The organism is Halomonas sp. IOP_14 (assembly GCF_021021315.1).
GTDB lineage: Bacteria > Pseudomonadota > Gammaproteobacteria > Pseudomonadales > Halomonadaceae > Vreelandella > Vreelandella titanicae.
Genome location: NZ_JAINWD010000031.1, coordinates 1 through 56051, shown reverse-complemented (window position 1 = coordinate 56051; position 56051 = coordinate 1). Strand labels below are relative to the sequence as shown.

Here is a 56051-nt window from a genome sequence, read left to right as displayed (position 1 = left end):
AGAGCGCTTCCAGAAGTTAGCAGCGCTGTTAACGGAGCACGGCATGCCTGCCACTGAACGTGGTCGTGGCTTGATGCGCGGTATTGACGTTGTGTCGGGTGATATTGCCGATAAAATTACCAGTAAAGCCTTTGAGCATGGTCTGGTAATTGAAACCAGTGGTCAGGATGGTGAAGTGGTTAAGTGCCTATGCCCGCTAACCATTAGCGATGATGACCTGCTGGAAGGTTTGGATATTCTCGAAATGTGCGTTAAAGCTGTTGCTAGCGAATAACCTGGCGGTAGTATTAAGCGTTACGCTGAAGCAGTAGCTCACAGTTTTTTAGTTAGGGATATAGCGGCTGGTAGTCGCCAGTCGTTTTGCAACGGAGTACTCCTATGATCGTTCGTAATCTTGATGAAGCGCGTAAAACAGATCGCCTAGTGACCGCTGAAAATGGTAACTGGGACAGTACGCGCCTTGTTCTGGCCAACGATAATGCAGGTTTTTCGTTCCATATTACCCGCATTTTCCCAGGCACCGAGACACATATCCATTACAAAAATCACTACGAAGCAGTGTTTTGCTACGAAGGTGAAGGCGAAGTTGAAACCCTGGCTGACGGTAAAATCTGGCCGATCAAAGCAGGCGACATTTATCTACTCGACCAGCATGATGAACACTTGCTGCGTGGCAAAGAGAAGGGCATGACGGTTGCCTGCGTCTTTACTCCACCGATCACAGGTAATGAAGTTCACCAGGAAGATGGCTCGTACGCAGCCCCAGAGTAAATCGTGCTAGCGTGAGATAGACTACGTGATAGATCAGAAGGCAGCCTGCTAAATATGCGGGCTGCCTTTTTTGAAATGGACGAGCGCAATTTTACCCATAGCGGCCTCACTGGTTCGCTTAATATATATTATGTTAAATTAGATAAAATAGGTGCTCCAAAAGCGATGATGGCGTTGGACACTAGACCCCCATCTCCTTATCATTCCCCAACCTATTGTCCAAGGATATCTCTCGTTATGCGCCCAGGTGTTTTGTGGCTTATCGCTGGCTTGTCGCTTTCGATCGCAGGCTGTGCAGCAACCCAGCCGGAAACGAATCAACCGCCCCCTTTAAGCGAAGCCTCATTCAATTCTCGTATCCTGGAGTTAGAGAGCCAGCTAACGCAACAATGTGACACCCGCATTAATTTGCAGCAACGCCAGCTTGATCACCAGCAGGCATTGACCGCTGATATGCGTGAAGTGGGCAGTTTATTGCGTTACCTCCGCCAAGACGTACAGCAATTGGAAGCTCGCGGTGAAGAGCCGGTCATCATACGTGAAGAGTGTGAGATTGATGAGAGCTTGACCACTAAAACGTTACTGGGCCGCAGCGAATGGGTTGGCTTACCAAGCCTTGGCACCTACCTCAAAGCGCGAGTCGATTCAGGAGCCAACACCTCGTCCCTTTCTGCTGCCGAGATCACTCGCTTCGAGCGTGACGGTGAAGATTGGGTGCGCTTCAAGTTGGCGCTGAACGACGATGACGTGGCGGTTGAGTCGCAGCGCGATGAGTGGGTTGAAGCGCCTATCGTGCGCCGAGTGCGCATTGTTCAAGCCTCTGGCGAAGAGTCACGTCCCGTCATTTCTCTGTTAATGACTCTAGGGCCGATTCGTGAAAATGTCGAATTTACCCTCAATGACCGCTCTCATCTCGATTATCCAGTGCTGCTAGGGCGGCGCTTTTTGATGGATATTGCGGTAATTGATGTAGCCGATACTTACTTGCATGAGCGCCCCGAATTTCCTGGTGGCGAACCAGCGGACCAAGCTGCTGAAGATGAAGCAGTTGACGAAGACGATAGCGAAGAGTAACCGCTCTGACGCTTCACGAGGAAAGGAATCTCCATGTCACGGTTAATGTTCTATATTATTGTCGGCCTGTTGCTAGTCGCGGGCGTAGCGACCAGCGTGCACCGCCATGTGCAGTTTGAAATTCCATGGTTGCCTGGTGAACAGCGCCAGGTGTGGGAGATTGAGGCGGGCATTACCTTTAATGCTCAGGACGGCCCCGTCCAGGTCGACTTGGCGTTGCCTTCCCATCAGGCAGGCTACCGTGTACTGACTGAAAACACCGCATCATCAGGGTATGGGCTTGCTTATCAGGCGGATGATTTAGGCCGCACCGCCCGCTGGACTATTCGTGAAGCAGTGGGTAGCCAAACATTATACTACTCGGTTCAGATGCTGGTATCTCAAGATGCTCGCTCGCCGGTGCAGACACCCCCTGAAATCCCCGTCACAACGCCTTGGGAAAGCCCCTATGACACTGCGGCTAATCAGCTTATCGAACAAGCCTGGGCGCGCAGTGCCAATAACGCCACCTTCGCCCGTGAGTTAATACGTGATATTAACGGCGAGCGTCAATCTGAAAATGCCCGTCTGCTGCTGACGCAAGAGAATCCGGCGGCCTTGGTGGTGCGGTTGCTAAACCAGGCAGGCGTATTAGCGCGTGAAGTGAGCGGCCTGCTTCTGGAAGATGGTCGTCGTCGCCAAACGCTTAGCAGTTGGATTCAGGTATTTAACGAGTCAGGTGAAGAATGGTCAATTTTCCATCCACTGACGGGTGAGCAAGGTAAGCCTGACAACCTGCTGCTATGGGAAACCGGTGGTCGAGCGGTATTAGAAGTTCAGGGCGGCACCAACTCTCGGGTTTCTTTCTCAATGATGACCCATGACCAGCCTGCTTCGGCGGCGGTGCGCAACCACTACTCTGAAGATACGCTGCTGAACTTCTCCATTCACAGCCTGCCACTGGAGGAGCAAGCGCTATTCCAAACTATCTTGCTGATTCCCATTGGTGCGTTAATGGTGGTGTTTTTGCGTGTGCTGGTGGGCATCAAAACGTCCGGTACCTTTATGCCGGTGCTGATCGCCCTCGCCTTCATTCAAACCACCCTTCCTACGGGTTTGATTGGCTTCCTGCTTATCGTTGCTGTCGGTCTGATTATTCGTAACTATCTCTCCTACTTGAATTTATTACTGGTGGCCAGGGTCTCGGCGGTGATCATAACGGTGATTGCGATTATCTCGATCTTCACCGTATTGGCCTACCGCATGGGGCTCAGTGCTGGCTTAACGATCACCTTCTTCCCGATGATCATCCTGGCCTGGACCATCGAGCGGATGTCGATACTTTGGGAAGAGGAAGGCCCTAAGCAGGTGCTAATCCAAGGCGGCGGCAGTTTGATCACGGCTATCCTTGCCTACCTGGCGATGAATAACCCCTGGGTACGTCATATCACCTTCAACTTCCTGGGCGTTCAGTTGATATTGATGGCGTTGATCTTGCTGCTGGGCAATTACACCGGCTACCGTTTATTGGAGCTGCGTCGCTTCAAGCCGATCACTGACGATGAGAAGCCCTCATGAGTTGGCTGAAGAATTGGACGTGGCCCACGCGCCTGCGGGATAAAGGTATTATCGGCATGAATCGGCGTAATATTCGCTACATTGGCCGATATAATAGCCGCCGTCTCTATCCCCTTGTCGATGACAAGCTTAAAACCAAACTACTGGCTCAGCAGTATGGGATTACCACGCCCGAGCTGATTGGCACCGTAACAACCCAATTTGGCGTTAAGCATATTGGCGCCATGCTCACGGGGCACGCGGGCTTCGTCATCAAGCCTGCTAAGGGAAGCGGCGGTAAGGGCATCCTGGTGATTGAAAAGGTCGAAGATAACGCCTTTATCAAGCCTAGTGGTACCACGCTCTCTCTTACCGACGTTGAACGACATGTGTCGAATATTCTGTCAGGGCTCTACTCATTGGGCGGCTCGCCTGATGTGGCGGTGATTGAAACACTGATTAATTTCGATGAAAGCCTGATGGATTACACCTATGAAGGTGTTCCTGATATCCGGGTTATCGTCTTCAAGGGTTACCCGGTGATGGCCATGATGCGCCTTTCCACCGCAGCATCCGACGGCAAAGCAAACCTGCACCAAGGGGCGGTAGGCGTTGGCTTGAACATCGCTACCGGGGCTGCCCTGCGCGCCGTTCAGTTTGACCGCCCTTGCTTTAGTCATCCGGACACGGGGCACGATCTGGCAAGTTTGGTCGTTCCCCAGTGGGAAACGCTGCTTAACTTAGCGGCGGGTTGTTATGAAATGACCGGTCTAGGTTACCTGGGTACTGATATGGTGCTGGATCGTAAATACGGGCCGATGCTGCTTGAGCTCAACGCCAGGCCTGGCTTGGCTATTCAAATGACCAATGGTGAAGGTTTGCGCCGTCGCCTCGATCTGATTGAACGTCAACCCGATGGCGTGCCCGCTAAACAACGGGTAGCTTTTGCCCAGCACCATTTTGCGCGACAAAGTGAGCTGGTAGACAGCGAATCGGTAGAAAGCTCTGACACCGCTTCCACCGGCGCGTAGACTACTAACGAGAGCCTAGGCTAACAACGTTCAACGAGTTGCCCATGACCCAAGCGAGTACACTACTACAGCAGGCGGAGTCTCAGTGCCATATCCGCGGCGTCCGCTTCACCCCTATTCGCCGACGCGTGCTGGAGATGATCGCCGAAAATGGCGGCGGGCTAAAAGCCTATGACCTGCTCGATAAGCTCTCTACTGAGCATGCGGCTGCCCGCCCCCCGACGGTTTATCGGGCGCTTGAGTTCTTGATTGATCAAGGCTTGGTGCATCGCATTGAGTCACAGAACTCCTACGTGGCCTGCGCTTGCCCAGAGCATGCGCATGGTTTTCAACTACTGATTTGCCGTCACTGCGGCTATGTCGAAGAGCTGCACTTGGACGAGATAAGCGATCAACTGGCGGCACTGGCAAAACGCCAGGGCTTTAACGTTGAGCGCCAAACCATTGAGCTTCAAGGGCTTTGTCAGGACTGCCGAACAGTTAGCGAGTAAATTTATGTCCCGTTTTGATCACGTCGCGCAGGATGCTCTGTTTAAGCAACTCGAGCGTGCTGCCCCAGAAGATAGTCTTCCCGCTGTGGCCACTTTGCTAGCCGCGGTGCGTTTTAATGCTGATGGTTTGATCCCTGCCATTGCTCAGCAGCACGATACTAACGAAGTGTTGATGATGGCCTGGATGAACCGTGAGGCGCTGGAAGAGACGTTAACCACCCAGCGTGTTTGCTACTATTCGCGCTCGCGGGGAAAACTGTGGCGCAAGGGTGAGTCATCGGGCCAGCAGCAGCAGCTTGTTTCTGCTGCGTTGGATTGCGATGGTGATACGCTGTTGTTGCAAGTTGAACAAACAGGGCCTGCTTGCCACACCGGGCGGCGCAGCTGTTTCTATATTGCCGTGGATGGAGAGCAGGCCTCAATTACCAGCAATCCGCTGATTGATCCTGACGACCTGTACGGCAAAAAAACCTAGTTCTGCCTATGCAAGCTATGACTCGGTTAATATCAGCCCTGCGCTCAGGCCCGCGTTGGGTATTGATGAAGGTGATGATTGGCTGCGTTAGAGTCTATCAATATACGCTCAGCCCCCTTTTAGGCCCGCGCTGCCGCTTCTGGCCGAGCTGTTCGTCCTACACGATTGAAGCGATTCAGGTGCATGGGCCCATCAAGGGCGGCTGGATGGCCGTTAAGCGGATCGTTAAGTGCCACCCGGGCAATCCTGGCGGTATGGATCCGGTGCCCGGTGGCCGCAGCGAACAGCTTTGCCGCGAGGATGACGAAAAGGGATCGCCGCCCTCTTGCTGTGACCATCACCCTCGCTAGCTTGTTTCCTACTTCTGCTGCGCTACCGCGTAGATCTTCTCCAGCATAGCGTGCAGGCCGTTGCTGCGCGTAGGTGAAAGGTGCTTATCCAATCCCAGATCCGCCAAAAAGTGTGGCTCGGTAGCACGAATCTCAGCGGCGGTGCGTTCGCTGTAAATGCGCAGCAATACGGCAATCAGGCCGGATACGATGGCGGCATCGGAGGTCGCTTTGAACACCAGCTTATCGCCCTCCTCCTCATGGCGCATCCACACGTTTGACTGGCAGCCCTGTATCTTAAACTCTTCTAGCTTCCACTCTTCTGGGAAGTCAGGCAGTTGCTTACCCATATCGATAATGTACTGGTAGCGATCCATCCAGTTATCGAATATCTCGAAATCTTCGATTAGCTCTTGCTGGGCCTGTTCGGCGCCGGAAGTGCTCATGCTATTTCCTTCTCTATTGGAATTGGCTGAATATTGGCGACTGACATTTTGCGTCATAGGGTTACTCATTGTGGCCATTATAACGGCTCGAAGGTGTCTTGAGGGAGGTTGTGTCGGAAACAGTCAATCGATGTCGCTGCTGTTCAAGATGCCACTCGTTGTCTTCGCTATGGAGATAGCGTGAGGTGGTGTCTAGGCGCGCGTGTCGAGCGCTTTCGGCCAGATGGCGCAGACTAATGCCCGATTGAGCCTGATGGGTGATCGATGTGTGCCGTAACCAGTGCGGCGTTGCCAGGTTAAGCGCGGTCACATGTTCCGGTGCTCCGTCGATATCTTCAAGTGCTTGTGCCGCCTGCTGAAACGTTGCGCGAATAAGCCGATAAAGCTGGTTATGGCCCAGGCCACGCTGTCCATCCAGAGCGCGAAGCACCGGTGCTTCAGCTTCAAACTGCTCAGGGTATTCAGGCAATCCCAGCGTATGGCGCCACTGGCGCAAACAATCAAGCATATCGTCAGGCAACGGAATGCGCGCCATCTTGTTTCCCTTGCCCACCACATGCCACCACCAGCGCCCTTCGCTGCGCTGGAAATCCCCCATTCGCGCATCGGCCATCTCGCTAATGCGCGGTGCCAGCAAATAGGCAAAGCCAAAGATAAAGCGCCGTCGTGAATGTTCAAAACGGGCACGACTGCCCTCCCCAGCCTCTAACGGGCTATTCAGCCACTCCCACAGCCACGCCCACAAATCACTTTCCAAATAGCGCTCAACACGCGGCGTTTGATTATTCAGGCGCCGCGATTTATCGCGCATCAAGCGAAACGGATTGTGGTGAACCCAGCCTGCTTCCACCAACCAGGCAAACATGCCTTGCAGTATCACCAGGCTTTGGCGTCGGCTGGCGGGCGATAAACCGCCACGAAATGGCCGCCATGACGTGTGCGTGCGGGGTTTGGAGGGCCCTACCCACTGCTCGCTTGGTTGTGGGTCGGCGAGAAAGGCTTCAAAGCGGCGCAGTTTTTCGCGATTGATATCGGCCAGCGTGTGCCCTTGGCTGGCGAGCCAGAGCAGCAGTCGCTCCGCTTCGCGACGGTACGCTTTCCAGGTTTGTGGGCTATCCACGTACTCTTCAAGCCATGCGGTCACTGCCTGGGCATCGTTTTGAGCGCTAATACGTCCGCCATTCGGCGGCTCTTTCAATACCTGAAGTTGACCAGTGGGTGTCATAACCTCGTTTGCCATGTCCGTCGCCACTCTTTTCTTTTTAGCCGATATTTACATTATCTGGCCTTAAGTGTGCTCCTGTAGTCCTATAAATTCAAGATAATACGGGTAATCTTGAATTTATGCACATTATCATAAATAAAATTACGTATTACATAATACGTAATTGTTGCCTTTTATAAGACAAGTCCCGACAATGGTGGTTACAGAAGCTCTCAAGGAAGGATCATTTCATGGCCCGCAACGGCATTCAGTACAGCGATGTTCAACAAGCCATTGATGCCCTGTTGGCCCGGGGCGACACGCCCAGTGTGCAGCGTATTCGCGATGTGCTGGGCACCGGCAGCTTCACGACGATTAGTGATCACTTCCGCTTGTGGCGCAGTGAGCGGGAGCAAAATCGCGACGTGCCGCCGCCCAAGGGTGTGCCGGAAGTCGTGGTGACCATGGCCAGCGAGCTATGGCGCGAGGCCCAGGAGGTAGCGAATCAAGCGCTGCTCCATTATCGCGAAGATGCCAATCGCCAAGTGGCAGAGGCCCAGCAGCTCGCGGAGGACGCTAAACAGCAGGCCGCTAACGCCGAACAGCGCGAAAGCGCCCTCGCCGAGCACTTGCGTCATATGGAGCAGCGCATGGAAGCGTTAAACCGGGAATTAGCCGCCAGTCAAACCAGCGAACATCACTGGCATCAACAAGCCGAAGCATCCCAAGAAGAAGTAACTCAACTGAAGCAGGTACAGCAGCAGCTAGAGAGCCAGGCAGATGCACAGCGCGATGCGCATAGCAATGCCCTCAGCGAGCAGCAGGTAGCGTGGGAGCAGCGCCTAGCACAGGAAGAACAGCGCCATGAGGCGGCCGAAGGAAGGCTGATGGCGATGCTGGATAGTGCTCAGCAGGCGCGTGCCCAGGAAGAGAAGAATTTCCAAAAACGTCTGCAGCAGTCTGAGCAGCGCATTGAGACATTGAGTCAGGAGCTAAAGACAAAGCAGCAGGCCCTGCATCAACTACAGCTGGAAGCCAGTGAGCGCGAGCAACAGCTAAGTGAGCAGAAACAGCAAATGACGGCATTGGAGAAGCAAGAGAAAGCGCTGACCCAGCAGCTAGATGAGGCCAAAGCCGCGCTAAACAGCCAATCTCAACAGCATGCCGAGCGCGAAGCTGCACTACAGCAAGCGTGGCAAGAGAAGCTTTGGAGCCGTATGGAAGCGTTACAAACACAGCTAACGGCGCTGCCCGATGCGCTTTCAAGCCAGAGTAGTAAGGACAATACTAGGAAAGACGCTAGAGACAATGCCAGGGATAATGAACAAGAACAGTGAGTCTTTAGTATCCGGCTTCTTTTTGATGTCGCACAGCTAGGATGGTGGCTGTTTCACCATCGAAGCGATATAGCGCAATATATCCGCTAGTTCCGAAATTAATCAGCCATTCCCGAAACATTGGATCCATATCATCAACAGGACGACCTATCTCCGGCTGGTGTGCGAGTATTTTTACGCCTGCCCGTAGAGTTTTCATAGCACGACGGGCTGAATCTACATCTTTAGTGGCAAGGAAGCGATAGAGCCTCTGTACGCCGGCGAGAGCTGGCGGTGACCAAATCAGACGTGGCAATTAGGCAGCTCCACATCTTCACCCGATTCAAGCTTCTCCAGCCAAGCGTCAGCTTCTTCAAGCGTCAGATGTAATCCGTTTTCCTGGTACGCATCCCAGGCACCTAATGCATCCCGTTTGAAAGATTCTCTCTTTTCTTCACGCTCAACATAATCACGGATCGCTTCACGCATGATCCAGTGCGATGAGCGGTGTCGCGCTTCAGCCAAGTGCTGGATCCGGCTTTTCAGCTCATCGTCTAGTTTTACGGATGTCGCCATTTCACCACCTCGATATTCAAAGGTACTACCTATGAATACTATACCCCAAACCTCTGGTGAGCCAGATTGCAACGCCGGGGATTTAGACAAGTTGCGTGGGGAAGAGACGCAAAAAAGCCCAGCGATTCAAGCTGGGCTTTTGAGCCTTACTATCGCTTATTTAGCGGTAGTAAGCGTTGGTGGTGTCGCTGTGATCGGTAACGTCGCGAATACCGGCAAGCTCTGGAATGCGCTCCATCAGGGTTTTCTCAACGCCATCTTTCAGAGTTAAGTCAACCGCAGCACAACCCTGGCAGCCGCCGCCAAAGGCTAAGACGGCGTACTGTTGTTCGGTGAGTTCCACCAGTTTGATTTCGCCGCCGTGGGCCGCCAGCCCAGGATTAATCTCGCTGTAAAGCACGTAATTGATACGGTCTTCCAGCGGGCTATCCGCATTTACCTTGGGCATCTTGGCGTTGGGCGCTTTGATGGTTAGCTGGCCACCCATGCGGTCGGCGTTGAAATCCACCACCGCCTCTTCCAAAAACGCCAGGCTGTTTTTATCGAGAAAGACGTTGATTTTCTCGAGTTCAAGCAGCACATCGGAGGGTTCTTCTTCGCCGGGGCGGCAGTAAGCCAGGCAGGTTTCCGCGTAGGGTGTGCCCGGCTGGGTAATGAAAATGCGTACGGCAATACCCTCAACGTTCTGCTTTTCCAGCAGTTCTGCCAAGTATTCTTGCGCACTGTTTGTAATATCAATACCTTGGGTATCGACACTGGTTTCTTTTTCGCTAGTCGTGGTCATGAGGGCTGTCTTCCTCCCGTGGTAGTGGCGGCGCCACTTCACATGTCATTTGTGTCTATGGTAAGCAAAACAGCGCGCTGACACAATCCCGACTGTTTTAGTCGGCTATTTTAAACAGCTCTTTTTACGAGCGACTATTAATTATCTTTCCTTATCTTGCGTATAGCCTCCGTAGGGGCGCCTTTTGCCATCCCTTTTGTTATCATTATGCGCCTTATAACGACAGATGCTGCTTTTCCGACGATAACAACATCCCCTTTGACGACTGTGACGCTGGAGAACTCCCCCTGCCATGGCTGATAGTGCTTTGATCGCGACCCTCACCCAACGCCTTGCCCAACGTATCCTGATTCTGGATGGCGGCATGGGCACCATGCTGCAGAATGCCCAGTTGAGCGAGGAAGATTTTCGCGGCGAACGGTTTAGCGACTGGCCCTCGGATCTCAAAGGCAATAATGATCTGCTCGCGCTAACCTGCCCCGAAGTGGTCACGCGGATTCACCGTGACTACCTGGAAGCCGGTGCCGACATTATTGAGACCAACACCTTTAATAGCACTCAGCTGTCACAGTCTGATTACGGCATGGAATCGCTGGTGGTTGAACTCAACCGTGAATCAGCGCGCCTAGCCCGTGAGGTGTGTGATGCAGTGGCCGCCGAAACCGGTGTACCCCGCTACGTGGCCGGCGTATTAGGCCCCACCTCGCGCACCGCCTCACTATCGCCGGATGTGAATGATCCCGCCAAGCGTAACGTCACCTTTGATGAGCTGCGTGAGAACTACTACGAAGCCGCCGAAGCGCTAATTGCAGGTGGTGCCGATCTGATTATGATCGAAACCATCTTCGATACGCTCAATGCTAAAGCGGCCATCTACGCCTTGGAAGAGCTGTTCGATGCCCGCGGCGAGCGTTTACCAGTGATGATCTCTGGTACCATCACTGATGCCTCTGGCCGTACGCTTTCGGGTCAAACCACAGAGGCCTTCTGGAACTCGGTGCGCCACGCTCAGCCTCTCTCAGTGGGCTTGAACTGTGCACTGGGCGCCGAAGAGTTACGCCCCTACCTGGAAGAGCTCTCTACCAAGGCAGACACCTTTGTCTCCGCTCACCCCAACGCGGGGTTGCCCAACGAGTTTGGTGAGTACGATCAAACGCCGGAAGAGATGTCGGAGATTGTCAGCGAGTTTGCTGCCAGCGGGTTGGTGAATATTATCGGTGGCTGCTGTGGCTCCACGCCCGAGCACATTCGCGCCATTGCTGATTCGGTTCGCGATATGACGCCGCGGGTAATTCCTGAGCGCAGCCGCGCCTGCCGTCTATCAGGCCTAGAGCCGTTCAACATTGAGGCTGACTCGCTGTTCGTCAACGTCGGCGAGCGCACCAACGTCACCGGCTCTGCGCGCTTTAAGCGCTTGATTGTGGAAGAGGACTTCACCACCGCCTTGGAAGTCGCCCTGGAGCAGGTCGAAAACGGCGCCCAGGTCATCGATATCAATATGGACGAGGGCATGCTCGAGTCCAAGGAAGCCATGGAGCGCTTCCTTAACTTGATCGCCGGCGAGCCAGATATCGCCCGTGTGCCGATTATGATTGACTCCTCCAAGTGGGAGATTATCGAAGCGGGCCTCAAGTGCGTCCAGGGCAAGGCGGTGGTGAACTCCATCTCGCTTAAAGAGGGCGAAGCCGCCTTCCGCGAACAGGCGACCAAATGCCGCCGCTTTGGCGCTGCCATTGTCGTCATGGCCTTTGACGAAGAAGGCCAGGCAGACACCTTTGCCCGCAAAACCGAAATTTGTCAGCGCGCCTATCGCCTACTGGTCGATGAAATCGGCTTTCCCGCCGAAGATATCATCTTTGACCCAAATATCTTTGCCATCGCCACCGGCATCGAGGAGCACAATAACTACGCGGTCGATTTTATCGAAGCGACCCAGTGGATTCGCGAAAACCTGCCCCACGCGATGATTTCTGGCGGGGTGTCTAACGTCTCTTTCTCGTTCCGTGGCAACAACCCGGTGCGCGAAGCGATTCACTCGGCGTTCCTCTATCACGCCATCCGTGCGGGCCTCACCATGGGCATCGTCAACGCAGGCCAGCTCGCTGTTTACGACGACCTCCCCGCCGAGCTGCGCGATGCGGTTGAAGACGTGGTGCTTAACCGGCGTAGCGATGGCACCGAGCGACTGCTGGATATCGCCGATAAGTATAAAGGCGACGGCAGCGGCGCGGCTAAGAAAGAGGATCTTGAGTGGCGCAGCTGGCCAGTCAATAAGCGTATCGAACACGCGCTGGTTAAAGGTATTACGGTGTATATCGAGGATGACACCGAACAGGCCCGCGCCGAGGCCGAACGCCCTATTGAGGTGATCGAAGGCCCGCTGATGGACGGCATGAACGTGGTCGGCGATTTGTTTGGCGACGGCAAAATGTTCCTGCCCCAGGTAGTTAAGTCTGCGCGGGTCATGAAACAGGCCGTGGCCTACTTAATCCCCTATATCGAAGCCGAAAAGAGCGAAGAGACCAAAGCCAAAGGCAAGATCGTCATGGCCACGGTCAAAGGCGATGTCCACGATATTGGTAAAAATATCGTTGGTGTGGTCTTGCAGTGTAATAACTACGAGGTGATCGATCTCGGTGTCATGGTGCCTGCCGACAAAATCCTTCAGGCAGCCAAGGAGCATAACGCCGATATTATCGGTCTTTCCGGGCTGATCACCCCGTCGCTGGATGAAATGGTGCACGTTGCCAAAGAGATGCAGCGCAGGGGTATGGATCTACCGCTGCTGATTGGCGGTGCCACCACCTCTAAAGCGCATACCGCAGTAAAAATCGAGCCGCAGTACGAACACCCGGTAATTTACGTTACCGACGCCTCCCGTGCCGTTGGCGTAGCGGGCAAATTATTGACGCCTGCCTTGAAAATACCTTACGTCGCCGAGATCCGTGAAGAGTACGAAAAGGTTCGCGAGCGTAATGCCAAGCGCCGCCCCAAAGCGGCAGATCTTGACTACACCCAGGCGCGCAAGCGGCGTTTTCGCACCGATTGGAGCGTCCACACTCCCGCCAAGCCCAATATGCTGGGGCTGAAAACCTTCGATGATTACGACCTGAAAGAACTGATCGAACGCATCGACTGGACGCCCTTCTTTATGAGCTGGCAGCTAGCGGGCAAGTATCCCAAGATTCTCGACGATAAGGTCGTCGGGGAAGCCGCTAGCAACCTGTTTGAAGACGCCAAAGTGATGCTACGCAAGCTGGTCGATGAAAAGCGCGTTCAGGCCCGTGGTGTTATCGGCCTGTGGCCCGCCAATAGTGTTGATGATGATGTCATCGAGGTGTACGCTGATGAGTCACGCAGCGAAGTGGTCGAACGTCTCTTCCATATCCGTCAGCAGACCACCAAAGGCCGCGACGGTATCTGCTACAGCCTGGCCGATTTTATTGCCCCCAAAGAGAGCGGCAAAGCCGATTGGATTGGCGGCTTTGCGGTCACCACCGGGCACGGTGTTGATGAGCTCTCCAAAGCTTATGAGGCGGCAGGCGATGACTACAATGCGATTATGGTGCAGGCGTTGACGGATCGCCTTGCGGAGGCCTTTGCCGAGCGCATGCATGAACGGGTGCGTAAAGAGTTTTGGGGCTATGTACCGGAAGAAACGCTGGACAACGATGCCCTGATCGCTGAGAAGTATCAGGGCATCCGCCCTGCCCCCGGTTACCCTGCCTGCCCGGATCATACCGAAAAAGCCACGCTATTCCGGTTGCTCGATGCCACCGAAAATACCGGTTTGGCGTTGACCGAAAACTTCGCCATGTGGCCTGCGGCAGCGGTTTCCGGCTGGTACTTTGCCCATCCCCAGTCGAAGTACTTCTCCACCGGTAAGATTACCCGGGATCAGGTCGAGGCCATTGCCGAGCGCAAACAGATGCCCCTTGAGGAGATGGAGCGCTGGCTCTCACCAGTACTCTCCTACGACCCGAGCTAATTAATGCTGTTTGTTCCTGGCCGCCATGGCAAGGTCATGCGCTTAGCTTTTCCGATCATGTTGGGCATGCTCTCCCAGAGCATGCTTAACTTGATAGATGCCGTACTGGTGGGGCATTTAGGCGAGGTAGCGCTTGCGGGTGTTGGCGTGGGCGGTTACGCCATGTTTATGCTCAGCGCTCTTGTGTTTGGCCTCTCCTCCAGCGTGCAGTCACAAACCGCTCAGCGCGAGGGGGCTGCCCATGCGGATATTGCCCATCCGCTTAACTCGGGGCTGGTGATTGGGCTTGTGGTTGGCCTGCCGCTGTCCGCCTGGGCTTGGTGGCAAGCACCGCTGCTGATTGGTTTGATTAGCCAAGTCGATGATGTGCAAAGCGTCGCCGTTGACTATTTTCGTTGGCGGGTGGTGTCACTAATGGCCATTGCGCTAACGCTCTGCTTTCGTGGCTACTGGAACGGTCGCCAGCAAACGCATCTCTACTTGCGTATCATCGTGGCGGTTCACTTGATTAATGTGACGGCCAGTGCGGGGTTGATCTATGGATTCGCCGGGCTACCCAAAATGGGGGCGAGTGGTGCGGGTGCTGGCACAACACTATCGCTGTTTATTGGCTTGATTGTTTGGTGCTGGGTGAGCATAAAAAGCCCATTTGTCCAGCATTTTTTGACACGCATGCCTTGCTTAGCCACCCTGCGTACGACCTTGGTACTTGCCGCTCCTCACTCTTTGCAGCAGTTTTTATTTGCAGCGGGTTATGCGGTACTCATTTGGTTACTTAGCCAGCTAGGCACGGCCAGTGTCGCGGTTGGCCATGTGTTGATTAATCTTTCACTGCTGCTAATTTTGCCGGGGGTGGGGATTGGCGTTGCGGCGATGAGCTTGGTGGGTGAGGCATTAGGCCGAGATGCTCAGAACGAAGCCCACCGCTGGGGTCTGGATGCGCTGCGGGTCGCATGGTTACTTTTACTTGTGCTGGCGCTGCCGATGTTAGTGATACCCGAACAGGTACTTGGGATATTTTTCAGCAGTGGCGAGCTAGTAGTGCTGGGTAAACTCCCATTGCAGATAACCGGTGTGATGATTGTGCTGGATGCCGCAGCTTTAGTGCTCGCCCAGGCCTTAATGGGCGCGGGCGCTCAACGCACGGTGATGATGTTGACCCTGGGGATGCAGTGGCTACTTTTTTTACCCCTGGCCTGGTGGGTCGGGATTGGTTTAAACCAGGGCTTATTAGGTATCTGGCTTATGCAACTGCTCTACCGGTTGATAAACTCAGCCGGCTTTTTATGGGTATGGCAACGACGCCGCTGGCTGGCCCCTGCTTTATAAGCCGGCTGCCTGACCCATAATAGGTGTTCTAAATAGCTTTTAGAGATAAAAAGATAATTATATATTCTTTTGAAGAATATGACGCCCGCGTTAAGGTGACGCTACATTAACGTCCGTCTCAACGTGACCATTTCGCTTTTAGCAGGATCGTGCCACATGTACCGTTATGATATTCACGACCAAACCCTGGTTGACGAGCGTGTCGCTCAGTTCCGCGACCAAATGGAACGCTACCGCGCTGGGCGTTTGGGAGAAGAGGAGTTTCGCCCTTTACGGTTGCAGAACGGCCTCTATATTCAGCGCCATGCGCCTATGCTGCGTATTGCGATTCCTTACGGCATGCTGGCGGGTAGCCAACTGCGTGCCCTGGCTGAGATCACCCGCCGCTATGACCGCGGCTACGGCCACTTTACCACCCGGCAAAATTTGCAGCTCAACTGGCCTGCCCTTGAAGACGTGCCGGATATTTTGGCAGATCTCGCCAAAGTACAAATGCACGCGATTCAAACCAGTGGTAACTGCATTCGTAACACCACCAGCGACCAGTTTGCCGGCATCGCCAACGATGAAGTGGAAGATCCACGTCCCTGGTGCGAATTAATCCGCCAGTGGTCGACTCTGCACCCGGAATTCGCCTATCTGCCGCGTAAGTTTAAAATCGCGGTCAGCGGTGCGGCCCAAGACCGTGCGGCGATTCAAGTGCACGATATTGGCCTACGTCTATGGCACAACGACGACGGCGAGCTGCGTGTTAAAGTGCTAGCCGGCGGCGGCCTTGGCCGTACTCCTATGATTGCAGACGTGGTACGTGAAGATCTGCCCTGGCAGCATCTACTCACCTACCTGGAAGCCTGTGTACGGGTATACAACCAGTTTGGTCGCCGGGATAACAAGTTCAAGGCGCGGATTAAAATTCTGGTAAAAGCCCTGGGCATTGAGGAGTTCCGTCGTCGGGTCGAGGAAGAGTGGGCGCATTTGAAAGACGGCCCGCAAACGCTTAACCAAGCAGCCGTCGACGCAGCCAAAGTTCACTTCCCTGAGCCTGATCGTCGCCCGGTTGCAGAGAGCGCTAACGAGGATTTTGACCGCTTACGCGCTGAAAATCGCAGCTTCGCGCGCTTTGTCACCAACAACGTGACCGACCACAAAGTGCCCGGCTATAAGGCCGTAACGCTGTCACTGAAACGCCGCGAGCACGCGCCTGGGGATGTTACAGCTGACCAAATGGAAGCGGTCGCAGACTTAGCCGATCGCTACAGCTTTGGTGAAGTGCGTGTTACCCACGAACAGAACCTGGTGCTTTCTGACGTACCGGTCGATGAACTGGAAGCGCTGTGGGAAGAGCTTGAAGCGTTGGGTATGGCGAACCCCACCGTGGGCACGCTCAACGACATTATCTGCTGCCCTGGAGGCGACTACTGCAGCTTGGCTAATGCGGTCTCCATTCCCATTGCCCAGGCGCTGCAGGAACGTTTTGAAGACCTCGACTTCTTGTATGACCTTGGCCCGCTGGATCTGAATATCTCCGGCTGCATGAATGCTTGTGGCCACCACCATGTGGGTCATATCGGCATCCTGGGCGTGGATAAAAAAGGCGAAGAGTTCTATCAGATATCGATTGGCGGCAACTCCACCGACGATGCCTCGCTTGGTAAGATTTTAGGCCCATCCTTTTTCCGCTCAGACGTGCCGGATGTGGTTGAAAAAGTATTGGAAGTCTATGTGTCGCAGCGCCATGAGGACGAACGCTTCTTGGATACTTACCGCCGTATTGGCCTAAAACCCTTTAAGGAGCGTGTCTATGCCTAATAAAACAGCTGAGACGCAAGCTGAAGCGGTTGAACAGACACCGGTTCATGTCGATCACTTGATTTTCAATGGCGAGCTTGCGGCGGAAAACGCTTGGTGTGTTTCCTACGATGCAGACACCCTGCCCGAACAGCGCCCAGCGTTTGTGCCGCTGGCGTTGTGGCAGGCCAATCAGGAAGACGCTGAGCTGGCACCACTACTCACCAGCGATACCGAGCTGACGGCCGAATTAGGCAAACAGCTTGGTAATGCCGTAGCCATCGCTATTGACTTCCCTGCCTTCACCGATGGCCGTGGCTACAGCATCGCCCGCCTGCTGCGCGAGCGCTACGGCTATAGCGGCGAAGTGCGCGCGGTGGGTGATGTCCTGGTCGATCAGCTGGAGTATATGCGCCGTTGTGGTTTTACTGCCATGGCGCTGCGCGATGACCAGCATCCCGAGGATGCCCTGCGCGCGCTAAGTTTTATCAGCGTTCGCTACCAACCCGATGTTGAAGAGCGACAGGCGCTGTTTGAGCGCCGTTTAGCCGATAATAAGTAGACGCAGAGCGTGAATGTTATAAACCCAAAAGGGCAGCTTCGCTGCCCTTTTTATTTGTGACTGGCTCTATTATTAAACCGTCACCCCCGCCGCTTCTGCTGGCGCTCACGGTTATTGGCTTTGGCGCGATCGCTTTTACGTAGCATTACCCAGGTCGCGCCCAACCCTCCTTCCGAAGGCTGTGCGGAGACGTATGCCTGCACTTCCTCAAACTGGCAGAGCCACTTGGCCAGGTATGAACGCAGTACGTTGGCGGGGCTATCAATCTCTCGCCCGCGGCCATGCACGATCATAACGGAGCGTAAATCGTGGGCGTAGGCTTCTTGAATAAAGGGAAACAGCATACGGCGACACTCTGTTAATGGGCGCCGAAGCAAGTGGAGCTGCGACTGAACGCTATAGCCCCCGTGCTTTAATTTATCGACTACACCCTGCTGAATGCCCTCGCAGCGATACTCCATGGGATCAAAGGGGGGCAGCAGATCGACAAAGTCGTCGGACAGAAAGTTGCGTGCCCCCCTTTCTTCCTCTGCCCACTCCCGCCGAGCCAACTGGGATTCTGAGGGGCTTTTGCGATTAGCGCCTGGGTCAGCACGATTTCTCGGTGGCAAAGGTTTCACATCACCTACGAGAGCACGAAAATCCAGATCATCACGAAGCGGCTGATTCATTGCAGGCTCCTACGGCAGGTTCTAATGAGCACCTATTTTACATGCAGGCTTTACCAACATAGCCTAGCAAACCTGGGTAGTTTGCTTAAGCAGATTCATACAGTCGATAACATAGAACTTGTCATCCTCTGTCTATAGCTACAAGCTAAGCATCCGTTTTTTTATCGCCCCATTCACATTCTTATCCTACATTGCGAGGCGCCCTGGTGTGTTTAAAATGGTTTGGCTAAAACGCCTTTTGATTTTAAGCGGTGTGGGGCTGCTTAGCTTAGCCGGGTGGCTCTGGTTAACCATGCTGAGCCCGTGGTTTTATGACCGACCTGATGATCTTCCTACTATAGAACAGCGAACCCATCAGGTCTTTGTGTATGGCACGCTACGCTATGCCCCCGTTCGCTTAGTGGTCATGGGAAGTTTCGGCGCACCTAAAGATGCGGTGCTAGAGGGGTACCAACGCAACGGCCTCGACCTTTCACCCCAGCCAGGGAGCAACGTTGAGGGGCTACTGTTACGAGTAGATGCCGACGAGCTGTCTCGTCTTGATCGCTACGAACGACTGGGGATTCGTTACGAGCGCAGGACAATAACCCTCGACGATGGTACCCGGGCCTGGGTCTACCTGCGTTTACCTGAGCAACAAAATACGTTTGTGCAGCACGCGGACTTCCCGTTCGCTCTGATACCATAGACACCATGCTGTGCCCTATTTTGCAAAACCCTTATGCAAAGCCCTATTGCCAGGACAGCTTTTATGAACCCATTCAGGAATAGTGATGAGTGAAATGACACCGTACGTTTTGGTTCTGTACTACTCGCGCTCTGGCGCGACCGCCACCATGGCACAGCAAATTGCGGCTGGTGTAGAAAGCGTGCCGGGTATTCAAGCGCGTTTACGCACAGTGGCGCCGGTTTCAACGACCTGTGAAGCCGTTGAGCCAGAAATACCTGCAGAGGGCGCTGTTTACGTTGAGCTAGACGACCTGCGCAACTGCAGTGCGTTAGCACTGGGTAGCCCCACCCGGTTTGGCAACATGGCCGCTCCGCTTAAGTATTTTATCGACTCCACCAGCAGTCTGTGGATGAACGGTGCCTTGATCGACAAACCTGCCAGTGCCTTCACTTCGACTTCCAGCCTGCACGGTGGGCAAGAGAGCACCCTGCTCACAATGCTGGTGCCGCTACTGCATCATGGCATGGTCTACGCAGGGGTTCCTTACAGCGAAACCACCTTGCTGGAAACGCGTACTGGTGGCACGCCCTATGGTGCAAGCCACTTAGCAGGAACGCGCAGTGACCGCTCTGTTGATGAGCACGAACGCGCGCTGTGTGTTGCCCAGGGCAAACGACTGGCACGACTCGCTCTAGCGCTGCACGCCATGCGTCAGGAGGCATTATGAGGCAGTGGCTGGAGGATGTAGAAGCACGCCATGGGCTTGATAAACTGACCCTTCGAAGCCGACAGGTGGTATTAGCCAGCTTTGCCATACTGCTGCTACTGGTTGTTTACCGTGGACTTGTACTTCAAGGCGACGAATTTAATTGGCGCCCCGTGGTCGCGTTCGTGCTTCCCCTGGTGCTGTTTTTACCCTCTATCATTGGTAAACGCGCACGCGGGCACGCATGGCTCGCTTTTGTTAGCCTGCTCTACTTCACCCAAGGTGTGATGTTAATAACCCTGCCTGGGCAAGGTCTGCGCGGAATTCTAGAGGCGGTTGTCGCGCTGGTGCTTTTTGCTGGCTGCATGGGCTATGCGCGCTTTCGCAGTCGACAGTTGCGTCAACAGAAAACGAGGCAATAAAAACAAGTGCTTTAAAACCACAGCCATAGGACGACGCCAGCAGCAATAAATAAACTGCCGATGGCACGTAAACGCAGCGTGGCAACATTATACGGTTCGTTACGCGCATCGACTGGCTGCTGGCGAAAGCGCTTGGTACCTACCAGCATTGCTGCTACTAGCGGTTCACCCAGCAGCCGATGTGCGATCAAGCCAGCCAGGTGCAGACCGATTAGAATGATGAGTAGATCACTATTGAGTTGATGCAGGGTTCTAAGCTGGCCACCTACCCCATCGCCAAATACGCCATAGAGCGGCGCCTGAAAAAAGATATCGTCACTTAAAAACAGGCCGCTCACTGCTTGGAAACTAAGCGAAAGCAGCATCAGCAGTACCATCCACCCGCCTAGCGGATTATGGCTGGCATAAGCGCCGGGCCGACGCTTTAGCAGCAATTGGGAATAAGCAACTGTTTCAACGGGTAGATATAAAAACGTTTTAAATCTCGCATACACGCTCCCCAGTAGGCCCCACAGCCATCGGAAAACGAGTAATCCGATTATGAGGTAGCCCGCTTGGGCATGCACTTCAATTGGAAATAGGAAAGGCGCTCCGCTAGTCTTGGTGGTATAAAATGAAATCAACACCGCCGCCACTAACCCCCAGTGAAACAGGCGAAGCCAGCCATCCCATACCTCAATCGCTACCTTGTCGCGCATAACATGTCCTCTCTCAGCAGTGATGAGCCCCCAGTGGTGAGATAGCTTCGCATTAATTGAGTCTTTCTCATAGAATGCGAGACAGTTAGCCGCAATCGTCAGTCGTAACGGTTAGTCGCAACACCGCCGAAAATATAAGCAGTGAGTCAACGCATTAAACATCCATTGATGTCGGTCACTTGAGCTTTAAAGACAGACCGGCGAACATGGATGAAACTCCAGGGAGAAGTATTCGATGACACGTAACATAGCCGATATCAGGCGTGATTATGAAGGCGGCAGGCTTGATGAGTCCCAGACACCCGACGATCCATTCGTGCTATTCGATGAGTGGTTTAGCCTTGCCCTGGAAAAAGAGGGCAAAGATGGCAACGCCATGACACTAGCCACCGTAGATAGCCAAGGCCGCCCTCACGCTAGGGTGGTCCTGTTAAAGGGATTTGATGAGCGCGGCATGGTTTTTTACACCAATTACCATAGTCATAAGGGGAGCGAGCTGAGCAATGTGCCCTTCGCGGCCATGACCTTCTGGTGGCCTTCGCTTTCACGACAGGTACGTATTGAAGGGCCTGTTGAGCAGGTTTCAGCCGATGAGTCTGATGAGTACTTTGCCAGCCGACCACGGGGTAGCCAATTGGGCGCATGGATTGCGACTCAAAGTGTGGTGATTCCCGACCGCAACTGGATCGAAGAGCGCCAAAAGCGCTTTGAGCAAGCCTATGATGGCCAGGATATTCCCCGCCCGATCCACTGGGGTGGCTATCGTGTCACGCCGGAAATGATCGAGTTTTGGCAGGGGCAGCCTAGCCGCCTCCATGACCGCCTACGCTTTGAGCGTCGTGACGGCGGTGAATGGGGCCGTTTCCGCATGGCGCCATAACGTCAGCAACAAGTTCACAATTTAGGCCTGCGTTTTATACGCAGGTCTTATCGTTTTTAAAGCTTTTCAAATGCCTAATCTGGTAGGCTCTCAAGGCGGTGCCGCTGCCATTCACTTTCGGGTTCGTTGAGGCGTAACACCGCATCAATCACCTGCTCTTCCATGTTATAGCGGCATTTAAAGCCTAAGTGTTTCATTAGCGCCCGCATTGGATGGTTATCGACCATAATTTTGCCGACCATTTCCAGAGTGCCGATGTTCGTGCAGTAATCGATCATCTTCTTCATTAGCAGGCTGCCAATGCCCAGACCTTGAAGGTCATCACGAATAATGACCGAGAACTCGGTACGAATATTGTCCGGGTCATTCCATACCCGCACCACCCCAAGCATTTCTTTGCTGCCCTCATCGCCTAAATATTCCGCGATAAACGCCATCTGACGGTCGTAATTGATATGCGACAGAATCGACAGGTCGCGCTGGGTTAAATTGGACTTATTATGGAAATAGCGGAAACGGATGCTCTCTTCCGAGAGCTGGCGATGGAAGGTGGTAATCAAATGGGCATCTTCGGCACGAATAGGCCTTACCTCGACCTGCCAGCCGTTTTTCAGCGTCACCCATTCACGCAGCTCTTCAGGGTACGGCATGATCGCAAAGCGCGATGGCGAACCAAGATCCAGGGCGAAATCGACGGCGACCATACCGTCACGATTCAGCAGCAGAGGATTTACTTCCAGACCCCGTAGATCGCTTAGATCGGATGCCATTTGCGATAGTTTGACCAGCATTTGGCATAAATGCTGAATGTCACGCTCTGGGTCGGCGGAGTGTTCACGAATTAATGAGGCGGCGTGGGTTCTCCCTACTACATCGGCAGCCAGGCTCATATTGAGCGGCGGCAGCGCGACCTGGCGGTCAGCCAGCACGTTGACCTTATAACCACCGATGCCAAAGACGATAAGTGGGCCGAACACCGGATCACGGGTAATGCCCGCGCAAACCTGCATCGAGTGCTTGCCACGCTGCATGGGCTGTAAACAGTACTCGCGGATCGCATACTCGGGAAATTTTTCAGCGACTTTTTCACCTAGCTGGCGAACGCCTTCCGCTACCTGTTCGGGTGTGTCCAAGTCCTGTAGCAAGCCTGCTGAAATTTTATGCGGGTGCTTGCGGTAGCGATAAGGACGACAATTGCCTTCATGAACCACTTTCAGCGCCTTGGTGCCAGGTATCTCTGCAGCGCGAGCAAGCGCCTCATCGGGGTTGGCCAAATACACGCTGGGTGCCGTGGGGATACCGTAGGCCTCGAGCACTTGGGCGGTTTCAGAGTGGGTCAAGGTTTGCCTGCCCTGCTCTTTTGCCTGCTTAATCAGTGTACGGCACTGGGCGCGTATTTCTGGACTGGTGGAAAATGGCAGGCTGGGGGGGATCTCTTGCAACAGCGCTTGAACGCGCTGATAAATCACCATATGCATAAACGCCTTAACGGCCTTTTCGGGTGAAATATAGGTTGGAATCCCGGCTAAATTACAGATATGGCGCGCATTAAGCGCCTCTTTTAAGCCCATCCAACTGGTGAGGAGGTTGCGGCGAAATTTCTTGCGGTTATCGATCAGCGCCTGGGCAGTCACCAGCGATGGCGCCATCCGGGTGGGTGCATGCACCACCAATACAGCATCCACGTTGGCGTCAGCAGCGACAATCTCCAGCGCTTGGACAAACCGCTCGGGCGAGGCGTTGCCGCCCAGATCCACCGGGTTCTCGCCCGGCTTGCTCATATCGACCTCGCTACGGTGCAGCGCTGCCTGGGTTTCGTCGCTAAATTCAGCCAATTTACCGCCCGCGCTAATCAGCTTATCGATCGCCAGCATGGCGGGCCCTAAACCGTTAGAGACAATGGCCAGACGATCGCCCTTCAGGGGTTTCATGCGCGACAGGGTTTCCAGCGCATCAAGCAGCTCATCGGAATCATTTACCCGCACCACCCCTGCCCGAGCAAAAGCGGCATCAAACACCACGTCACGGTTAGCAATCCCAGGCGTGGGTGACATGCCGGATATATCCGATTCTGGGGTGCGGCCGCTTTTTATTGCCAGTACCAGACGATTACGTGATGCATCACGCACGGCGGTCATAAAGTGCTGGGCGTCGCTGATTCGCTCAAGGTGCAGCATAATGGCCTGAGCGGGCGAGAATTGATTAACGTAATCGATCAGGTCTGGCAATAGCACATCGACACTGTCGCCAACGGTTATCAAGTGCGAAAAGCCCACATCACGCCCGGCGGCCCAATCAATCATCGCATTGGCCAGCATGCCGGACTGGCCCAGGTAAGCGACGCGGCCCGCTTTCACCGGCTGACTGGCGTAAGAGGCGTTAAGCTTTTTGCCCGGTACAATTAGCCCCATGCACTCGGGGCCGAGTACACGAATACCCGAGACGCGTGCCGCACTCAACATTCGTTCGCGAATGGAACCCTGATTGCCTTTATCTCGATCCAGGTAAGCGCCGCCCGAGAGCACCAGGGCCGCTTTGACACCGTATTGCCCAAGCTTTTTAATCAGGCTGGGCACACCTTCAATCGGCGAGCAGACCACGGCTAAGTCGGGCACTTCGGGTAGCTCGCTTACGCGGCTGACGCACGGCACACCGAAGACTTGGGAGTAGCCTTTTAGATTGACTGCCCAGAGCGGCCCTTTAAAGCCACCCTCCTGAATATTTCTCAGCACTAGACCGCCCAACGACGCGGGTTTTTCAGAGGCGCCAAACACCGCTAGTGTGCGAGGTTCGAAAAAATGGTGTAAAAAGCGCGTACTCAAAATGCGTCTCCCCTGACATGAATCGCGGCTGTACGACTTATTGACACTGTCGCCCAGGCCCTGAAGGCGATTAAGGTGGCATCAATGATAATGGAGCGTTGGAATGATTACCGCCTACCTTACCCACCCAGACTGCTCATTGCACCACATGGGGCCGGAGCATCCTGAAAGCCCTCAGCGTCTGGAGGCTATTCGCGCTCGCCTATCGCTTGTTGGGTTATTACAGCAAACCATGCAGGCCGATGCCAAGGCAGCCTGCGAGGAGTCTCTTGCCAGAGTACACCCCTTGCGCCATTTGCGCTCCCTAGAGAAGTGCTTGCCCACCGAAGGCATCGTTACGCTAGATAGCGATACCATGATGAATCCTGACAGCTTACAAGCCGCACGGGTTGCAGCGGGAGCGGTTATTCGTGGGGTAGATCAGGTATTTAAGCGTCAGGCGGATAACGTTTTTTGTGCGGTTAGACCACCAGGCCACCATGCGGAAGCCAGCGATGCGATGGGATTCTGTTTTTACAATAATATCGCCGTGGGGGCGGCCCATGCGCGAGCCAAATATGGTGCCAAGCGTATCGCTATACTGGATTTTGATGTTCACCAGTGCAATGGCACCATCGATATCTTTAAAAATGATCCTGAGATACTGATCTGCACCAGCTTCCAGTATCCGTTTTACCCCTGGCGTTATTTGCGCAGCGAGTGGCAAAACGTTGTGAATACCCCGCTTGAAGTGGGCACCGATGGCCCAGAGTTCCGGCGCATCATCGAAAACCACTGGCTACCTGCCCTGCACGCCTTTAAACCTGACTTGGTGATGCTCTCCGCGGGTTTCGACGCTCACCGTGATGACCCCATGGGGGATATCTGTTTAGAGGATGAAGACTTCTACTGGATTACCCATCTAGCCATGGAGATCGCCACCCTGTATGCCGATAATCGCATTGTATCGGTGCTTGAAGGCGGCTATAACCCGAAGTCGCTGGCAAGTGGCGTTGAGGCACATCTAAAAGCGCTGTTGGGGCTGCCGTTTGCTGAAGTGCCCTAAGCAAGCGTCAACGCTCTTGCTTCTGCCAGCCGTTCTTAGCCGCTTCTTTGCTGTGATATCATGTTCGTTTACGCGCGCCTATAGACACGCACCGTTAGACAACGCAGCCAATGTGACAACCTATGACCGCTACGACTGAAGAGCATGCCGCGCTGCGTATTGCATCGGGAAGCAAACCCTTTGTTGAGCCGTTGCGTTTAGGCGAGCGGCTCAAACAAATTCGTCTCGCTAATCAGTGGACGTTGGAAGAGGTTAGCCAGCGCACTGGGCTGGCCCGCTCAACGCTGTCTAAAATTGAGAACGATCAAGTCTCCCCCACCTTTAGCGTGGTGCAAAAACTCACTACCGGGCTCAACATCGACTTGCCTCAATTGCTCACGCCCCCCAAGCGGGAACGTTATACCATGGGGCGGCGCGATCTAACTCGTAAAGGCAAAGGGCAACTGCACCCCACGCCCACGTACGAGCACGAATTATTGGGCCATCAACTCGCCCAAAAACGTATGATTCCCTTCAAAACCATCGTACGTGCACGCAGCTTTGACGAGTATCACCAGTGGGTACGCCATGATGGCGAAGAGTTTTTGATGGTGCTGCATGGCGATATTATGCTCTACACCGAATTTTACGCCCCGTTAGTGCTAGCTGAGGGCGACAGCATCTATTTTGATAGTGATATGGGCCATGCACTGGTATCCACCAGTCCAGACGATGCCGTTGTTTTGTCGGTCTGTACGCGCGGTGATGTGGCTTAAGCTGTTCGAAAACCAGCGAGCCATTCACACGGGTTATAGGCAGTTGGTAGGCTTCGGCAAACCGGCCAGGCGGGCAATTCGCTTTGCCGGGCTGCCGGGGAAAAGCTGCATCAGGTAAATAGAACGCCCTTTCTCTTCACCCAGTGCGTTTTTGGTTGCTTTCACAAGCGGTCGCATCGCCGGAGCCATTTCGTAACGCTGATAAAATGCTCGCACGACTTTGATAACTTCCCAGTGTTCAGCGGTAAGTGTTAACCCCTCTTCTTCAGCCATTAAATGAGCGACAGATTCGTCCCACTCTGATTGGTTAACGAGGTATCCTTCTGGGTCTAGCGGATATTTTTTTTGCGAATCAAGATAACGGTATATTTTCGTGTCAGACATCTTAGTACCAGGTAACTGTCTTTTCATGCTGCTCGGTGAGCGCCACAAAGCCATCCATCTCTAGCGTGGGCAGCTCATTATCCGTGGCAATGCTGGCAAGCCCGCGGCTTATAAGGTCTTCCGATAGAAGGAATATGCGCGACTGACACTGCTGCCATGCCTGCCAGGAGGGATCAAGGGCAGCTGTTACCGCTTCTTCGATCAGCAGCACGGCATCCTGCCCCCCTATCGCTTGCTGCATTTGAGTAGCGACAATACTATCAGGCGCTTTGGTGAGGATGTGTAAGATCATAATTCTCTCACTAGGCCTAAAAGTTAAGTATCTGGGTGTACTGCTGTAACAGCCCTGGTATTTCCTGATCCGCTATCAGGGTGATGCCCTCTACCAGTGAATCGGCGGATAGATGCATCCCTTGCAGCGCTTCTTCGGTCACCCAAAGCTTGTCAATATCATACATTTCCAACATATCAATGGTGGGCAGCGTGGCTTTTTGCCCCGGCGCACCACTGCCCTGTTCTTTCAGCAGTGCCATTATACCCTGCCCCATAAACAGCAAATGCACGGGTTGTCCAAAGGCCGCCGCCACCAGTGCGGCATCTAACCCTTCACGTAACCAGTTTGAGCTGTGGGGCGCGTGGCGAATTATCACTAATAGTGCATCAGGTGTCGCCATTGGCTCTCCTCTAAGCAAAGGTAATCAGGCGATCTGCGCGTTGCTGTAGCTCAAGCAGTTGCCCTAGCCCTGTCAACTCGAAAGGAGGTGCTACATTAAAGACCTGCTTGCCATGTCGCTGTGCTTCCGATTCGCTCATCAAACCTCGTCGCAACGCAGCGGCAATACAGACATCTAACTGAATCGCATGCTGCTGATGCAGTTCAATCCAGGCTTCTCTGAGGTTGAGTTCATCCTGGGGAGGAGCCATCAGCGATGATGCATTATGAACGCCGTCGTGATAGAAAAAAACACCGGCAATCTGATGCCCTCGCGCTAGAACAGCATGGGCAAAACGCAATGCAGAGTGCGGTGCTGGGCTGCTATACGGCGCCCCCATCACCAATAAGCCGTACTGCATCATGATAATACCTGGTAACAGTTACCCTAAAAAAAGACAGGCCCTAGCAATAGGGCCTGTCATATCGTCTATCGCTTGCTTAGATCAATCGCTGCTCATAATACCCAAAATCGACAACAGGCTAACAAAAAGGTTGTAGATGGATACGTAGAGCGTCACCGTAGCGAGAATGTAGTTCGTTTCACCTGCGCGATGAATGATCTCGCTGGTTTGATACAGAATGGCTGCTGAAGCAAACAGCACAAAGCCAGCTGACACCATCAATGAAAGCGCCGGGATGTTAAAGAAGAACCCAGCCACCATGGCCAGAATCAACACGATGGCGCCCGCCATCAAAAAGTTGCTCAAAAAGCTAAAGTCTTTCTTGGTGGTAAGCGCTACCGCGGAAAGACCAACAAACGTCAGACCGGTCATGGCCAACGCGTTCATAATCAACGCACCGCCATTAGGCAGGGTCAGGTAGGCAGAAAGAATCGGCCCAAGCGTGAACCCCATAAAGCCGGTAAAGGCGAACGTTGCTAATAAGCCGGCCGCAGAATTTGCGGTTTTATGTACCAGGAACATTAAGCCGTAGGCACCAACCAAGAACACGAAGATGTTCATTTGTTGGATGCCGAGGGCTACAGCAGCACCCGCGGTGACTGCTGAGAACAGCAGCGTCATTGCCAGTAGCGCGTAGGTGTTACGCAATACCTTGTTAGTGCTAACACTATTGGCAACGCCACTCGACTGAGGACGTGCCGTGCGTAAATCGTTGTAAGCCATGTGTTCATGCTCCCTAATGGTATTTCCAACAACTGACAAGCATGCCGTTACCGAGTTCCAGACGCAAGCCTTTGTCTGTCTCGAGAACACCCCTTCACCAATGGTGATTCAACGTTGAAACCGCTTTGTAAGCGTTGTCTATGCTGGTTAAGCACTTCGTTTGGACACCAAAAGATGAAAAAAATTCTACTTATTGATCGTTCAAACCGCCCCTTTGGCGACGCCCAGCGCCGCCAAAGGGTTGCTAGCAAGGCTAGGTTATACTTCACCGGCTTCAAAAACCGGATCGAGGATAACCACTGCTTAGCTTTGCACCTCTTCTTCGTCTTCTTTTTCATCTTTATGTGGTGTAACGGAGGTTACCGCCGTTTGACGCGCATCTTGAGGAGAATTATAGATACGAGCATCAATCACGTGCAGTACCGCCAATTGCGCAAACAATACCGCAAAACAGACGATCAAACCTTTTAACATGGCGGCATATCCAGAGATGGTGGGACTAACATCCGCATATTAGCCGATCACTAGCCAAACACAATCTATTTTGTACGCCTGAAAATCCTCTGTTTGAAAGCGTTGAATAGCGCGCAAAGCAGCTGTTCAGAACACGCCGCGGCTACTCCTTAACGGATACTTTGCGCAGATCGTCAATCATTACCCCCTCGGGTAAATCTGATTCCTCCGCGGGCAGCCATACGGGAGAGAGAGCGCTATCTTCCCGGCCATCTTCATACTGATGGCCGGGAATGCGGTAAACAACCTGACTGTGGTGGTGATCCCATGCAAATACACGATCCATATGCTTATCCTAAAAAATAAAACTTCAGCTATGACATTCAGGTTAAGCACGATGTTCCCCCGCATGACATCGACATATGCAACGCCTATAAGGTTAAATGTCGAATGGATTATTTGTTGACAAGGAGTCATCAATGAAAGCACTCATCGCCCTTTGCCAGGTTACCTTTATACTTGCAGGCTGCAGTTCAGGCCCCACTTCATCAAGAACCGCAGACTGTCGCCAACTGGCAGAGAAGGCTGGCGACACCATGGTCTACGGTGACGGCATACGCGGCACCCAAGTGAATAAGGCAGGATTTTAATACCACATTTTTTTCACGTTGATTTTGCTGGATTAATGGCAGGTGATGGCTTGAAAGAACCTCATGGCGGTAAAGACCCACAAGAGGCCCTGCGTGCCAGGCTAACGAAAAGCTTACAAGAACGCAGGGCCTCGTCCCATCGCCGTAGAATCGGCGCCCGAGCGACTCGTCAACAGTTTTTAGAGGCGACTCGCAACGTTGGGGTCATTGTGGTCGCTACCTGCTTCACTGCTGGCTGGGTAGTCACTAACCCCAGCCTGAATACCGATAACGTTTGGCTCGGTGTGGGGCTAGGTATAATCTTGATCTTTGTAGGGTCTTTCGGCTATGGTTACGTTGAGCGTGATAAAACCTCAGATGAGGATGATAAGCCATGAATGAACTTATCCTTGCTGGCATGTTGATGAGCCTAGTGGTCGTGTCAGGTGGCATGGTATGGAGCCAGCACCGAGAACATCACGGTAAAAAATCGCTAACCGATAGCGCATTTTCCTGGATTGCCAAACACTTTGCTTAATAAATCCAGTTAGCAAATATGAAAGGGTCGCGAATAGCGGCCCTTTTGTTTATTAAGAGTACGCTAGCAGGCGCGTATTGTTTCGCTTCAACAGCTCATTTTTATTTTAAAGGTGATGATAGGGCTAGCGACAGCGAAGGAACCGGGTCACTCTTTTATCATCAATCAATTCCCATGCCGAAAAACTGGGCTGACACACCATCACCGTAAGAGATCACCATGCCTGTTATTCAGCGACTGCTCCGCGTTCTTAAAGCCTCTACGCTACAAATTTCGTGGACATTTCTGCTTCTTATTGTGCTCGCCCATATGGGCACCACCTGGATGCTTTTCTCACTGGTCGGCGAATCGGTGGCCGACTCCGCTGCCAACTGGGTTTATTTTTATGTCGTTGTTTCTAGCACCGTAGGTTTCGGCGATTTCAGCCCAACAACCGTGGCCGGGAAGTGGATCGCTACGATCTATCTCATTCCAGGCGGCATTTCACTGTTCGCTGCCTTGATCGGTAAAGCCACCGTCACACTTTCAAATTTTTGGAGATTACAGATGCAAGGTAAAGGCGATTTCAGCCACTTGTCCGGTCACACCCTTGTCATTGGCTGGCACGGCGAAACTACCGAGCGCATTTTGGACATTCTTAAAGCCGATAAAGGCCTGCCGGATGAAGTCGTGCTCTGCGTTACCAAAGAGATGAGCAACCCACGCCCTGCGGATTTAAAGTTTATTAAAGGGGAAAGTTTCTCCAATGCCGAGCTTCTCAAGCGAGCGGGTGTCGAAAGCGCCAGCCGCATCATCATTTACGACACCAGCGATGATCGAGTGGCCACTGTCGCGCTGAGTGCCTACAGCCTTAAAGCAAAAAACGCCCATATCGTCGCCCACTGCGCCAATCCCGACACCGCAGCGATGTTACGGCGCACTTTGCCCGGCATCGAATGCACCCAGGCCTTAGCGTTGGAAATGCTGGTACGCTCAGCCTCTGATGCGGGAATTTCGCGAGTCGTTAACGAACTACTCGCGGTTGATCGTGGCGCTACCCAGTACCAAACCAGGTTAAGCCAACCGCCTGCCGGCGCCACCTTTGGCGATCTATTTATGCAAGCAAAAAAGGTTTATAACGCCACCGTACTGGGGCTCGCCAATAGCAGTGGCGACGGCGAAGGTAATATGCTCAATCCCGCCAACGACCGCCCACTCAAAGATGGTGACATACTCTACTACATGGCTGATAGACGCCTTTCTCAGCAGCAACTGAGCGAGCTCCTCAGCGTGGAAATTTGCTTATGATAGTTCTGATCCACCGCTTACCTATTCATCCGGCGCTAACTCCTCACGTCTGGGCGGGCGCCCCACCTGCACTTCGCTAAGATCTTCTTGGGACAGGCCGCGGTATAACGCAAACATCATTGCAAACACCAAAATGAACATCGGTAGGCCAACAACGGTAATCACCTCCTGCAAAGCAGTAAGCCCGGCCTCGCCAGCAAGCACAATCAGCATCGCTGCCAGCATACCCTCCGAAACACCCCAGAAAACACGCTGATGCCATGGTCCGGGATCCGCACTGCCGGTACACAGCATATCGACAACCAGGGACGCAGAGTCTGATGACGTGGCAAAGAAGATCGCAACGATCACAACAGCCAAGCCCTGGATTAACGTAGCGGCCGGGAAGCTCTCGAAGAATGCGAACATAGCGAGGGGGATGCTTTCACCTACGGCGGCAGACAAGATACCTGCCTGCTCTCCCAGTGCTTCTCGAGCATCGGGCCCAATCCCGTCGATCTCCATTGCCGACCAACCAAAAATTGCAAACCAAACCAGTGTGAAGATAGAGGGGGCAAAAAGCACACCAAGGACGAATTCGCGGATTGTGCGCCCGCGTGAAATTCGCGCCACAAAGATCCCGATGAAAGGCGACCACGTCACTGTCCAGGCCCAATAGAATACCGTCCAGCTACCCTGCCACCCCCAGGCGCCGCCATCCCTGGAATAGCTTGCCAGCGTGTCATTCCAGAAAGCCATGGGCAGCAGGTTCGTTATGTAGAGACCAAAGGTTTCGACCACAGCGCGCAAAAGGAAAACGGTCGACCCGGTAAAGAGTACAAACAACAACAGGCCGACGGCCATGGCGATATTGATATTAGAAAGCCGTTTCACGCCTGAATCCAGCCCCGCCACAATCGATCCCACAGCGACAGCCGTCAGTATGGCAATGATGAACACCTTGGTGATGACGGCATCTGGAATACCAAACAACTCCGTTAGCCCCGCATTGATCTGTTGGGTGCCCAGGCCGATAGAGACCGCTACGCCAAACAGGGTGCCAAGTATGGCGAATACATCCAGAGATTTGCCGAGAGGGCCATAAATGCGCTCGCCTAACAGCGGATAGAATACTGAACTAAAACGCATCGGCAGATTATAGCGATAAATAAAGTAAGCAAAAGCCAGTCCGGGCATAGCGAAAATCGCCCAGGTATGTAGCCCCAGATGGTAGATCGAAAAACTCATGGCATCGTCGGCGGCTTCCACAGAGAAAGGCACAACATCCGGCCTGGGTGGATTAGAAAAGTGGGAAATGGGTTCGGCCACGCCCCAGAACATCAGCACCGTTCCGATGCCACCTGCGAACAGCATGGTGAACCAGGAGATATTATTGTAGGCAGGTTTTGCATCATTGCCCCCCAAGCGGATCGCCCCGAACCGGCTAAGCGCCACCCACAGCAGAAACGCTACCCAACTCGTCACCCCTAAAATAAAAAACCAGCCAAGATTGGTAACAATCCATTCCCGCCCGGCACCAAAGGCTGCCCCGATGGGGCCCGGCGCAATTAGTAGCACCACAAGAAAAAGGATCATGATCCCTGCGGACGTGAAAAAAATGATGGGATCCGTCTTGAGGCCCAGTTTTCTCGCTAGTGCATCCATTATTATTCCTCCCGTGTCTTTCCACCAACATAGGAGTCATTGACCGATAACGCCAAGGGGGGCCCGCAAACCGTGATATTTTCCCAGGAGAAACTACGTATGAGTAACCACTTACCTGATAGACGATAATCGATTATCTCAGCCGATAACCCACTCCAGTCAACGTCTCTATCCGCGCAGACTGGCTGCCAAGTTTGCGGCGCAAGGTGCGTACAATGGCATCAACCACATTGCTGCCTCCTTGATATCGGGTACCCCAGACATGCTGCAACAGCTCACGACGGGACACTGCCTTACCCTGGTGTTCGACCAAATAGCGCATGACACCGAACTCAAGGGGTGTCAGCGCAACGAAGCCTTCCGCCAACATCAGTTGCCGGGCTTCGACATCTAACAAGGCAGGATCACGCTTTATGCCCAGCTCGGCCGCGGCAAGCTCCGCCAGCCAGCCATCCACAGATGCCGGCCCGAAATCGAGCACCGCACTCGGATAGCAAACGCCATCCAGTTCCACCTCCCATCCGCCAAGGGCTTCAAACCCCAGCCGCTGCGCCACTTGCCGGTAAGCGCCAAGATCGGTCGCCGTAAGATAGACCCGCCGCAGCCCAGGGCGCAGCTCCATATAGCTTCGCTTAAGATCCAGCCAGATAGCCGCCTGTATTTCACTGGGTGAATCGCCTTCCTTGAGACTTAGCCAGCGTCGGCAAAATAACGCCATCTCACCCGATCGCATAGGCGACTGTTCAAGATGGGAATACCACTGGGCGGTAACCGGGTCATTGAGCAACCAACTGGGTTCAACCTGGTCGGAGCGCAGTTTGCAATACAGTCCTTCTACTTCCCCGGTCACGCCCCGCACGATGGAAAACGCCTGGGGCATACGCCGCCACCATTGCAGCAGAAGCTCGCTGGCCTGACGGCCATCACGGGCGCGGACAATCCCGGTAAGGGCTTCATCGTCTTGAGGCTGTGCCGCTTCCACGCTGTGAAGCGTCGTCACGGTGGGGAAAAATGCCTCACGCACCACGGGGTTTTCAATCAGGTAGAGCATGTCCGCCGTATAGCGCCAGAGATCGTCGCTGGCCGCGAATTGCGACTCGCTAACCAGCTGTCGCCAGGCCGACCGACGATAGTCCAGGTAGCGGCTAGGGTCGCTGGCATGCAGGGAGCGGGCAAGCGGATCACGCACGGCCTCATGAATAATCAGCCCGTCATGCATGCCATCCACAAAAGGCAACCTGCGCAGCCGCTCGTAGGCATCCTGGGGATCTAGTTCCGGAAACAATGCCTGTAACAGAGAGACCGTCACCCGGCGTAGCACCACGGCGCCCTCCAGCACATGTCGGCTCGCTGAATCTTCCACATCGGCAAGAAACATCCGACTCAGCTCATCAACCGCGTGCTGTAGCACCGTCTCTTGCGGCCACGAACGGGCGTGGTTTTCCCGGCTGGCGGTGGCCGCCAGTTTCAGCGCCAGCGGATGACCATGGGCGGCCCGGATCAGGGATGCCGCATCTTCCTCCTGTATGCCATGCAAATTAAGGAGCACTTGAGCCTCCGTCGGGCTCAACGGCTGTACCGGCACACTCTGAACCAGGCGCCCCCAGTCCGGCGCCGCAAACCAGACATCCAGAGGGCGTTGGCGACTGAAAAAGACGATGTGTACGTTATCCGGCAACAACGGGACAAATACCTGACGCAGCCAGGTATCGAGCAGCCTGAACACTTCGTAGGTATCCAGCGCAAGAAGAACTGTGGGGCTCAGCAGGCCCAATCGCTCCACCAGCGTATCCACCCCCGATCCGCCATCCCCAATGGCGACACCTAGCGCATGTAAAAATCCAGGTTCGGTGGGCTCTATGTGGCGACAGTCCAGTCGGATGACGCTAGCACCTGCGTCCTCCGCCTCGGCCGCCAATATGTCCAGCAGCGCCGTCTTACCAATGCCGGTAATACCGTAGACATGCGCCACCCGAGGCCCTGCCGTCGCAAGCACACCGCGAAGAGTATCAAGCTCATTAGTGCGGCCAACGAAACCCTGATAGGCCCGGTTGGTCGTCAAATCCGACGTCCATTGCCACATGGCTGGTTTCTCTACATGTCAGGCTTAGCTGATACCTGAGTTCAGCATAGCTACAAATACCACCCGACACAGTAGTTGCGCACCGAACGATGACACTCAGATGCAATTCTCACGTAATTCTCATCAGTTCCTCACATCCCGCGAGCGATTCAGCGCTATAACAAGAGATACCCAAAACAAATATCACAAAAGCTATCCAACGACGTTAGGAGGAGACGACATGAATCCCCAATGGAGCCTGAAAGGCGACTACCTCGAAAGCTGCAATTGCAAAGGTGCCTGCCCGTGTATCTACCTCGGCAGCCCTACCGAGGGTGAATGTACCGCCCTGGTGGGCTGGCACATTACCCAAGGCCAGTTCGAGGCAGTGGATCTCGGCGACAGGAATGTGGCTATCGCCCTGCACTCCCCCGGCCCCATGGCCGAGGGAAACTGGAAAGTCGTGCTGTATATCGACCAGCGGGCAGACGAGGCCCAACAGGAAGCGCTAAGCCGCATATTCGGCGGCCGGGCCGGTGGCCACCCGGCGCTGTTGGCCACCTTTATCGGCGAGGTGCTCGCGGTAGAACACCTTCCCATCCAGTTTGAAGTGGAAAAGGGGCATCGACATCTGAAACTTGGCCAATCCGCCAACACGGAAATTACCGCCCTGGAGGGCCAGAACGGCGCTGAGGTGACCATTCATCATCACCCGTTGGCGGTAGCGCCGGGCGAGTCTCTGGTAGTGGCCAAGTCGCAATCATTGCTGCACCGTGCTTACGGCATCAACATTGATCTTAGCGAACGCAGTGCGTTTTATTCACCCTTCGCTTACAGCGGGTCTTGAGGGGGCATTGGCGATGGAACTGACGATGAGCACTCTCCATGCCCGGGAACGCTTACTGACCTGGTTAGCACTGATAACCGTGGCAATATTGGCGTGGGGTTACCTGATTATGCACGGCATGCACGCGCAAATGCCGATGAATGGGGAGATGGCCAGCACAGGCGACGACGGCATGAGCGTGCTGGTCACGGCCACTGTGATGTGGAGCGTGATGATGGTGGCCATGATGCTACCCAGCGCTAGCCCCATGCTGCTTACTTTCCTGCGCATCCACCAGCAGCGCGAACGCGAGGCAGGTGCCCGCGCAGCCACCTGGGTTTTCATAGCAGGTTACCTTGCCGTGTGGCTGGCGTTTGCGGGGGCAGCCGCCGTCATGCAATGGGCGTTGCAGCAGAGTGCGCTGTTAAGCTCATCCTTGGGCCACGTGACCCCACTGTTAGGAGGCACCCTGCTGGTAACCGCAGGTGCTTTCCAGTTCAGTGATCTTAAACAGGCCTGCCTGAACAAGTGTCGTTCGCCCTTAAGCTTTCTGATGACCGAATGGCGTGAAGGCAACGGCGGAGCGCTGATCATGGGGCTCCGCCATGGCGCCTACTGCACCGGCTGCTGCTGGGCTTTGATGCTGCTGATGTTCGTTGACGGCGTCATGAGCCTAGTTTGGATGGCGGGGCTAGCCCTTTATTTTCTAGCAGAGAAGCTACTCCCCCAAGCAGAACGGATTAGCCAAATCAGTGGGTTCCTACTCGCTGGTGTAGGCGTCATCATTTTGCTGTCTGCTGCCTATTAAATCGAATTACCTTGCCTTTTGGTGGGGCCACTCCCGCAGCGTTGGCAAAATAAAGGGCGCCTATATCAATATCGGGATTATGGAGTACTCCTGACACTGATATACGCGCCCATAGTTCAGCGTCTTGCGCTATCGAACGTTAGACGTAAAAGTCCAGATCCTCTTGGGCTTTTAGCAGATCGCGCATCTTGATGGGATCGTCGCCAAAGAAGAAGATGAGCCCCCAATGAGTCCCGAAAGCAGACCGGTCAGGCACTGTCTCTTCTGCCGGTGCGACCAGTTCGTGTGACTCGAAGTACGGGTGATTAATCGTCTCTTCGGGCATTTCCAGCTTGCTGACAACACGACGGCGTGGGTAGACACCGAAACAACCTGCGTAACCCTTCGCATCGACTACTTCGCGGGGGAAGAACGCCGCTACTTCTTCTTTCGTGCTTTTCGGGTCGAACACCAACATTGACGCTTGATAGGCATTGAAACCGTAGGCTTTTTCGATCAGTTCGAAAGCTTTGAAGCCGGGTGGGCGGTAGGCAACTTCGCCAAAGTACATCTCACCGTCAGCTGTCACGAAGTACTCGGGGTGAATCAAGCCGAACTGGATATCGAAGGTTTTGATCAACAGCTCGATCTGTTTGGTGATCGCATTGCGCCAGCTCTCAAGCTCCTGGGTAGCAGGCACGAACACCGAGTAGCCTAACGTCACGTATTCCGAAATATTCAGGAACTGAATTTTGCCATCGTGTATCCAGGCTTCAACGGCAAACTCCCAGCCGCTCAAGTGACTCTCCATCAGCAGCGGATACTCTTCATCCGGAATGTTATCAATTTCTTCTAACGTTCGGATCATCCGGTGGCCAAGACAACCGGCTTTATCGAATGCTTTGACGTGTATCGGGTCATCCGGATCACCATCAAGCTTGAGCAGCGTTTGATTGACACGCTTCATAAAGCGGACGATGTCTTCTTTTTCGTGCGCCTCTTCAAATATCCCAACGCGGATACCGCCAAGCTGGGCACGGCGCTTCATCAAGGCCTTATCACGGAATAGAATAGACTGACCAAACATGCGTGGGCTGTCGAGAAGCACGGAGTTGATGGCACCTGACCACTCAACGGTTTCTTCAAACAGTGGGATGGCGACGTCTACGCCTTCAGCCTTCAACTTTTCGGCAATCTCCATGGAACGATCATTCAAGCGAATAAAATCCCAGGAAATGAACGGTATATTGTTCGCAGCACAGAAATCCTCAGCCCATTCGGGAGCAACGACGATATAGCGACGGTCAAACTTTTGCGCCGCCTTAATCGCGTTAATACTCCATCCAAGTAAGGCAATGTAACCTTTGTTCGGATCTTTGGGTGTCTCGGTACCTTTCACCGAGTCCATTTCCGGGTCACGCCAGGCCGCTACTGCTTCGGGTAATTGCTTTTCTGATGTTATCGACATTTGATGTCCTCCTTGCTGGTTAACCCAAATTGACTGGGCTGAAACTGGAGCGCACCAAGTGAGCCAAGCCGCAGTCAGTGGTGTTCAGAAACGATTGAGTAAGCCAGCATTAGGGTTTTTTTAGCGCACCCGTCGTAACTAAGCTAGTCGATACGGTTACAAATGGCAATTAAACTGTAGAGCTTCTGTTGAATAACTGTAGAAGTTATCTCACCGATAGATGGGGATAATTTTTAAAACGCAGTTGATCAACAGCAACCCTATGCATTGAAAAAATTCAGAAGGTCGAGCCTTTATTACCGCGTCATCGATTAACCACCATCATGTTCTGCAGCGTCTTCAGCTCCCTCCTCGACCATCTCTTCGGCCTCCTGCTCCTCTTCTGCGGAAGCTTCAGGCCTTCCTTGATCTTTGCGACCAACGGTAAGCGTGGTAGAGAGGCCAAAGTGGTCAGAGCCTTGCACCTTCACTATGTCGATATCAATAAGATGAAAACCGTCAGAAACGAAAAGATGGTCAATTGGGTATCGCCACCATGGGTATTCCGCATGGTAGGTGCTGAGCAATCGCCGGCCACGGCGGGGATCTTTGAGATCACTCAAGTCAGCGAAAAGCTTGGTGGTGTCAGACCACGCAACGTCATTAAAGTCACCGGTGACGATCCAGCGGTTGTCTGGGTCTTTTTCCACATGACGAGCAATAAGCATGAGCTCTGCATCGCGTTCTCGGCTGTCCCGTCGTTCGTCCTCGTTGCTGACGGTTCGTTCCTGCAGACCTGGCGGAACCGGATGGGCGCCAACGAAGCGCACTGGCCCGATGTCTGGCACATCAATCGTTGCGAAAATGGAAGGCCGACGCTCAGAGACCAAATATTCAACCTCCTGCTCCAGCAGCGGAATCCGTGACCATAGCACTATCCCAAGGCCCTCATCGCGCACCTCCCCTACTCTATGGGCGTACTCCTCATTAAGTGGCGCTAGCCCATCAGCCCAAGCGCTATTAACTTCGATTAGCAGTAGTAAATCGGGATCCTCGCGCTGAACCATTGCCACTACCTCAGCGTACTGATCATTTTTGTAGTCAACATTTGCCGTTAGCACTTTTAACGTCGTCTGGTTTTCGCCGGGTTGAGCCTCAGCGGTGGGCACCTAGGTCGACCAAACGGATGTAAATGGCAGGATGTGCGTTAAGTGCCACCCTCCCACTGCAAGGATGACCACTCCCCACACGGCGTGCTCTTTTGTTGGGCGCTTTAGCCAAGCGTGCACGCCTAGCAGCAGTAGTGGTAAGACCAACGCGCCCGTTAGCTGCAGTCGTGGAAAATCCCACAGCCTGATCCACCACTGACCGCTGGATATTAATGGCAGCAAGGCCACCACTACCATTAAGAGCACCAACAACCGGATAACCCAGAGAAGGAGTTTTAACAACATGAAACCTCTCAAACGCGACAACGGTAACCGGGAGAATCCCGGTTATACCGGCCTAGATTGCCGCGGATATTGTGACGATTTAAGCATACCCCTCTCTGGATAGCTGCATGCCCTCTGCAAACCGTATCCCGCCATAGTGGCAAAGCGATCATCACATCGATAGAGCCCGGAAAAACGCATACCGAAAATGGGACTGATCACGCCCAGGTGATAAGCTCACCAGCCTGCATAGATTCGACCTTTGAGGTAAGCATAGTGACGAGGAAAACCTTGCTACGTGCCCTGGTTCTGCCAACGCTGACAGCGCTGGTGTTTTTGGGTCTGTGGTGGTTATGGTATTGGCAATACAGCCAAGTCCAAGCCGATTCACATCGTCACGCTGAAAATCGCTTGGCGCTCTACACGAGCAGCCTGCAAGGGGCGCTAGAGCGTTTTACCTACCTGCCCGGGCTACTCGCCCAACACCCTTTAATTCATGCAGCGCTTCGCGAACCCAATGATATATTTCTGACGCAGGCTAACCAGCATCTGGCCTTGGTGGCCGAACGCTCCGGCGCCGAAACGATCTTTCTCATGAATGACCAAGGGGTCACGCTGGCCAGCAGCAACTACGAACTCGAGCAAAGCTTCATCGGCCACGATTATCACTTCCGACCCTATTTTTTCGATGCTATGGAGGATGGTAGCGGTGAATTTTTTGCGGTTGGCAGCACTACTGGACAGCCAGGTTACTTCAACTCTCACGCCGTCACTTTTTCAGACACTGCCACCGCAGGAGTGCTTGCGGTCAAGGTCTCTCTGGAGGCGCTCCAGGAAGATTGGCGCCGAGCAAATGAAAACGTCATATTGTCAGATGCCAACGGCGTAGTTATCCTTTCCAGCCGCGAGCAGTGGCGTTTTGGGCACATCGATCAACTTTCTGACGCCGCCTTAGAGCAGATTAATGCCCAACGCCAATTTCTTGATGAACCGCTCCCCCTATTGGGACGCCGCCTTCCTGACGACACCCTGGTAATGGAGGCTCAAGGAGAAGACGAGCGTTTTCTGATCACCTCCTCATCGCTTTCCACGCTTGGCTGGTCGATGCATTACCTGAGCCCAGTACAGCCGCTTTATACCAGTGCCCGCAACATGCTTTTGGCCGGTCTGATAACACTTTCCGCTTTACTGTTACTCGGCCTGTGGCTACGAGAACGACAAAAACGCCACCGCATGCGCGATGCTCAGGCGCAGATTATCCAGCAAACCAATATACGCCTGGAAGAGCGCGTCCAGGAGCGTACCCGGGCATTGGAAGATGCCCAGACCGAGCTGGTTCAGGCAGGTAAATTGGCCGCCTTGGGCACCATGGCGGCAGGTATCGCCCATGAGCTGAACCAGCCACTGTCCGGCATACGTACCTATGCTGCCAACGGCGAACGGCTGCTGGCGATGGGTCGTCAGGAAATGGCTAGTGATAACTTTCAACGCATTCAGGTATTGAGCAAGCGCCTGGCTCGGCTGATCGAACAACTCAAACTCTTCGCCCGCAAAGGAGGCAGCCTGGAGAGTGTCGATCTTCAAGCCAGCCTGAACTTCGTGCTTGAGCTACTCGAGGAACGCTTTCAGCAACAAAAAGTACGCCTGGAGCGTAACGGCGCCTGGCAGCAGCCACTGCTGGTACGCGGAGATGAAGTCCGCCTTGAGCAGCTACTTACCAATCTGCTTGGGAATGCTTTAGATGCCTTAAACGAAACGCCTGACGGCGTGATTTACCTTCACGCCGAAATAATCCCGACGCAAGTAATTTTGACCATTCATGATAACGGCCCGGGTTTGCCCCCAGAGGTTATCGAGCACATGTTTGACCCTTTCTTCACCACCAAGCCAGTTGGGGAAGGTTTAGGGCTGGGACTGTTTATCAGCTACGGTATTGTTCAGGATCTTGGCGGCAAGCTTAGCGCTGGCAATCAACCTACTGGAGGGGCTTGGTTTCGATTGGCGTTACCGCATGGAGAGGAGACTCCGTCATGACACAACCATCTTCTAACGCCTTCTCTCGCATACCAGCCGCCACGCTATCGGTTTGGTTGGTGGAAGACGAAGCAGATGTACGCGATTCGCTTAGTCAATGGCTGGAAGTATCAGGACTAGCGGTGCTAGCGTTTTCCCGTGCCCGCGAAGCGCTTAAGGCACTTCAAGATGATCAGCAGTGCGGCGTATTGATCAGTGACATCAAGATGCCGGAGATGGATGGCCTGGCCCTGTTTGCCGCCGTGCAAGAACTCGACACGCCGCCGCCTGTGATTCTGATTACGGGCCACGGTGACGTGCCCATGGCGGTGGCCGCAATTCAGCAGGGGGCTTGGGATTTTGTACAAAAGCCCTTCGATCCTGAGCGCTTGGAAGAGTGCGCGCGTCGAGCGCTGGAGCATCGCGCCCTGGCGCTGGAAAATTTGCAGTTGCAGCAGGCACTGCGGCATAACTATTTGAACACTCGGCTGCTCGGCGACTCTGCGCTGATGCAGGAGCTACGACGCCAAGTGGAAAACCTGGCCGCCAGCCGCGCCAACATAGTTATCAATGGCGAAACTGGTAGCGGCAAAGAGGTCGTGGCCCGAGCTCTCCACGATTTCGGTACCGGCAATCAAGGCGCTTTCGTGGCTTTGAACTGCGGTGCAATGAACAGCGAGTTGATCGAGTCGGAGCTTTTCGGGCATGAGAAAGGCGCCTTTACCGGGGCCGGAGAGCAGCGCATCGGGCGTCTGGAAGCCGCTAGCCACGGCACCCTGTTCCTGGATGAAATTGAGTCACTGCCGCTATCTGCACAGGTCAAGCTGTTGCGTGCGCTACAGGAAGGCGAAATCACTCGTCTGGGTAGCAATCAGGTGATTCACCTGCAGCTTCGCGTCGTGGCGGCAAGTAAAGAAAACTTATTAGAGATGGTCGCTGAGGGCAGTTTTCGAGAGGATCTCTATTATCGCTTGGCGATTGCCGAGCTGGCGATTCCCCCCTTGCGTGAGCGGCGCGAAGATATTCCCTTACTGTTTCGCCACTTCTGTCACCAAGCCGCCGAGGTTCATGAAAGGCCTCTCCTCGAGCCTACAACGGAGCTACTTGCCGCCCTGGGTAATCACCGTTGGCCGGGAAACCTGCGCGAACTGCGCAATATTGCGACACGCTTTATTTTGGGACTGGATCTGCCCTGGCAAACGTCGAGTGTGCCGCTATACCAAGCCAGTGCCCTTTCGGCGCGCATGGAAGCATTCGAAGCCACGGTTCTGAAAGAGTCGCTAAAGCGCCATGCCGGTAATATTCAAGCGGTACTGGAAGAGCTTGACCTGCCCCGCCGCACGCTCAACCAGAAGATGCAGCGCCATCAGTTGCGCCGTGAAGATTTTCTCGTTCCCTAGACATCATTTAGGAGGGCTTTATTCATCGGCCATTTGTTGCCGATGATGGCGAAAACCATCGGCAACAAATGGCCGATAGCCGCGCCGCCAGCTTCGCCTTTCGTCGAATACAAAAACATGCAAACATTTGATTAATATCTGGTTATTTAAAGTTGGCTAGCTTCTCGCTCTATGGGGAAACGGAGTAGCGATTACTCCCATAATTCCAATAAGCCAGGAGCAACTCCATGCTGAAACGTCAATTTCTCAAAACCACACCTATTCTCAAAACCACATTGTGCCTTGCTACCGCCGCAGCAATCGGGGTCAGCACCTCCGCTGCTATCGCTCAGGAGAGTGATCAAGGCGGCCAGTACATCATGGGCACCGCGACCACCGGCGGGACTTTCTACCCGGTAGGCGTAGCGCTCTCCACCCTGGTACGCGTCAAGCTAGAGCCCACCCATGGCATCTCTGTTTCCGCCATCAGCTCGGCTGGTTCGGCCGAAAACCTGCGCCTGATGGACGACAGCCAAGCCCAATTCGGCATTCTACAAGCGCTTTACGGCGCCTGGGCTTGGTCAGGTGAAGGCCCGGTACCTAAGGCCTACGACAACGTACGCTCAATCTCCATGCTATGGCAGAACGTCGAACACTTCGTGATGCGCGACGAGCTTGTCGAAACCGGTACTATTGACGATCTGGCCCAGCTATATGGGCGCGGCTTCTCCATCGGCGCACGCAATTCCGGCACCGAAGGCTCCGGTCGGCAAATTCTTGCCGGTCTGGAAATTGATCCGGAGCAGTTGAATATCGCCTACCTGGGTTACAGCGCCAGCGCTGATTCTATGCAGAACGGCAATATAGACGGCATGAACATACCGGCGGGCGTGCCGGCTTCCGCGGTGACCAGTGCTTACGCCAACATGGGTGGTGACATTACCACGCTGAATGTGACCGCAGAGCAGCTTGAGCGAATCAACGGCCAATATCCGGTGTGGAGCGCTTTCGACATTCCCGCCGACACCTATCCCGGCCAGGAAGCGCCGATCAACACTATTTCTCAGCCCAACATTCTGGTGGTCAACGCCGATGTTCCGGAAGAGCACGTGTATCAGATCACCAAGGCAATGTTTGAGAACCTGCCGTTCCTGAATAACATTCACCCAGCGACGCGCGATATGACACTCGAAAAAGCCCTGGATGGCCTGCCGATGCCCCTGCATCCCGGTGCTGCACGCTATTTCCAGGAGCAGGGCATGGAAATACCCGAGCATCTTCTCGAAGGCTAATGCCTCCCCAGCCTAGTATCCGCCCGGCACAGTTCGGGTGGATGTCCTTTCTATGCCTTACCGTGTTCCATGAGGTACACCATGAGCCATTCGACACCTGATACGGTGCGCGACGAATCCGCAAGCGATGCGGCGGAGCGCCTCGAACACCCTTGGCTTGGCCGGATTCTGAGCCTACTCGCCATCGTCGTTGCCCTGTCGCATATCTATTTCAATACCCTGGGCACAATCTCAGAGGTCTGGGTCAGCGCCCTTCACTTCGGCATGTTCGGTCTGTTGTGCGCCCTTTCCGTGCCTATGTTTAAAGCACGCTCTGCTAACGGCCAACGACTATTACTTGCGGTCGATGTGTGTCTCGGCCTGGCCGCCCTGGGCTGTGCGTTTTATTTGATTGGTTTTGAAGATGCGCTCTACGCCCGCGGGGTGCGCTTTTCCTTGGCTGACTGGATTGTTTCGATCACCGCTTTAGCGCTGGTACTTGAATTTGCCCGCCGTACTACAGGTTGGTTCATCCCGCTGCTCTGTATCATTGCGTTGACCTACGTTGCCTGGTGGGGGCGTTATATAGGTGGGGTATTCAATTTCCCCGGACTGAATTGGGAAACCGTACTCTTTCGCAGCTTTCTCGGCGGCGATGGCATTCTAGGCTCGATAGCCAATATTTCCTGGTCCTATGTCTTCATGTTTATTCTCTTTGGCGCCTTTCTGGTACGTTCCGGTGCTGGAGAGTTCATCATCGAGTTGGCGCGCTGTGCCGCTGGTCGTTTTGTTGGCGGCCCAGGCTTCGTCGCGGTGTTTGCATCCGGGCTGATGGGGTCAGTCTCGGGTTCCAGTGTGGCAAATACGGTCTCTACCGGTGTGATTACCATTCCGCTGATGCGCAAGGCTGGTTTTCCACCACGCTTCGCTGCCGGTGTTGAGGCGGCGGCTTCTACCGGTGGTCAGCTCATGCCTCCAGTGATGGGTGCGGGTGCCTTTATTATGGCCTCCTATACCCAGGTGTCCTATCTCACCATCATCGGCGTCGCCGCCCTTCCCGCGCTGCTGTACTTTCTCTCGGTGGCCATGTTCGTGCGCATCGAAGCCAAACGGAGCGGTACCCAGCAGGTAGAAACCGAACAGGCACCTAAACTAATTGACGTGCTAAAGGGTGGCTGGCACTACCTGCTACCGTTGGTGATTCTGGTCGCGGCGCTTGTTAATGGTTTCACCCCTACTTACGCTGCAGGTATCGCCATCTTATCCGTGGTGGGTGCTTCCTGGCTGTCACGCACCCCCATGAAACTTCAGGCGATAATCGATGCCTTGGTGCTGGGTACCCGGAACATGATTTCCACCGCGATTCTGCTGCTGACGGTCGGATTAATCGTAAACGTGGTCTCCACGACCGGTATCGGTAATATTTTTTCGTTGATGATCGCCGACTGGGCGGGCGGTAGCCTGTTAATCACCATCGTGTTGATTGCATTGGCCTCCCTGGTACTAGGCATGGGTCTGCCAGTGACGGCCGCTTATATCGTATTGGGCACGCTATCAGCACCAGCGCTTTATGGTTTGATGGCGGAAAGCCATCTGCTGGAGCTGATCATGGCCGGTGACCTGCCTGAGCAGGCACGGGCGATCTTTATGCTTGCCGCTCCGGAAGCACTAGAGGCGTTGAACGCACCGATGGATGCCGCCAGTGCCCAGGAACTCTTGGCGGTCGTCCCGGACAACTTCCGTTCGCAGCTTTACGAGCAAGCGCTTTCATCGCATACGTTGTCGATGCTGCTGGTCGCGGCGCATATGGTGATCTTCTGGCTCTCTCAGGACTCTAACGTGACGCCGCCGGTATGCCTTACCGCCTTCGCCGCGGCGGCTATCGCCAAAACCCCGCCTATGCGCACGGGCTTTACCGCCTGGAAAATTGCCAAGGGCCTCTACATTATTCCGCTACTGTTCGTGTGGTCGCCAATGATCACCGGTACACCGATGGAGATGCTGGTGGTGTTCGCCTTCGCGCTGTTCGGTATCTACGCCATTATTGCGGGACTGGAAGGCCACTTAGAAAGCGCGTTGCCCTGGTGGCTTCGTCTCGCTATGTTTCCCATCGGTGCCTTGATGCTATGGCCCCATGGAACCTTGCTGCTGGACTTCCTGGGCTTGGCACTGTTTGTTGCCACGTTGGTGTGGAGCTCTAAACGCGACCGTCAAATGGTTCCTGCTACAACCTAACGCATAGCAGACAATGCAAGAACAGAATGGCCGCCACCTACTCAAAGGGGCGGCGTTTTTTGTACAACTGAACTGAGTCGAGTACATCTTGGTTGGTGCTTAGCGACCTATCTCAGTTATTCTACACGCAGTGTTTGCGTTCCATGACCGAAGGATAGCCGTATCTATGTTGGGATTCCTGCAGGGATTTTCCTATGGCCTGTTTATGACCTGCCTGCCCTGGCTACTGGTCGGCCTGTTCAATCCTGGCCTGGCGGTTCCGCTAGCGACTCCCAGTCGACTCCAGGTGATCGCCCGCTATTGCCTGGTAGTCCCTACTATCAGCATGCTGCTGTGGCTAACCTCCCTGTGGGGTGGTTTCAACCCCAGCCTATTTGGCTGGCTCACGGGCATCGTCGCTATTCCTGTGGCACTGCCCGTCGAGCGAACGCTACGCGGCTGGCTGGCCCGCCGCCGCGTGCGTCGCCATGAGGTTCAACGAGAGGCCGCAGCACAGCAGCGCCGTGCTCAAGAGGAGCGCAACGCCTATGAAACGGGTGTGTCGGTGCTCGACCCCGCAAGGCCACCTGTGGGAGCCGACGATCTAGTCTTGGCCATGTGCCGGGCCAAGCAGAACTTGCTCGATGTGCACCGTCCCGACTTGGCAATCCTGACAGACCGCCTATACAGCCGCTACCGCCATGTGATGGACGTACTAGGCGACCGATTCCATACTGGCGAGCTGGCTTTCGAGCGCTCACAAGGCTTGGTCACTCAGGTCTGTTTCGGCGCAGTGGATACGTTGACGACCATGGCCTCCCAGGCAAGGGGTGTGGTTAGCGTGGACGGTAATTACGTCCGAGGCCGATTGGAGCGGGACGGCAAACGATTAAGCGATGAGGAGCGAGCCGCTCTGGTGCGGCGCCTTGATCTGCTAGTGGAAACCGAACATCGACTGAACAAGCTCTCTGCCCGCATCGAATCCGCCTTGACCGTGCTCGACGATACCGCTGTTTCCATGGCGCGCATCGAGACGGCTCGCCCCCAGGCGTCGGTCACCACCGAAAAAGCGCTGGAAGATCTGCGCCGCTTCGTCGAAGGGGCCGATCGTTATGGCCGCAAGGATTAAGCTGACAGGCAATGCTAATGTGCAATTTTCACTCTGTTGTATTTAAACCGTTTTATTTCATTGCATTTTTAATAGCTTTATAGCCCAGGAGATCTCTATGGCTCAGCAATCCGATGACAAACGACGCCTCTCCCTACCACCGGTGGAAGAGATCGCTGACCAGTTGGGAGCTAGTCGATTGGGTGCAAGTCAGGCTGAATCAGTAACCCCCGATGAGCGTGATATCGACCCTGAGCTTGAGGCGATGGCCGACCGTTTTGTCGAGGATATCCTCGCCGAAGGTGATGAGGAGTCAGTAGTTCGCCAGCGCCGTGCCGTGGATGAGATGGGCCTTGAACTGCAGCAGCAGGCTGCCCATCGCAGCGCCATGCTGCAAACACCGCTGCGTAAGTTGGCCCACCAAGGCGACGAAGGTGGGCCGGTTGCCAAGGCACTGACCGATCTGCGTGGGCGCATGGAAGGACTCGACCCTGCACGCCATCGCCTGGCGCCGACTACATTGGATCGCGTTCTGGCGGTCATTCCCGGCTTGGATAGCCGCTTGCAGCGCTACTTTCGTAAGTTCGAGAATACCCAGCAGGCGCTGGATGCGATCATTGAGGATCTGGAAAGTGGTCGCGACATGCTGCATCGTGACAACCTCACCCTGAACGATGACCAGCAGGCGTTAACTAAAATCCTTGGCGAGCTGAACCGCCAAATTGCGCTGGGCCGGATGATTGACCACCGCCTACAAGATGAAATAGCCGCTCGCGATGGCGATGACCCGCGGCGTCAATTTCTTGAGGAAGAGCTGCTCTTTCCTCTTCGCCAGCGCATTGTCGACCTACAGCAGCAACTGGCGGTAAGTCAGCAAGGTATACTGGCGCTAGAGGTGATCATCCGCAACAACCGGGAATTAATGCGCGGTGTGGACAGGGCCATTAACGTCACCGTCTCGGCGCTCACCGTTGCGGTCACGGTGGCCATGGCAATGGCTAATCAGCGCCTGGTGCTGGATCGCATCGAAGCCCTCAATACGACCACATCGCAGATGATTGGCGGCACTGCCAAGGCTCTGCGACAGCAAGGCGTGGACATCCAGAAGCGTGCCTCCTCCGCAATGCTCGACATGCAAGTGCTTGAGGAGGCTTTCAGCGAGGTGATGGGCGCCATCGACGATCTATCAAGCTATCGGCAAGAAGCCCTACCCCGCCTGGATGAGCAAATCGACCGCCTGGCGACCCTGGCAAAGCAGGGAAATGCGTCCATCGAGCGTCTTCAAGAAGGCAGCGAATCGCAACCACAAGAGGGCCGCGACCCCAGCTAACTGTTCAGGCTTTTTTAAGTGAAACGCATGATTTGAACAAGGTTAGTTGAATAAGCTATTTGAAACGAGAAGAGGCATCCCGGAAGGCTTTACGCATCAACTCCCAAGAGTCTTCCATACCTTGGCGAACAGTCTCCCAGGCCGCTTCGCTGGCATGCTGAAGCTCATCGAGCCTTTGCTGAGTCTCCGCCTGGCGCTTCTTGAGTCGATCGATGTCCTCTTGGTACTTCACCCTCGCCTCGTCGCTCGCCTGGCGAGCCTTGGCAGTCAGCTTATCGATATCAGCATTCCACTCGTCGAGCCTGGCTTTCATTTCTTCAACGAATTCGTCACGCTGTCTCATTGTGATATCTCCCCTTCAGTAACGGGCTCCAGTTCGAAGCGGATATCCCCCTGCTTCTAATCCGAGTCATATGTCAGCCCTCTTAGCAGTTGGTATACCCTCGCTATGAATCACCCAGGCGAAACAGGGCTCTAGGACTCGCATCAAGAATGTACTGACGATCATCAGCATCTCTAACCCAGTCATTGAGCCATCCGTAAGTATCGCGGTAAGTGTGTTTATTCTCATGGCGCGTCCATGGCCAGTCACTGCCCCACACTAACCGATCACGTCCAAGATGATGCAACAATGCCTGGACATGCGGTCTGAGGTCAAACACAGGGGAACGATAGGGGGCTGAGAGCTTCACCCAGGTTCGTTCTGCCTGTCCTGACTCAAGCAGAAGACGACAGCCTGGGTCTTGCATAGGAACGTCGTCGACTGGCAGCCCAATATGATCAATGACTAACTTCACGCCATGCTCATGTAATGCTGGAAAAATTTCAGGTAACCGGTTCCCTTCCAGATGCAGCTCAAGATGCCAGCCCATAGCTTTAAGATTATCTAGAAAGTCTATCCATAGAGGATCCTTGAGGTTTGGCAATGCGCTGCGCCCCTCAATGAGATTCCATCGCACCCCTACAACACCTGCAGCATCAAGGGCGGCTATCTCTTCTAGCGTCGTCTCCTTGGCTAGCTGCACGACCCCTCGATACGCATGATTAAGCCTAGAGAGAATTTCGAGCAGTTGCCGGTTGTCGTTTCCCAGAAAGCTCGGTTGCACCAGTACCCCGCCTCTTAATTTGCAGCTTTCTAAGTTTTCTTGCCAATTCAAAAGAGGTGCAGGACGGGATGGACTGTAGTTAGACCCGTTGGCTTCCTTAACAGCCCCGTAGACATGAGCATGACAATCAAAACCTAATTTCACTTTTGACACCTCATTACGTTCTGACTGGGGATTTCGTATCCCTAAGTTGTTATACATAAGTCTAGTTCTCTAGAGAACTGGTTGACTGGAAGTATACACGGGTCTTCAATGACCTCAAGAAATCAAGATAACCACTGGGTGACCCTATGCAAGCCAAGTTCTCTGCTAATACGGACGGAAGATTACCCCTGTACGCCAAACTCCGTGATCAATTAGGCTCAAGGATCGCCAATGGTGAGTGGAAACCAGGCGACATGATTCCCTCGGAGAACCGTTTAGCCGAAGAGTATGGCGTTGCTTTAGCAACTATGCGGATGGCCCTGAAGCAGCTGGTCGATGAGGGGCTGCTGGATCGGCGGCGAGGTACCGGCACTTTCGTTAAGCAACCCGCCTTCCGAGCCGATCTGTTTCGTTTTTTCCATGTACATGATGTGGAAGATCCCGATGTACCCGTTATTCCGGAAAGTCGAATTCTCAGTCATCAGGAAGTCGCCCTTCCCGCCGACGTAAAGCAGGCCTTCGGCGAAGAATCAGTCAGCCACTGTATAAAGCTGGAACGTGTGCGCCTTTGGTCAGGCGACCCACTGCTGTTTGAAGAAATTTATCTACGCTTACCCGATTTCAACGGGCTGTTGTCGCTAAACCCAAAAGCGATGGGCCCTTTGTTGTATCCCGTATTTCTGGAGGAATTCGGGATTTTGATCTCGTCGGCAACCGACGAGCTGTCGTTCGGCACCGCCACCAAGGCCAGTGCAAAGCATCTAGAACTAGCCACTGGGGCACCGGTCGCCGCCATCCAACGCATTGCCCGCAATCCTGCAGGCAGAGTCATCGAGTTTCGACGAGTACACGGAAGGCCAGAGCGGTTCCGCTACCGTGTCACGCTCGGTGATCAACCTGCTTGAGATCGCATTAAATGCACACCTCATCACCCTGCATTTCAAAGAAAGGTAACTAACAATGAAAACATTACAGCTTACGTCTTTAGTTGCGCTATCAGCGTTTACCGCTATGCCTGTCATGGCTGACGACTATCCGAATCGTCCCATCGAAATAATCGTACCGGCACCAGCCGGCGGCGGCACTGACAACGTTGCGCGCATGCTCAATCAGTACCTGCAGGAAGAACTAGGAGAGTCACTTGCTGTGCTTAATGTCGCTGGTGGAGGTGGTGCTATTGGGGTCAACCAGATTGCCCGTGCCAAGCCCGATGGCTACACGCTGCTTTCTACCTGGAATAGTCCTATCACTACCGTACCGCACATGCAGCGTGTTCAGTACTCTTACGAGACATTGACCCCGATCACCAGCACTTCGCAGAGTGCTTACACTATGTGTGTAGCCCCCGACTTTCCAGCTGAAACAGGTGAGGAATTCCTTGCCGAGCTGCAGAATAACCCCGGTCAGTACACCTACGGCAATGACGGGGTCGGTGGAACCATGCGCTTGGCAGCAGAGCGTATCTTTGAAGCCTATGACATTGAGGCCCGCCCTATTCCTTTTGGCGGCGCTGGTGAGACCCTCCAAAACTTCCTGGGTGGACACGTGGATATCTACGGTGGCTCCATCACACCCGCACTTCCCTATGTAGAGGATGGCAAGGCGAAGTGCCTACTCGTGACCTCAGCCGATGATAACGAAGCACTACCCCAGGCATCAGGCCTAGCAGCACTCGGTCATCCCGAACTGGAAACCGTGCTATGGCGCATGATGCTGGCACCCGAGGGTATGGATGAGCAGCGCGTTAACGTCATCGCCGATGCCGTAGCTAGCGCCGTCGAGCATCCTGAGTTCCAAGCGTTCCTGACATCTCAAGGCGAGACGCTGAATCTCGTACGAGGTGAAGAGCTCCGTGAGCGTCTGCATCAGGAAACTGTAGCGATTGGTGAGACACTCGAAAAGCTTGGGCTTAAGAAAAACTAATTCATGACTGAATGGACGGTAACTTGCTCATGAACTTCAGAGATATTATCTCTGGCATCGCCTTCCTCATCTTTGGCTGCACGGTGGTCTGGGTGGGGAGTGGCTTTGATGCCGGCGCCGCTTACGTGCCCATGGGAGTTGGCATTCTGATGTGTCTTTTCTCACTTCCTCTGATCGTTAAGGGCGTGGTGCAAACGCAGCAAAGTGACGGTTTGAGCAGCGCCGCCGCCTTAATCGATCATCCGGGAAGGTTTATGGCGACAGTTGCCTGTTGCCTGATCTATTACCTAGCCATGCCAACCGTGGGTTTCTACTCCACTAGCACCCTTTTCATCATCCTGCTGGCTCTGGTACTGGGTGAAAGGCGCCCCATCGTGGTTTTAGGTATTACGGTGGGCTTCATCATCCTCTTATACGGGCTTTTTGCGATGGTGCTAAAACGACCCTTGCCCGTCGAATTTTTCCTGGTTTCCTAAATAGGGTTACACGATATGTTTGATTCCCTGTTCAACGCACTACCTGTGGCCTTGCAATTTGGCTCCGTAGTCAGCCTTTTCGTCGGCACCTTGGTGGGTATCTTGATCGGAGCCCTACCTGGGCTCAACCCGGTCATGGCCATCGCTCTCATGCTCCCACTGACGTATGGGTTCGATCCTGTAATTGCTCTAGGGTTGGTAGCAGGTATCTATAATGGCTCAATGTACGGTGGAGCTATTCCCGCCATCTTACTAAAAATCCCAGGAACGCCGGCTGCAATCGCGACAACATTCGACGGTTACCCTATGACACGTAACGGCCAGGGCGGGCTGGCTCTCAAGACTGCGTGCTGGTCGTCCGCCATCGGTGGAATTATTAGCGCCATAGCGTTGATGACGCTAGCCCCCCTTTTGGCACAGGTCACGCTTGCCTTTGGGCCGACTGAGTATTTCTGGGTAGCCGTTTTCGGACTTGTAAGCATCGCCGTATTGGTGGGCAGTGATATCAGCAAAGGCATGCTCAGCGCCCTGTTGGGCGTCATCATCGGCCTTGTAGGCGTTGACACAATCAGTGGAGCGGAACGCTATACGTTCGATTCGCTTTATTTAAGTGGGGGGTTCGACCTGATCATTGTACTCATCGGCCTCTACGCGATACCGCCAGTGCTGGAGATGGCGGAGAAAAGCAACGCGACTTACTATGATGCAGGAAGCTTCAAGGTTGATGCTAGCGGCAACGCACTCGGACTGATACGTCAGCACTGGCGCACTTGGACTCGCTCGTCGCTGATAGGCGTTAGTGTAGGTATCTTGCCAGGTGCCGGTGGCAATTTGGCAGCATTGCTGAGTTATAACGAAGCGAAGCGCAAGTCCACGAACCCCGAATCTTTCGGCACGGGTAATCCTGTGGGGGTTGCAGCAGCTGAATCAGGTAACAGTGCCGACAATGCTTCTGCAATGATTCCATCCCTAACGTTAGGGATTCCTGGCAATTTGGTTGCTGCCTTAGTGCTCGGCGCGCTTATGATTCATGGACTTCAGCCCGGCCCACAACTGTTTACGAAGTCGCCTGATGTGGTCTTCGGTTTCATGTGGCAAATGCTGTTTACTGCGATGCTACTTCTGTTACTAGGAGGCATGGTGGCCACCCGCCTATTCGCTCAGGTCTTGCGCATGCCCACCGCACTCCTGGTACCAACGACGTTGGTACTCATGGCCGTGGGTGTTTATACCGTCAAAGGGAACATGACAGACCTCTATGTAATGCTAGCCTTTGGGTTGCTCGGTTATTTACTCCACCGACTAGCCTTCCCGCTTGCACCTGTAGTGCTGGGAGTACTGTTAGGGCCAATGGCGGAACAAAACTTACGTTTAGCTATGCTGATTTCTCAGGATAACTGGGGATCCCTATTTACTCGCCCTATTTCGCAGGGAATCATCGCACTACTGTTGATGGTGTTATTCACCCAGGCCTGGAAAATACTAAAAAAAGGGCGTCAGAATTAACAACGCTATGAAAGTAATCCCACAGATTTATTGACGAAGGTTGTGCATGGGAGTCAGGCAGCGGCGCTGGCCGAAACAGCGTCAACAAACCTTGATGGACAGAGCGCCGCCACTCCCTAAGCTGCTGAATCGATACTGTCGAAGTAGTCATCCAGCAGCTCCGGCAAAAGACTATCGAGCCCACTGGCTTGATTACGGGCGCGCGCTAGCTCCCGCATCAGAGTATCTAGGTGACGCGTATCTAAATCAGGGTGCTTACGCTTCATCGTTAGCGGCAGCGTGTCGAGAATGGCGGCGATCTCTACCGCGATTTTGAATAAGGTGAAGATGGCAAACTCGCTGGGCACCACCTTACGAGCGGCCAGTTCGTTCTTCTGCTGCAGGCCAATACGGCTCTGGTGATTTCTGTCTATAGCTCGACGTCTAAACAACAACCTCGCCTTAGAAAATTCTCATAAATAGCGCGAAACGAGGCTCTGCGTTCCCATACAGTAGAGGCACCCGCTCAGGAGGAACCAGTGGTTTTTCAATGAGAAGTGGTGAACTGTGGGTAATCCGTTTTATCGGACCGGGCAATCACACGGATTCAAGTCCAGCGGTGATGTCGACCATGAATTTGCGGTCGAACTTTAGAAGAATTCATGGACTGCCCCGGGGGCTCAGAATTCTTCCGATAAAAAAGCGCCGTTTCTGATACGGTTGATCACCTAATACAATGCAAAGGTATTAAAATATGGCTCTCATCTATCACGTCACGAAATCTGTAATAATTACCGAGCCTGCTGGGACTCCCCCAGAATGGTGGGTTGTAGATCTACGTAATGATGAAGACCGCGATGGAAAGATTGTGCAAGGGCGTTTCAAATCAGAAGCAGAGGCTATTGCAGAAGCCGATAGACTTAACGGCTTAAATTAATTTTTGGAGCTTATTCGTCAGCTCCGCTATCCAAAATCGCCACCACCGCCGCTCGGTCAGCATTGAACCGGCGGCGTAGCCCCTCATATTCAGCGAGCAATAAAAGTAGCCCTTTATTGCTCTGCAGGAGTCGAGTAGGCGCTGGCAGCTCATTCGTTAGATACTCCGGCACCTCTAGGCTGCTGCACTGCATTGGCAGCGCCTGATCGCTGAAGCTCGCGCACCCAGTCAACAACCCCATCAGGCAGATCGCTATCAAGCCAGTCACCTGCTTTCGCATCTTGTTCTCCCAATGGTTCGAGGGCCCCGGTGCTGGCGCCTATATCGTCATCAATGGTTTCTAACGTACGCTCACGCGCAGCCAGTGCGTTGCTCAGTGTCTCGATGCGCTGGCGCTGAAACTGCTGGTGCTCGATCAATATCTCGGCACGTTCACGCTGGTGCTCAGCCTCTGCCTGGTATGCATCACGCTCGCCGGTGACGTGCTGCCAATAGAAATACACAGCAGCAATGCTTAGCGCGCCTATACCCACTCCGATCAGGTTGCGCTTGAGTTGGCCGATCACTTGCGCCACCGCCCAATGAAAACCTCATAGAGGTCATCTGCTTTGCTGCGAATCCAATCGGTACCCAGGAACGCCAGAAACACACACGGCGGGAAGGCGATGATAGTTGGCCAGCCTTGAGACTCAGCTATCCATAGAAAGACGGGGAACAGCGGCGTTGCCAAAAGCGTGCACATCACCGCGCCAAGTAGTGACTTCTTTAGGCTGCCGCCCTCGTGAACACCACGAATAAATCCCATCGTGAATGTCAGAATGGCCACCAAAGTGATAGGCAAAAAATCAAGCAGCCCTTGCCAGAAGTTGGGATCTCTGCCGTTCATAGGGCGTTTCTCTTTTCGTCTTAGATTCATGGCGCACCTCTCGGGCGGGCCTCGTCAGTTAGTCGATGGAAATTCCGCCAA

The 56051-nt window shown here is 54.0% G+C and carries 61 protein-coding genes (1 of these 61 running past the window's edge); 36 read left to right on the top strand and 25 right to left on the bottom strand.

Features of this window, described 5'->3' with window-relative positions:
* From ectB to yidD, 8 genes are all read left to right on the top strand, one after another.
* A protein-coding gene (gene ectB, locus K7H09_RS17715; protein ID WP_022523471.1) for a diaminobutyrate--2-oxoglutarate transaminase crosses the window boundary here: on the top strand, window positions 1–274 show its 3' portion. Its footprint begins 995 nt before the window's first position; the window shows 274 of its 1269 coding nt (coding positions 996–1269); its start codon lies off the left edge, out of view; its stop codon occupies window positions 272–274.
* A 104-nt stretch (window positions 275–378) separates the two neighbouring features.
* Window positions 379–771 (top strand): ectoine synthase, encoded by a 393-nt coding sequence (locus K7H09_RS17710; protein ID WP_022523470.1) that lies wholly within the window; start codon window positions 379–381, stop codon window positions 769–771.
* Between the two features lie 237 nt (window positions 772–1008).
* Window positions 1009–1845: an ATP-dependent zinc protease family protein gene (locus K7H09_RS17705; RefSeq protein WP_022523469.1), complete on the top strand. Its 837-nt coding sequence runs from the start codon at window positions 1009–1011 to the stop codon at window positions 1843–1845.
* 33 nt (window positions 1846–1878) lie between these two features.
* Complete coding sequence (locus K7H09_RS17700) at window positions 1879–3402, top strand: inactive transglutaminase family protein (protein ID WP_009286710.1); 1524 nt, start codon at window positions 1879–1881, stop codon at window positions 3400–3402.
* Window positions 3399–4412 carry an alpha-L-glutamate ligase-like protein gene (locus K7H09_RS17695; protein WP_009286711.1) on the top strand — a complete coding sequence of 338 codons (1014 nt, stop codon included), beginning with the start codon at window positions 3399–3401 and terminating at the stop codon, window positions 4410–4412. The genes K7H09_RS17700 and K7H09_RS17695 overlap by 4 nt, the downstream gene beginning before the upstream one ends.
* A 44-nt stretch (window positions 4413–4456) precedes the next feature.
* Entirely contained in the window at window positions 4457–4903 is a 447-nt protein-coding gene (locus K7H09_RS17690; RefSeq protein ID WP_027959426.1) for a transcriptional repressor, read from the top strand.
* 4 nt (window positions 4904–4907) lie between these two features.
* Window positions 4908–5378: a phosphoribosyl-AMP cyclohydrolase gene (gene hisI, locus K7H09_RS17685; protein WP_230805415.1), complete on the top strand. Its 471-nt coding sequence runs from the start codon at window positions 4908–4910 to the stop codon at window positions 5376–5378.
* A gap of 17 nt (window positions 5379–5395) precedes the next feature.
* Window positions 5396–5728, top strand: a complete 333-nt coding sequence (gene yidD, locus K7H09_RS17680) for a membrane protein insertion efficiency factor YidD (protein ID WP_027965443.1) — start codon at window positions 5396–5398, stop codon at window positions 5726–5728.
* Window positions 5729–5736: 8 nt separating this feature from the next.
* Here the strand turns inward: yidD and K7H09_RS17675 are convergent, their stop codons facing one another.
* Both K7H09_RS17675 and K7H09_RS17670 read right to left on the bottom strand, forming a co-directional pair.
* Entirely contained in the window at window positions 5737–6153 is a 417-nt protein-coding gene (locus K7H09_RS17675) for a SufE family protein (protein WP_039858498.1), read from the bottom strand.
* A 61-nt stretch (window positions 6154–6214) separates the two neighbouring features.
* Window positions 6215–7378, bottom strand: coding sequence for a tyrosine-type recombinase/integrase (locus K7H09_RS17670; protein ID WP_422822538.1), 1164 nt, complete (start codon window positions 7376–7378; stop codon window positions 6215–6217).
* A 230-nt stretch (window positions 7379–7608) separates the two neighbouring features.
* Here K7H09_RS17670 and K7H09_RS17665 point away from each other — a divergent pair, with 230 nt between their 5' ends.
* Entirely contained in the window at window positions 7609–8694 is a 1086-nt protein-coding gene (locus K7H09_RS17665) for a DNA-binding protein (protein ID WP_230805413.1), read from the top strand.
* Window positions 8695–8698: 4 nt separating this feature from the next.
* On the opposite strand, the gene K7H09_RS17660 is transcribed toward K7H09_RS17665, so the two are convergent.
* The 3 genes from K7H09_RS17660 to nfuA all read right to left on the bottom strand — a co-directional run bounded on the left by K7H09_RS17660 (window position 8699) and on the right by nfuA (window position 10033).
* The gene (locus K7H09_RS17660) at window positions 8699–8989 is read right to left on the bottom strand and encodes a type II toxin-antitoxin system RelE/ParE family toxin (protein ID WP_230805411.1); all 291 of its coding nucleotides are present in this window, start codon (window positions 8987–8989) and stop codon (window positions 8699–8701) included.
* Window positions 8977–9249: a CopG family ribbon-helix-helix protein gene (locus K7H09_RS17655; protein ID WP_230805409.1), complete on the bottom strand. Its 273-nt coding sequence runs from the start codon at window positions 9247–9249 to the stop codon at window positions 8977–8979. The genes K7H09_RS17660 and K7H09_RS17655 overlap by 13 nt, the downstream gene beginning before the upstream one ends.
* Window positions 9250–9409: 160 nt before the next feature.
* Window positions 9410–10033, bottom strand: coding sequence for a Fe-S biogenesis protein NfuA (gene nfuA, locus K7H09_RS17650; protein ID WP_022523463.1), 624 nt, complete (start codon window positions 10031–10033; stop codon window positions 9410–9412).
* A 292-nt stretch (window positions 10034–10325) separates the two neighbouring features.
* Here nfuA and metH point away from each other — a divergent pair, with 292 nt between their 5' ends.
* The 4 genes from metH to K7H09_RS17630 all read left to right on the top strand — a co-directional run bounded on the left by metH (window position 10326) and on the right by K7H09_RS17630 (window position 17700).
* Window positions 10326–14021: a methionine synthase gene (metH, locus tag K7H09_RS17645; protein WP_230805407.1), complete on the top strand. Its 3696-nt coding sequence runs from the start codon at window positions 10326–10328 to the stop codon at window positions 14019–14021.
* 3 nt (window positions 14022–14024) lie between these two features.
* The gene (locus K7H09_RS17640) at window positions 14025–15350 is read left to right on the top strand and encodes an MATE family efflux transporter (RefSeq protein ID WP_230805405.1); all 1326 of its coding nucleotides are present in this window, start codon (window positions 14025–14027) and stop codon (window positions 15348–15350) included.
* Window positions 15351–15506: 156 nt separating this feature from the next.
* Window positions 15507–17159 carry a nitrite/sulfite reductase gene (locus K7H09_RS17635; RefSeq protein ID WP_027959435.1) on the top strand — a complete coding sequence of 551 codons (1653 nt, stop codon included), beginning with the start codon at window positions 15507–15509 and terminating at the stop codon, window positions 17157–17159.
* Window positions 17152–17700 (top strand): DUF934 domain-containing protein, encoded by a 549-nt coding sequence (locus K7H09_RS17630; RefSeq protein ID WP_022523459.1) that lies wholly within the window; start codon window positions 17152–17154, stop codon window positions 17698–17700. Before K7H09_RS17635 ends, K7H09_RS17630 begins: the two co-directional genes overlap by 8 nt.
* An 80-nt stretch (window positions 17701–17780) precedes the next feature.
* Here K7H09_RS17630 and smrA read toward each other — a convergent pair whose 3' ends face one another.
* On the bottom strand, window positions 17781–18371 hold the full coding sequence (smrA, locus tag K7H09_RS17625) for a DNA endonuclease SmrA (RefSeq protein ID WP_230805403.1): 591 nt from the start codon (window positions 18369–18371) through the stop codon (window positions 17781–17783).
* A 217-nt stretch (window positions 18372–18588) separates the two neighbouring features.
* On the opposite strand from smrA, the gene K7H09_RS17620 reads away from it, so the two are divergent.
* The 3 genes from K7H09_RS17620 (at window position 18589) to K7H09_RS17610 (ending at window position 20169) form a co-directional block, all read left to right on the top strand.
* The gene (locus tag K7H09_RS17620) at window positions 18589–19059 is read left to right on the top strand and encodes a gamma-glutamylcyclotransferase family protein (protein WP_035537470.1); all 471 of its coding nucleotides are present in this window, start codon (window positions 18589–18591) and stop codon (window positions 19057–19059) included.
* Window positions 19060–19144: 85 nt separating this feature from the next.
* The gene (gene wrbA, locus K7H09_RS17615; RefSeq protein WP_230805401.1) at window positions 19145–19768 is read left to right on the top strand and encodes an NAD(P)H:quinone oxidoreductase; all 624 of its coding nucleotides are present in this window, start codon (window positions 19145–19147) and stop codon (window positions 19766–19768) included.
* The gene (locus K7H09_RS17610) at window positions 19765–20169 is read left to right on the top strand and encodes a DUF2069 domain-containing protein (RefSeq protein WP_027959438.1); all 405 of its coding nucleotides are present in this window, start codon (window positions 19765–19767) and stop codon (window positions 20167–20169) included. The genes wrbA and K7H09_RS17610 overlap by 4 nt, the downstream gene beginning before the upstream one ends.
* An 11-nt stretch (window positions 20170–20180) precedes the next feature.
* On the opposite strand, the gene K7H09_RS17605 is transcribed toward K7H09_RS17610, so the two are convergent.
* The gene (locus K7H09_RS17605) at window positions 20181–20867 is read right to left on the bottom strand and encodes a cytochrome b/b6 domain-containing protein (RefSeq protein WP_230805399.1); all 687 of its coding nucleotides are present in this window, start codon (window positions 20865–20867) and stop codon (window positions 20181–20183) included.
* Window positions 20868–21102: 235 nt separating this feature from the next.
* On the opposite strand from K7H09_RS17605, the gene pdxH reads away from it, so the two are divergent.
* Window positions 21103–21747 (top strand): pyridoxamine 5'-phosphate oxidase, encoded by a 645-nt coding sequence (gene pdxH, locus K7H09_RS17600; protein ID WP_009287866.1) that lies wholly within the window; start codon window positions 21103–21105, stop codon window positions 21745–21747.
* 74 nt (window positions 21748–21821) lie between these two features.
* Here the strand turns inward: pdxH and K7H09_RS17595 are convergent, their stop codons facing one another.
* Complete coding sequence (locus tag K7H09_RS17595) at window positions 21822–24569, bottom strand: bifunctional acetate--CoA ligase family protein/GNAT family N-acetyltransferase (RefSeq protein ID WP_230805397.1); 2748 nt, start codon at window positions 24567–24569, stop codon at window positions 21822–21824.
* Between the two features lie 103 nt (window positions 24570–24672).
* Between K7H09_RS17595 and K7H09_RS17590 the strand changes: the two genes are divergently transcribed.
* Window positions 24673–25614: a histone deacetylase family protein gene (locus K7H09_RS17590; RefSeq protein WP_009287865.1), complete on the top strand. Its 942-nt coding sequence runs from the start codon at window positions 24673–24675 to the stop codon at window positions 25612–25614.
* A gap of 122 nt (window positions 25615–25736) precedes the next feature.
* Complete coding sequence (locus K7H09_RS17585; RefSeq protein ID WP_009287864.1) at window positions 25737–26369, top strand: helix-turn-helix domain-containing protein; 633 nt, start codon at window positions 25737–25739, stop codon at window positions 26367–26369.
* A gap of 33 nt (window positions 26370–26402) precedes the next feature.
* On the opposite strand, the gene K7H09_RS17580 is transcribed toward K7H09_RS17585, so the two are convergent.
* From K7H09_RS17580 to K7H09_RS17550, 7 genes are all read right to left on the bottom strand, one after another.
* Window positions 26403–26753, bottom strand: a complete 351-nt coding sequence (locus tag K7H09_RS17580) for a TusE/DsrC/DsvC family sulfur relay protein (protein ID WP_022523451.1) — start codon at window positions 26751–26753, stop codon at window positions 26403–26405.
* A 1-nt stretch (window position 26754) separates the two neighbouring features.
* Window positions 26755–27045 carry a sulfurtransferase complex subunit TusB gene (tusB, locus tag K7H09_RS17575; protein WP_230805395.1) on the bottom strand — a complete coding sequence of 97 codons (291 nt, stop codon included), beginning with the start codon at window positions 27043–27045 and terminating at the stop codon, window positions 26755–26757.
* A 16-nt stretch (window positions 27046–27061) separates the two neighbouring features.
* Window positions 27062–27427, bottom strand: coding sequence for a sulfurtransferase complex subunit TusC (tusC, locus tag K7H09_RS17570; RefSeq protein ID WP_138801604.1), 366 nt, complete (start codon window positions 27425–27427; stop codon window positions 27062–27064).
* Between the two features lie 10 nt (window positions 27428–27437).
* Window positions 27438–27827: a sulfurtransferase complex subunit TusD gene (gene tusD, locus K7H09_RS17565; protein ID WP_041159506.1), complete on the bottom strand. Its 390-nt coding sequence runs from the start codon at window positions 27825–27827 to the stop codon at window positions 27438–27440.
* An 84-nt stretch (window positions 27828–27911) separates the two neighbouring features.
* On the bottom strand, window positions 27912–28592 hold the full coding sequence (locus K7H09_RS17560; protein WP_022523447.1) for a Bax inhibitor-1/YccA family protein: 681 nt from the start codon (window positions 28590–28592) through the stop codon (window positions 27912–27914).
* 303 nt (window positions 28593–28895) lie between these two features.
* The gene (locus K7H09_RS17555; RefSeq protein ID WP_022523446.1) at window positions 28896–29066 is read right to left on the bottom strand and encodes a hypothetical protein; all 171 of its coding nucleotides are present in this window, start codon (window positions 29064–29066) and stop codon (window positions 28896–28898) included.
* Between the two features lie 142 nt (window positions 29067–29208).
* On the bottom strand, window positions 29209–29391 hold the full coding sequence (locus K7H09_RS17550) for a hypothetical protein (RefSeq protein WP_022523445.1): 183 nt from the start codon (window positions 29389–29391) through the stop codon (window positions 29209–29211).
* A gap of 133 nt (window positions 29392–29524) precedes the next feature.
* Between K7H09_RS17550 and K7H09_RS17545 the strand changes: the two genes are divergently transcribed.
* From K7H09_RS17545 to K7H09_RS17530, 4 genes are all read left to right on the top strand, one after another.
* Complete coding sequence (locus tag K7H09_RS17545; protein ID WP_155705848.1) at window positions 29525–29695, top strand: hypothetical protein; 171 nt, start codon at window positions 29525–29527, stop codon at window positions 29693–29695.
* Window positions 29696–29745: 50 nt separating this feature from the next.
* Window positions 29746–30072: a hypothetical protein gene (locus tag K7H09_RS17540; protein WP_138801605.1), complete on the top strand. Its 327-nt coding sequence runs from the start codon at window positions 29746–29748 to the stop codon at window positions 30070–30072.
* Complete coding sequence (locus K7H09_RS17535; RefSeq protein ID WP_155705851.1) at window positions 30069–30212, top strand: hypothetical protein; 144 nt, start codon at window positions 30069–30071, stop codon at window positions 30210–30212. Before K7H09_RS17540 ends, K7H09_RS17535 begins: the two co-directional genes overlap by 4 nt.
* A gap of 219 nt (window positions 30213–30431) precedes the next feature.
* Complete coding sequence (locus tag K7H09_RS17530) at window positions 30432–31499, top strand: ion channel (RefSeq protein ID WP_138801606.1); 1068 nt, start codon at window positions 30432–30434, stop codon at window positions 31497–31499.
* Between the two features lie 21 nt (window positions 31500–31520).
* Here the strand turns inward: K7H09_RS17530 and K7H09_RS17525 are convergent, their stop codons facing one another.
* Window positions 31521–33143: a BCCT family transporter gene (locus tag K7H09_RS17525; protein ID WP_027959448.1), complete on the bottom strand. Its 1623-nt coding sequence runs from the start codon at window positions 33141–33143 to the stop codon at window positions 31521–31523.
* A gap of 133 nt (window positions 33144–33276) precedes the next feature.
* Entirely contained in the window at window positions 33277–35226 is a 1950-nt protein-coding gene (locus K7H09_RS17520) for a winged helix-turn-helix domain-containing protein (protein ID WP_230805385.1), read from the bottom strand.
* A 220-nt stretch (window positions 35227–35446) separates the two neighbouring features.
* Between K7H09_RS17520 and K7H09_RS17515 the strand changes: the two genes are divergently transcribed.
* Window positions 35447–36052, top strand: coding sequence for a DUF1326 domain-containing protein (locus tag K7H09_RS17515; protein ID WP_230805376.1), 606 nt, complete (start codon window positions 35447–35449; stop codon window positions 36050–36052).
* A 25-nt stretch (window positions 36053–36077) separates the two neighbouring features.
* A complete protein-coding gene (locus tag K7H09_RS17510) occupies window positions 36078–36839 on the top strand; it encodes a DUF2182 domain-containing protein (RefSeq protein ID WP_230805374.1) in 762 nt (253 codons plus the stop codon).
* A 139-nt stretch (window positions 36840–36978) separates the two neighbouring features.
* Here the strand turns inward: K7H09_RS17510 and K7H09_RS17505 are convergent, their stop codons facing one another.
* From K7H09_RS17505 to K7H09_RS17495, 3 genes are all read right to left on the bottom strand, one after another.
* Window positions 36979–38286, bottom strand: coding sequence for an ATP-grasp domain-containing protein (locus K7H09_RS17505; protein WP_009287860.1), 1308 nt, complete (start codon window positions 38284–38286; stop codon window positions 36979–36981).
* 311 nt (window positions 38287–38597) lie between these two features.
* On the bottom strand, window positions 38598–39434 hold the full coding sequence (locus tag K7H09_RS17500; protein ID WP_230805371.1) for an endonuclease/exonuclease/phosphatase family protein: 837 nt from the start codon (window positions 39432–39434) through the stop codon (window positions 38598–38600).
* Window positions 39435–39719, bottom strand: a complete 285-nt coding sequence (locus K7H09_RS17495; RefSeq protein ID WP_230805362.1) for a hypothetical protein — start codon at window positions 39717–39719, stop codon at window positions 39435–39437.
* A 255-nt stretch (window positions 39720–39974) separates the two neighbouring features.
* Between K7H09_RS17495 and K7H09_RS17490 the strand changes: the two genes are divergently transcribed.
* The 6 genes from K7H09_RS17490 to K7H09_RS17465 all read left to right on the top strand — a co-directional run bounded on the left by K7H09_RS17490 (window position 39975) and on the right by K7H09_RS17465 (window position 49013).
* On the top strand, window positions 39975–41732 hold the full coding sequence (locus tag K7H09_RS17490) for a sensor histidine kinase (RefSeq protein WP_230805360.1): 1758 nt from the start codon (window positions 39975–39977) through the stop codon (window positions 41730–41732).
* The gene (locus K7H09_RS17485; RefSeq protein WP_230805358.1) at window positions 41729–43111 is read left to right on the top strand and encodes a sigma-54-dependent transcriptional regulator; all 1383 of its coding nucleotides are present in this window, start codon (window positions 41729–41731) and stop codon (window positions 43109–43111) included. Before K7H09_RS17490 ends, K7H09_RS17485 begins: the two co-directional genes overlap by 4 nt.
* A 227-nt stretch (window positions 43112–43338) precedes the next feature.
* Entirely contained in the window at window positions 43339–44382 is a 1044-nt protein-coding gene (locus tag K7H09_RS17480) for a TAXI family TRAP transporter solute-binding subunit (RefSeq protein ID WP_230805356.1), read from the top strand.
* An 81-nt stretch (window positions 44383–44463) separates the two neighbouring features.
* Complete coding sequence (locus tag K7H09_RS17475) at window positions 44464–46596, top strand: TRAP transporter permease (protein ID WP_230805354.1); 2133 nt, start codon at window positions 44464–44466, stop codon at window positions 46594–46596.
* A gap of 166 nt (window positions 46597–46762) precedes the next feature.
* Entirely contained in the window at window positions 46763–47704 is a 942-nt protein-coding gene (locus K7H09_RS17470; protein WP_230805352.1) for a cobyrinic acid a,c-diamide synthase, read from the top strand.
* 97 nt (window positions 47705–47801) lie between these two features.
* A complete protein-coding gene (locus K7H09_RS17465; RefSeq protein WP_230805349.1) occupies window positions 47802–49013 on the top strand; it encodes a toxic anion resistance protein in 1212 nt (403 codons plus the stop codon).
* Between the two features lie 55 nt (window positions 49014–49068).
* Here the strand turns inward: K7H09_RS17465 and K7H09_RS17460 are convergent, their stop codons facing one another.
* Window positions 49069–49356: a hypothetical protein gene (locus K7H09_RS17460; protein WP_022523436.1), complete on the bottom strand. Its 288-nt coding sequence runs from the start codon at window positions 49354–49356 to the stop codon at window positions 49069–49071.
* A gap of 103 nt (window positions 49357–49459) precedes the next feature.
* Window positions 49460–50263: an amidohydrolase family protein gene (locus K7H09_RS17455; RefSeq protein ID WP_230805347.1), complete on the bottom strand. Its 804-nt coding sequence runs from the start codon at window positions 50261–50263 to the stop codon at window positions 49460–49462.
* 146 nt (window positions 50264–50409) lie between these two features.
* Here K7H09_RS17455 and K7H09_RS17450 point away from each other — a divergent pair, with 146 nt between their 5' ends.
* From K7H09_RS17450 to K7H09_RS17435, 4 genes are read left to right on the top strand one after another with little or no spacing between them, the layout of a single operon-like run.
* A complete protein-coding gene (locus K7H09_RS17450; RefSeq protein ID WP_035579391.1) occupies window positions 50410–51168 on the top strand; it encodes a GntR family transcriptional regulator in 759 nt (252 codons plus the stop codon).
* A gap of 55 nt (window positions 51169–51223) precedes the next feature.
* A complete protein-coding gene (locus tag K7H09_RS17445; RefSeq protein WP_009287855.1) occupies window positions 51224–52186 on the top strand; it encodes a Bug family tripartite tricarboxylate transporter substrate binding protein in 963 nt (320 codons plus the stop codon).
* Window positions 52187–52215: 29 nt separating this feature from the next.
* Window positions 52216–52662 (top strand): tripartite tricarboxylate transporter TctB family protein, encoded by a 447-nt coding sequence (locus K7H09_RS17440; protein ID WP_230805430.1) that lies wholly within the window; start codon window positions 52216–52218, stop codon window positions 52660–52662.
* A gap of 15 nt (window positions 52663–52677) precedes the next feature.
* A complete protein-coding gene (locus tag K7H09_RS17435; protein ID WP_041159491.1) occupies window positions 52678–54168 on the top strand; it encodes a tripartite tricarboxylate transporter permease in 1491 nt (496 codons plus the stop codon).
* A gap of 116 nt (window positions 54169–54284) precedes the next feature.
* Here K7H09_RS17435 and K7H09_RS17430 read toward each other — a convergent pair whose 3' ends face one another.
* Entirely contained in the window at window positions 54285–54599 is a 315-nt protein-coding gene (locus tag K7H09_RS17430) for a terminase small subunit (RefSeq protein WP_230805345.1), read from the bottom strand.
* 302 nt (window positions 54600–54901) lie between these two features.
* Between K7H09_RS17430 and K7H09_RS17425 the strand changes: the two genes are divergently transcribed.
* The gene (locus K7H09_RS17425) at window positions 54902–55084 is read left to right on the top strand and encodes a hypothetical protein (protein ID WP_022523430.1); all 183 of its coding nucleotides are present in this window, start codon (window positions 54902–54904) and stop codon (window positions 55082–55084) included.
* Window positions 55085–55233: 149 nt separating this feature from the next.
* Here the strand turns inward: K7H09_RS17425 and K7H09_RS17420 are convergent, their stop codons facing one another.
* Together K7H09_RS17420 and K7H09_RS17415 are read right to left on the bottom strand one after the other, a co-directional pair.
* Entirely contained in the window at window positions 55234–55650 is a 417-nt protein-coding gene (locus tag K7H09_RS17420) for a hypothetical protein (protein ID WP_230805343.1), read from the bottom strand.
* A complete protein-coding gene (locus K7H09_RS17415) occupies window positions 55647–56000 on the bottom strand; it encodes a phage holin family protein (RefSeq protein ID WP_230805341.1) in 354 nt (117 codons plus the stop codon). The genes K7H09_RS17420 and K7H09_RS17415 overlap by 4 nt, the downstream gene beginning before the upstream one ends.
* Window positions 56001–56051 lie beyond the last annotated feature (51 nt).

Bases quoted from the DNA above. Each gene is read 5' to 3' on its own strand.
- K7H09_RS17475 (WP_230805354.1), top strand. From the start codon at position 44,464: ATGAGCCATTCGACACCTGATACGGTGCGCGACGAATCCGCAAGCGAT.
- K7H09_RS17705 (WP_022523469.1), top strand. From the start codon at position 1,009: ATGCGCCCAGGTGTTTTGTGGCTTATCGCTGGCTTGTCGCTTTCGATC.
- K7H09_RS17700 (WP_009286710.1), top strand. From the start codon at position 1,879: ATGTCACGGTTAATGTTCTATATTATTGTCGGCCTGTTGCTAGTCGCG.
- K7H09_RS17550 (WP_022523445.1), bottom strand. From the start codon at position 29,391: ATGGATCGTGTATTTGCATGGGATCACCACCACAGTCAGGTTGTTTAC.
- K7H09_RS17480 (WP_230805356.1), top strand. From the start codon at position 43,339: ATGCTGAAACGTCAATTTCTCAAAACCACACCTATTCTCAAAACCACA.
- K7H09_RS17485 (WP_230805358.1), top strand. From the start codon at position 41,729: ATGACACAACCATCTTCTAACGCCTTCTCTCGCATACCAGCCGCCACG.
- K7H09_RS17710 (WP_022523470.1), top strand. From the start codon at position 379: ATGATCGTTCGTAATCTTGATGAAGCGCGTAAAACAGATCGCCTAGTG.
- tusC (WP_138801604.1), bottom strand. From the start codon at position 27,427: ATGGCGACACCTGATGCACTATTAGTGATAATTCGCCACGCGCCCCAC.
- metH (WP_230805407.1), top strand. From the start codon at position 10,326: ATGGCTGATAGTGCTTTGATCGCGACCCTCACCCAACGCCTTGCCCAA.
- K7H09_RS17675 (WP_039858498.1), bottom strand. From the start codon at position 6,153: ATGAGCACTTCCGGCGCCGAACAGGCCCAGCAAGAGCTAATCGAAGAT.
- K7H09_RS17580 (WP_022523451.1), bottom strand. From the start codon at position 26,753: ATGTCTGACACGAAAATATACCGTTATCTTGATTCGCAAAAAAAATAT.
- K7H09_RS17695 (WP_009286711.1), top strand. From the start codon at position 3,399: ATGAGTTGGCTGAAGAATTGGACGTGGCCCACGCGCCTGCGGGATAAA.
- K7H09_RS17450 (WP_035579391.1), top strand. From the start codon at position 50,410: ATGCAAGCCAAGTTCTCTGCTAATACGGACGGAAGATTACCCCTGTAC.
- K7H09_RS17555 (WP_022523446.1), bottom strand. From the start codon at position 29,066: ATGTTAAAAGGTTTGATCGTCTGTTTTGCGGTATTGTTTGCGCAATTG.
- K7H09_RS17545 (WP_155705848.1), top strand. From the start codon at position 29,525: ATGAAAGCACTCATCGCCCTTTGCCAGGTTACCTTTATACTTGCAGGC.
- tusD (WP_041159506.1), bottom strand. From the start codon at position 27,827: ATGCAGTACGGCTTATTGGTGATGGGGGCGCCGTATAGCAGCCCAGCA.
- K7H09_RS17690 (WP_027959426.1), top strand. From the start codon at position 4,457: ATGACCCAAGCGAGTACACTACTACAGCAGGCGGAGTCTCAGTGCCAT.
- K7H09_RS17640 (WP_230805405.1), top strand. From the start codon at position 14,025: ATGCTGTTTGTTCCTGGCCGCCATGGCAAGGTCATGCGCTTAGCTTTT.
- K7H09_RS17435 (WP_041159491.1), top strand. From the start codon at position 52,678: ATGTTTGATTCCCTGTTCAACGCACTACCTGTGGCCTTGCAATTTGGC.
- hisI (WP_230805415.1), top strand. From the start codon at position 4,908: ATGTCCCGTTTTGATCACGTCGCGCAGGATGCTCTGTTTAAGCAACTC.
- K7H09_RS17460 (WP_022523436.1), bottom strand. From the start codon at position 49,356: ATGAGACAGCGTGACGAATTCGTTGAAGAAATGAAAGCCAGGCTCGAC.
- K7H09_RS17520 (WP_230805385.1), bottom strand. From the start codon at position 35,226: ATGTGGCAATGGACGTCGGATTTGACGACCAACCGGGCCTATCAGGGT.
- K7H09_RS17585 (WP_009287864.1), top strand. From the start codon at position 25,737: ATGACCGCTACGACTGAAGAGCATGCCGCGCTGCGTATTGCATCGGGA.
- wrbA (WP_230805401.1), top strand. From the start codon at position 19,145: ATGAGTGAAATGACACCGTACGTTTTGGTTCTGTACTACTCGCGCTCT.
- K7H09_RS17670 (WP_422822538.1), bottom strand. From the start codon at position 7,378: ATGACACCCACTGGTCAACTTCAGGTATTGAAAGAGCCGCCGAATGGC.
- K7H09_RS17415 (WP_230805341.1), bottom strand. From the start codon at position 56,000: ATGAATCTAAGACGAAAAGAGAAACGCCCTATGAACGGCAGAGATCCC.
- K7H09_RS17535 (WP_155705851.1), top strand. From the start codon at position 30,069: ATGAATGAACTTATCCTTGCTGGCATGTTGATGAGCCTAGTGGTCGTG.
- K7H09_RS17560 (WP_022523447.1), bottom strand. From the start codon at position 28,592: ATGGCTTACAACGATTTACGCACGGCACGTCCTCAGTCGAGTGGCGTT.
- pdxH (WP_009287866.1), top strand. From the start codon at position 21,103: ATGACACGTAACATAGCCGATATCAGGCGTGATTATGAAGGCGGCAGG.
- K7H09_RS17465 (WP_230805349.1), top strand. From the start codon at position 47,802: ATGGCTCAGCAATCCGATGACAAACGACGCCTCTCCCTACCACCGGTG.
- K7H09_RS17605 (WP_230805399.1), bottom strand. From the start codon at position 20,867: ATGCGCGACAAGGTAGCGATTGAGGTATGGGATGGCTGGCTTCGCCTG.
- K7H09_RS17665 (WP_230805413.1), top strand. From the start codon at position 7,609: ATGGCCCGCAACGGCATTCAGTACAGCGATGTTCAACAAGCCATTGAT.
- K7H09_RS17525 (WP_027959448.1), bottom strand. From the start codon at position 33,143: ATGGATGCACTAGCGAGAAAACTGGGCCTCAAGACGGATCCCATCATT.
- K7H09_RS17510 (WP_230805374.1), top strand. From the start codon at position 36,078: ATGAGCACTCTCCATGCCCGGGAACGCTTACTGACCTGGTTAGCACTG.
- K7H09_RS17635 (WP_027959435.1), top strand. From the start codon at position 15,507: ATGTACCGTTATGATATTCACGACCAAACCCTGGTTGACGAGCGTGTC.
- nfuA (WP_022523463.1), bottom strand. From the start codon at position 10,033: ATGACCACGACTAGCGAAAAAGAAACCAGTGTCGATACCCAAGGTATT.
- K7H09_RS17495 (WP_230805362.1), bottom strand. From the start codon at position 39,719: ATGTTGTTAAAACTCCTTCTCTGGGTTATCCGGTTGTTGGTGCTCTTA.
- K7H09_RS17655 (WP_230805409.1), bottom strand. From the start codon at position 9,249: ATGGCGACATCCGTAAAACTAGACGATGAGCTGAAAAGCCGGATCCAG.
- K7H09_RS17620 (WP_035537470.1), top strand. From the start codon at position 18,589: ATGGTTTGGCTAAAACGCCTTTTGATTTTAAGCGGTGTGGGGCTGCTT.
- smrA (WP_230805403.1), bottom strand. From the start codon at position 18,371: ATGAATCAGCCGCTTCGTGATGATCTGGATTTTCGTGCTCTCGTAGGT.
- K7H09_RS17530 (WP_138801606.1), top strand. From the start codon at position 30,432: ATGCCTGTTATTCAGCGACTGCTCCGCGTTCTTAAAGCCTCTACGCTA.
- K7H09_RS17515 (WP_230805376.1), top strand. From the start codon at position 35,447: ATGAATCCCCAATGGAGCCTGAAAGGCGACTACCTCGAAAGCTGCAAT.
- K7H09_RS17505 (WP_009287860.1), bottom strand. From the start codon at position 38,286: ATGTCGATAACATCAGAAAAGCAATTACCCGAAGCAGTAGCGGCCTGG.
- K7H09_RS17445 (WP_009287855.1), top strand. From the start codon at position 51,224: ATGAAAACATTACAGCTTACGTCTTTAGTTGCGCTATCAGCGTTTACC.
- tusB (WP_230805395.1), bottom strand. From the start codon at position 27,045: ATGATCTTACACATCCTCACCAAAGCGCCTGATAGTATTGTCGCTACT.
- K7H09_RS17590 (WP_009287865.1), top strand. From the start codon at position 24,673: ATGATTACCGCCTACCTTACCCACCCAGACTGCTCATTGCACCACATG.
- K7H09_RS17470 (WP_230805352.1), top strand. From the start codon at position 46,763: ATGTTGGGATTCCTGCAGGGATTTTCCTATGGCCTGTTTATGACCTGC.
- K7H09_RS17440 (WP_230805430.1), top strand. From the start codon at position 52,216: ATGAACTTCAGAGATATTATCTCTGGCATCGCCTTCCTCATCTTTGGC.
- K7H09_RS17425 (WP_022523430.1), top strand. From the start codon at position 54,902: ATGGCTCTCATCTATCACGTCACGAAATCTGTAATAATTACCGAGCCT.
- yidD (WP_027965443.1), top strand. From the start codon at position 5,396: ATGACTCGGTTAATATCAGCCCTGCGCTCAGGCCCGCGTTGGGTATTG.
- K7H09_RS17630 (WP_022523459.1), top strand. From the start codon at position 17,152: ATGCCTAATAAAACAGCTGAGACGCAAGCTGAAGCGGTTGAACAGACA.
- K7H09_RS17610 (WP_027959438.1), top strand. From the start codon at position 19,765: ATGAGGCAGTGGCTGGAGGATGTAGAAGCACGCCATGGGCTTGATAAA.